Origin of the sequence: Mesobacillus sp., assembly GCF_047739415.1 — a bacterium.
GTDB lineage: Bacteria > Bacillota > Bacilli > Bacillales > Cytobacillaceae > Mesobacillus.
This window is the reverse complement of sequence record NZ_JBIQOE010000271.1, coordinates 1-57,296: the sequence shown is the minus strand read 5'-3', so window position 1 is coordinate 57,296 and position 57,296 is coordinate 1. Positions and strand designations below refer to the sequence as shown.

The window sequence follows — 57,296 nt, the reverse complement described above, 5'->3', positions numbered from 1 at the left end:
TCGAGGCGGGCTGGATTTTTCTGATTGACGCTCAGGGCGACTATCATCTGGCTGCAAAGGTTGAGTTGCCTCCTGCATTATCCATGGACGATTTTGCTCCTATGTGCGAGGGTGGCTGCTGGTGTGTCGACCGCTATAATGATGGAAGATTAAATAAAGCGACGAACATCTTTGAATGTAAAAGGCTTGAGGATGCAATCAACAATAACACAGGCGAAACGAATGGTTTGACCCACCATGCGACTGTTCCGTTAAGAGCAGGAGATGAAAAGTTCGGAATCATGAATGTAGGCTCACCACATAAAACCCACTTCAAAAAGGATGAACTCGCCTTGCTTGAGGCAATTGCATTCCAGATTGGAACGGCAATAAAAAGGATAAGGCTTGCCCAGCAGGAGCAGGAGCTTGCACTGGCTGCAGAGCGGAACCGCCTGGCAAGGGATTTGCATGATTCAGTGAACCAGCTACTTTTTTCACTGAGTTTGACGGCAAGTGCTGGCACAGAAATGGCGGATACTCCGGAACTGAAAGATACTTTTTCGTATATACAGGATCTGGCGCAGGAAGCTCAAGGAGAGATGAGGGCGCTGATCTGGCAATTGCGCCCCCGTGGTCTTGAGAACGGGATCATCTGCGCGCTTTCGGGTTATGCAGAGATGCTGGTTTTGCCACTTGAAACGAAGGTAATTGGTGTTTCAAGCCTTCCAGGGAAAGTGGAAGAAGCTCTTTGGAGAATCGGGCAGGAAGCGCTGGCCAATTGTAAAAAACATTCCCAGGCCGAACTTGTTCACTTAACACTGGAAACCTCCAGTGGACTAGCAGAAATGACGATTCAGGATAATGGAGCAGGTTTTAATTTTAATCCGGAAAAGGAACTTCCATCGCTTGGATTGAAAAGCATGCAAATGCGGGCTTACTCGCTCGGGGGTAAGCTTCAAATTCTCAGTAAACCTGGAGAAGGAACGTTGATTATTGTAAGGATCCCGATATGATCAAAGGGGGGATGGGAATGAAAATTAAAATCCTGATTGCGGATGATCACCATGTCGTTAGAAGAGGGTTGGTTTTTTTCCTTAGGACACAGGAACAAATAGAGATTGTCGGGGAAGCAGGTAATGGCAAGGAAGCTGTAGAGCTTGCGAGGACATTGAACCCGGACATTATTTTAATGGATTTAATCATGCCAGTTATGAACGGAATTGAGGCGACCAAGATTATCAAAGCAGAGAATCCGGATATCAAAATCATGATGCTGACCAGCTTTTCGGACCAGGAACATGTGATCCCAGCCATCGAGGCAGGTGCATCGGGCTATCAGCTTAAAGATATCCAGCCAGACGAACTGGTAAAAGCAATTTTCAGGATCATGGATGGTGAAAATCAGCTGCATCCAAAAGCAACATCACTTGTTTTAAAGCATTTATCCGGCAATAACCGCCATGAAAGAAAACTGCTTGATGAGCTTACAAGGCGCGAGCTCGAGGTGCTGAAAGAAATAGCCAGCGGCAAAAGCAATAAAGAAATTGCAGCTTCATTGTATATAACGGAAAAAACAGTTAAGACCCATGTTTCCAATGTCCTGGCAAAATTGGAATTGGCAGATCGGACTCAGGCAGCATTATATGCTGTCCGGAATCGCCTAGTAGACCAGGAACCGCCATCCGCATGAAAAAGATTAACCATTAATTAACAATGTGAAACAGCATAAAAAATAACAAACACGGCACCTTAATATAGGTAGCCGTGTTATTTTTTTGGTGGAATTCTCTTGTTAAATCGAGCCGGTTACAGCGGTTTCCAGGTAGTCATCGCCGGCGGCTTCGTTTGCATGGTCGATATATCTGAGCAGGGAATACAGGCGTTTTTCAATAACAGCATAATCTTTTTCAAAGTTGTAAGCGTGGAGAAATTGTTCAATCTTTTTAGCCAGGAACTGGTCCTCTGTCCTGACCATAAGGATGAGCAGGTTATCCCATTGGGATCGGTGCGTGTAATATAAAGCACGATCGTAATCCGTTTTGTTCATATCCAATCCTCCTTATGAGGAGTTGATAATATTATATGGAGTTGACACCGGAACTTCCTCAGAAAATGTTGGACGACCTTGTTTACTGGGGTTTTCAAGTTTTACCTGTATAATTGGGCATTCAAATGAACATAGAATGACTACATATCGAAGTTGAATACAAAGCTGAGCAGCTTAAAGGAGTGTGTGATGAAAAAGTATTTTTTCGCCAAAACTGTTTCTTTGATTTTGTTAATGGGAATCCAAATAGCGGATATTAATACTCAAAGTCCTGATTACGAAAAGTATGGGAAGATAGCTACTGAGGTAATCAAGGAAGATTTTCCCGATGAGACAATCCGGAATTATAAGTATATGGGCAGGAAGCAGATAGACGATCGCCAGGTACTTGATTCATTTCAATACAAGGTCAGTATTAATAAAAAACCGGTTATTATCACTGTGCAAGTCGCCCATGATGTGAAAAATGACAGGTTATTGAGCCTTTCTGTTACCGAACAACTGCAGCAGTAAAGTTTCTAACCTGTTCATCTTTCTCCTTTTTTTCTCATACATTGTTGTAAGAGGTGAAAGGGGGAGAGATGGTGTCGGAAGATCAAAAGTCACTGGAATATGCCATTTCTGAAATTACCGAAATCGCTAAAGGTTTTGGGCTGGACTTTTATCCGATGAGGTATGAAATATGTCCTGCAGAAATCATCTATACATTTGGTGCCTATGGAATGCCAACGAGATTTTCTCATTGGAGCTTTGGGAAGCAATTTCATAAAATGAAGCTTCACTATGATTTAGGCCTCTCTAAAATTTATGAATTGGTTATCAATTCAAATCCTTGTTATGCCTTCTTGTTGGATTCAAATTCACTGATCCAGAACAAGCTAATTGTTGCCCATGTCCTTGCTCATTGTGATTTCTTTAAAAATAATGTTCGTTTCCAGAATACGAAACGTGACATGGTCGAAAGCATGGCAGCAACGGCAGAGAGAATCCGTAAATATGAAATTCAGCATGGAAAACAAAAGGTTGAATCATTCCTCGATGCGGTATTAGCAATTGAAGAGCATATCGATCCTTCGTTGATGAGGCCGAAGCTTGCGTGGTCAATGGAAGACGAGGTCGAGGAAGAAGAACCAATTTCAGCAGCAACTCCATACGATGATCTTTGGAACCTTGACTCTAAAAAGACAGAGTCAAAAGATAATAATAAGAAAAAGAAATTTCCGCCGCGCCCTGAGAAAGATTTATTATTGTTCATTGAAAGTTATAGCCGCGAGCTGGATGATTGGCAGAGGGATATCCTGACCATGATGCGGGAAGAAATGCTCTATTTTTGGCCGCAGCTTGAGACAAAAATTATGAATGAAGGCTGGGCTTCTTATTGGCATCAACGGATTCTTCGGGAAATGGACCTGACGAGTGGTGAATCAATCGAGTTTGCAAAATTAAATGCCGGGGTCGTGCAGCCATCTAAAACAGGGATCAATCCATATTATTTAGGAATCAAAATTTTTGAAGATATCGAAGAACGTTATGATAACCCGACTGAGGAAATGAAACGCCGTGGAGTAAAACCAGGGTCAGGCCGGGAAAAAATGTTTGAAGTACGTGAAATTGAATCAGATATTTCATTTTTACGCAATTACTTGACTAAGGATCTGGTCATGCGTGAAGATATGTATCTTTTCCAAAAGCAGGGACGAGAATACAAAGTCGTTGATAAAGCGTGGGAACAAGTCCGCGACCAGCTAGTCAGCATGCGAGTCAATGGCGGATTTCCATATTTGACCGTGACGGACGGCGATTACTTGAAGAATGGAGAGTTGTATATAACTCACGGCTTCGAAGGCATCGAGCTGGACATTAAATACCTGGAAAAAGTACTACCGTATATCCATCAGCTTTGGGGCCGGAAATGCCATATCGAGACGATCGTAGAGAACAGGACGATGCTGTACACCTATGATGGGAAAGGAATCCATCGCAAGTATTTATAAGGAAAACACAAAACCGCTGATTTTCAGCGGTTAATTTTTTTGGGTGCAATAATAATAAGGTATTTAATTTATAGACAAGCTTTTCATTGAACCAATTTCTCAAATGAGTCATAATTATATATATGAGCATATAATCATATATAAAGACAGGAGGGGAACACATATGGGGCATAATCATTCACACGGCCATAGCCACAGCCATAGTCATACAAACAATAAAAAGGCTTTATTTTGGGCTTTTCTCATAATCGCCACTTTCATGGTTGTAGAGGTGATCGGCGGGGTAATCACAAATAGCCTTGCACTGCTTTCAGATGCAGGCCATATGCTGAGTGATGCAGCTGCGCTTGGGTTGAGTTTGTTCGCGATGAAGCTTGGTGAAAGAAAAGCTACTCAATCAAAGACGTTCGGCTTCAAACGATTTGAAATCATTGCAGCTGCTTTAAACGGTCTAACGCTAATTATCATCTCGATTTATATTTTTGTTGAAGCTTACCAACGTTTTACGGATCCCCCAGAAGTACAAAGCATGGGAATGCTGACGATTTCGGTGATCGGATTAATTGTCAATATCATCGCCGCATGGATACTGATGAGTGGAGACAAAGATGAGAACTTGAATGTAAGAAGCGCTTTCCTTCATGTGCTGGGAGATATGCTTGGCTCGGTTGGCGCAATTACAGCAGCATTGCTGATCTACTTTTTTGGCTGGGGACTTGCAGATCCCATTGCAAGCGTCGCAGTTGCGATTCTGATCATCATCAGCGGCTGGCGAGTAACAAAGGAGAGCTTCCATGTATTGATGGAAGGCAAGCCTGAGCAGATCGAATTGAATGAAGTGAAGGATGAAATAATGAAAATTCCTGAAGTAAAAGATGTACATGATGTACACGTTTGGTCAATCACTTCAGGTGTTCTAATGCTTAGCGGACATATTGCAGTTGAAGGGGAAGGAGCACATGATCGCGTACTCCACAAAGCACAAAGGCTGTTGCACGACCGCTTTGGAATTGATCATAGTACCCTTCAGGTAGAAGGGGAGGAGCATGGTTGCCCATGCGCGCATGGGCCTTGCAATTGATCCAGTGTTCCATCAAGGGGGATATTCTCAAAATACCTACAAAGATGCCAGCCAATATTGATGGGAAATCCCATCAATGATGGCTGGCATGTTCTATGCTTTGCTTTAACAGGTCAATGACGTGTTCGTCATCATGCTTGTAATAAAGCGATGTACCCTCTCTCCTGAATTTGACGAGCCTGAGGTTTTTAAGGAATCGCAATTGGTGTGAAACGGTTGATTGCAGCAATGAGAGTTTTTCCGCTATTTCATTGACCGAATGTTCCCCCTGGAACAGAAGATGGAGGATCCTGAGCCGTGTCGGATCTGAAAGTGCTTTGAAGGTCTGTGAAACGATGAATAAAGTTTCCTCATCAAGCTCCATTTCAGGAGAGTTATTTTTCTTTTCTTCCAAGTTAATCAGCCTCCTGCTTATATTATAACTTATGGAAGAGATATCACGGCTGCAAAATCAACCGTGATATTTATGTTGCATATAATTCGATCAATGTCTCTTGCGCTTTCACCTGGACAGTCATAAACCACCTCACATTAGGATGAATAACTATTCCCGATAAGGAGGAAACATAAAGCATGCAGATAGTGGATGGTAGATGAGCAAATGAAGGGGAGCCACCGAGATTCGATGATAAACTTTAGGTGAAGGAATTGGAAGGTAGGTAAAGAGATGGACGAGAATAAAACGCTTGAATCAAAATATATCCAGCAGCACCTTGCGAATGAGCGGACATACTTGGCCTGGGTACGAACATCAATCGCAATAATCGGAATTGGTTTTTTGGCATCAAGTCTCCATTTCAATAATATTAGATCTGTAAGCCAGGCTGCAGATACCATCGCTGTATTTGTAAGTATATTCTCATTGCTGATTGGGTTAATGATCCTGTTCTTTGCGACTACGCATTATTTTTCGGTACGGAAAAATATTAACAGCCAAACCTTCGAATCAGCGAGTAACCTGATAAAAATTTCTACAGGAATTATTTTTTTGATATTTATGTTACTTGGTATTTATTTAATCAGTATTCTGTTTTAATATCACATTCATACGAGAACTTCGTGTGAACTTCTGGACTGCGGGCACCTTAATGAATTTTCCCAGGGATTTTCGAATTTAGGTTAATGATCGTCAGTTGCCTGTGCTCTTCTTCTTTGGTTTTTTATGGGTAACGAGACCATCGTAATTGGTGATATAAAGCTCCAGGCAATGAGCCTTCAAAAGCTGATAATAGTTCACCCTGTTTAATGGGTCATAAGGGAGCATTGGGTATTCATTATGCTCCTTAACATAAAGATCTACTGCTTTTTGTACTTTATCAATCGTTAGGGCGAGATATTTTTCTTCTTCATCGAAAATATCGTATGTTTCCTTTGACATGTAAAAGTTTCGTGATGGAATGCCTTTCAGGATTGGGGCAAGTTGATCAACATCAATTCTGTTATCTTCCTTAACGAGAATTGTTCGGTAGACGCCTTTCGGCAGTTGTTCCGAGTATATGCGTACTGCTTTTTTTATTTCTTCAACGTTAGTCTCAATGATTGGCCAGGCTTTTTCGGTTTCCTTTGGTATTTTTTTCGTCCTGTCACTTAAAAGAATGTATACGCCTAAGCCTCCAACGGAACCTAAAACAGTCATATATGGGAATAAATCAAACACAAGGTCAATCAGATAACCGATGATTGGCCAGATGAATGCAACTGCGACTCTTAGGCCAGGTGTTCGTGGAAAAGTATATTTGAAATTTCTTCTGTCATGCTCCCTATCCATCCTAATCCTCTCCTTTCCAGGGCAGGATGTGCCCTTATTTCACAAAAATCCAATCACAAATGCGGCGATACATATTTGTAAAGCCTTATAAGCGGATTTGGGTTAAGAAATCTGTGGCTTTGCCGATATAAAAGTAAGATTCTGTGCTTTTTGAAAATGGCTCAACCTGGTGATTGAAGTAGGAACCGGGGAGGGATTAGAGAAAATGAGTTGCTTCTACTTATATTATATAAAATTTACCGTTAGATTGGTAATGAATGGTTTTGAAAATTGCGAAAATTCGACTCGGAACAAGTCAATTAGTGATGAATATTGTATAATATTTAAAAAGCTTCATTCTTTTCCCGGAAATTGTCATACGTAGACCGCTAGTCCACGAAAGCAAATAAACCAGACAGAAACGAGGGGCAGGATGAATATTCCCCATATGTACATATTTGACTTTAATAATATAGCTCTGACTGTCGTTTTTTTAATCATTTCGTCAATTATGGCGGTTGAATTCAGCAGGCAAATCAAAAAGGCAATTGATAGAAAAAAACGTAAAATGGTCCTTTATTCACTTCTTTTGGCTCTTACATTTTTGCTGACCCATCTGTTTGTTATTATTTCCGCAGGCGTCCCATTTTCGACGAGCAATTTTTATTTATTTTTTCTGTTATTCTTTGGTGTCTGTGGAGTTGGATCCTATGCAGCATTAAGCCTTGCGCAAAGGGAGATTGCGAACACATGGCAGTATATATCCACCAGTTTATTGATCGCAGCTAGTATCATGATGGCAGAGTATACTGCATTTTATATAATCTTCAGGGAAGCAATCGAGCTTCAGCCAATATTATCGGTGATGGCATTTTTGATGATATTGGTTACATCCTTCACGCTGATCAGATTTTTAATGCAGATTACAAACGAGGATATTTATGAGTTTGTCAAAAATTATAAATATACGGGGAGTGTCCTTGGGGGCATGGCTATGGGAGGCATTCCATATATCGTCTTGACTTCAATGATGGAGATTACGGATGGAAGCGGACTCCATTCGTTCCTGGCACCGTTCATTTATATGGCCGCCGCAAACTTATTATTCATGCTCGTTCCTGACCTGTTTGGCGAAAAGCTCATCATGAAGAATGTCCAATCCCATTTATCCTTGTTCAGCCATAACCCTGATTCTGTGTTCAGGGTTGACTTGCAGGGATATATTCTAAGTGTCAATAAAGAGGCAGTGGAACTGACAGGATACATGCCTAATGAATTAGCTGGACTCCATTTCATTGATCTGATTGGCGGAAGCGAGGAAGAAAAGAAAATCAGGAAATATTTCATGAAAGTTCTTAGCGGCGAGACAAAATTGATAGAAACCACCCTCAAAAGAGCTGATTCAACATATGCGGACGTGAGGATCACAGCAGTCAGGATCATCGTCAAAAATACAACAGTTGGTGTCTTTGGAATAGTCAGAGACATAACAGAACAGAAAAAAGCAGACAAGATGATTGAGTATCTGGCATATCATGATGAACTTACTAATTTGCCTAACAGACGGAATTTAGAGAAAGTGATGGCTTCACTGTTTATAAAGGATGAAGCGTTTTCGTTAATTTATCTTGATTTTGACCGGTTTAAAAGGATCAATGATACCTTCGGGCATTCGTTTGGTGATAAGATTTTGATGCAAATCGGAAAGAAGCTTTCAGAAGTTGTGCCGGAGGAATGCCTTGTTTCAAGAATTGGCGGAGATGAATTCGCGATTCTTGTTGCTGGAGGAAATAAGCCAGACAAGATCGCCAAGGAGATTGTGCGGGCATTTCAGTCACCGCTATTTGCCGAAGGCATGGAATTTTTGATTACGGCAAGTATTGGGATTTCCAAGTATCCAGAAGATACTAATAACCTTGAACTATTGCTGAAATATGCTGACATGGCGATGTATAAGGCGAAAGAAAACGGCGCTAACCACTTTCAGTTTTTTGACCAAAGCATGGTGGATCAGAACCTGAATAAGTTTGAGCTTGAGAATGAATTGCGGAACGCTATAAATAGTAACTCTCTCACCGTTTTTTATCAGCCTAAATACAATGCAACAACGAATGAAATAACCGGGGCTGAAGCGCTGGCAAGATGGAAGCATCCTCGCCATGGAATGATTCCTCCTGGTGTATTCATCCCGATTGCCGAGGAGGCGAATTTGATTGTCCCCCTCGAGAGATTAATCATCAGGCAGGTGTTCAGCCAGCTTGTCACATGGAAGAAACAGGGATTCGAGGTTCCTCGTACTTCAATCAATATCTCGATCATCCATTTTTACCAGGAGGATTTCGTGAAGTTCATGCATCATACTCTTAAGGAGTACGATCTTTATGGTGAATTGATTGAAATCGAAGTGACTGAGAGCATCATGATCAAGAAGGAAGACAGTATCAATTCACAGCTCCAGGCATTAAGGGAAATTGGAATTGAAGTCAGTATTGATGACTTTGGAACGGGATACAGTTCTTTGAGCTATTTAAGTAAACTATCAGTCGATCGGTTGAAAATTGACCAAAGCTTCATTTCACACTCCCAGGAAAACCGGGAAATCATATCAACGATTGTCTCAATGGCAACGAACCTGAAGTTAAAGGTCATTGCCGAGGGGGTTGAAACGGAATCGCAGATTGATCTGTTAAAATCACTGGGCTGCCAGGAGGTCCAAGGCTATTTCTACTCGCCGCCTCTGCCATCAAATGAATATGAAACAATGATGAACAAAGAGCTCCAAGAGACTTGACGACCTTCTTTGACTGACTGCACGGATTATGTTACTATTTCTATTATGAAAAGTCCTCTAGGGTTCCGCAGCTTTGCTGGACTGGTCCGAGAGAGGGCGCACAGGGATGCCTGTGTACACGGAGGGACAAAAACCCGGGAGATATCTTTGATATCTTCCGGGTTTTTTCAATTCAGCTCCAGTGCTTGTCGGAGCTAACCCAGGCGCTGCAGCTTTTTTATGGAGGGAGTTTAGAAGAATGGCTTGGTTTTATTTAGTTATTGCTGGTATATTTGAAGTCGTGTGGGCCATTGGCCTGAAATACACAGAAGGATTCACCAAGGCAGTACCATCGGTGATTACTCTGGTCGGAATGGCAATAAGCTTTTACTTTTTGTCTATGGCGGTTAAAACATTGCCGATTGGTACTGCATATGCAATCTGGACTGGAATTGGAGCAGCAGGTGCAGTCCTTCTCGGGATTGTCCTGTTTGACGAGCCACGTAACCTTTTAAGGCTGATGTTCGTAGCCTTCATTTTGGTCGGCATCATTGGACTAAAGGCAACATCAGGAAGCAATTAGTCATGTTCAAAAAGCAGACTCGCAAATGATTGCAGTCTGCTTTTTCATTTTCTATTTGCAAAATTATCCAAGGTGTATTATGATGCAGATAGATACCTTTTAATACTAGGTAGGTGATAGGATGTTTAATCGTGAACTTTTAAAAGGGAGCACGTCTCTAGTGCTGCTCCAGCTGTTGAACGAACGGGATATGTATGGTTACGAGCTTGTGAAAGAACTGGATAAGCGCAGTGACCATAGTCTGCAGGTAAAAGAAGGAACCCTGTATCCGGCATTGCATAAACTTGAAAAGCAGGAATACATTGAATTTTACTGGCAGGAGCAGGAAAAAGGCCCGGCCAGGAAATATTATCGGATCACTGAAGAAGGAAAAGAAGTGCTTATAGAGAAAACAGAAGAATGGCAGCAATTCGTCAATGTCATGAACAAAGTGATCAGGAGAACGAAAAATGATCCAGTTAAAGACTGACTTCCTCACCGAGCTTGGAAGGCATTTAGGGAAGCATCCAGACAAAGATCAAATTTTGGCTGAATACGACAGCCATATCACAGAAATGCTGGACGAATTTAACGGTAAACAAAGAGATAAGTCTGATATCAGCTCGGAAATTCATTCAAGACTCGGGACTCCGGAAGAAATTGCAGATAGCTGGCGTGAAGAATTATTAACGACACCAGTGAAAACGCAATGGGTTTTCATTTTGGCTAACCTGGTTCTCTTCGTTGGAGGCACAATCCTGACACTAGTACATAATCTTTTTGATTTCACTTTCATTGACATGGCGTGGAAAAGCCTCACATCGATACCTGCTGTGATCATTTTGCTTTATCTCTTCTTTTGGGCACTTCTTGGTTATGAGATAGGCAAAGGCTTTGGTCATAAAGGGAGAAGATTGATGAAAAAGACGTTCATCCTCTCCATACTTCCGAACATCATTCTTATGAACCTGACTTTGTTCAGGCTGATACCCCTTGACTGGTTCCAGCCGCTGTTGAGTCCGCCATTCATTATTATATGTATTCTTTTTACAGGGCTATTGTATCCTATTTGTTGGATTGGATATAGATGGGGGAAAAAGGCTTCCATCTAATTTTTTTAGTCTAGTACATAGAATTTCTATGTATATAGAATTGTAAAGTATTTTTTAGTTATATACCTAGTTATTCTAGGTGGAGGGAGAGAGTGAAAGTGAATTTTAAAATGAAAAAAGGAGACTGGATATTTTTCCTGGTCTGTCTTGCTTTAGGAATTTTAGCGGAAAGATCATTTTTGCATGGCATAATTGGATTGTCGTATCCTGTTTTTATTACTTGCTTTTATGGAGTGTTTTTCTGGAGGTATCGTTCATTTTCCTTTACGAATAAAAAACTGGGACTGCTGTTGATAGCTTCAATTTGGCTGCTGTCACTCAGCTTTTTCCTGAATTCGAATATGGTTTTATATATGTTGAACATCCTGGTGATTCCAGTGATGGTTCTCATACAACTTGTGCTTGTCACCTATCCGATACAGAATCAATGGCATAGATGGCCATTCGTCCAAAAGATCTTTTTAACAGTAGGAGCTGCGATTGCCTATGTGTTCAGGTTCATTATGTATGCTCCAAAATTGGCTGTCAGGGGACTTGAAGAAAGAAAGAGTGCAACGATTCGAAAAGTGTTGATTGGTGTGGCTATTTCATTCCCGCTGTTATTTGTCATCGTCAACCTGCTTGTCTCAGCTGACCAGCAGTTTGGAAACCTCTTAGGTACAATCCCGCGCTGGCTTTTGGCGTTGAAGATAGAAGAAGAGGTCTTGCGTACAATCGCAATTATCATTTATACATTGGTGATCTTTGGATTATTGCAGGTGCTGATGACTAAGCAGCCAATGCCTGCTGAAACACTGACGCAAAAAGAAAAGATGGCGTGGGATAGCGTGATCAGTCTGACAGTATTAACTTTATTGAATATCGTTTACTTGCTGTTCGTAATTGTTCAATTTCAGTACTTTTTCAGTGAAACATTGAAAGAAGGATATACGTATGCTGAATTTGCGCGCAGAGGATTCTTTGAACTGCTTTTTGTCACTTTGCTGAATTTACTGATCATCTCAACAATTGTTACCTATGTTGAAAAAAGTGCTAAATTTTTGACTCTGGTTATTCGCGGCCTTCTTTCACTACTCGTTTTCTTCAGCGGAGTCATGCTATATTCAGCTTTTATACGTCTGTTCATGTATGAAGAGGCTTACGGATTTACCTTTGCCAGAGTGCTGGCCCATTCTTTCATGATTTTCCTGCTGGTGATTTTATGCTATTCATTGATCAGGATATGGATGGATAGGCTATCGCTTGTACGTTTTTACATTATATCCGCAATCATTTTTTATACTCTGGTCAACACAATCCAGCTTGACCAATTTGTCGTCGAACGCAATTTAGAGCGCTACTCTGAAACCGGAAAAATAGATATTTACTATCTGAATTCGTTGTCCTATGAAGGAGTGGTGGGGCTGGTGGAACTTTATAAGCTTGATCCGGACCACCAAGGTCTCTCAGACTTGTTGATGCAAAGAAAGCAAGAAATACTCTATTCAGAAGAGAGTTGGAATTCCATAAATATGTCAAGAAGAAACGCTGAAGAAGCGTTAAAGAACTTAGATATAAAGTAGAGATGAAATATGGCGAAAATGAAAACAATAGTCCTTTTTGTTACCAGTTTTGTAACATATCGGTGTGGTTAATGATGATAAAATAACCTTAAGCCAAATAAAGGGGAGCCATGCAAAATGGAAGGGTTATCTGAAATCATTAATCTCTTAAAAGGTATCGAGAGTTCGATTGACTCGTTGAATAAAAGGACCGAAAACATAGAAAAAAGACTTGACCGTCTCGAGAAAGTCGATAGCATTGAACATCGCGTAACGTCGAACCAAATCGATATAACAGATATTAAAGACGCACTTGAAAGAATGGAAGAAGCGCAAAGCGCGAAAATCGAAAACATGTTAAAAGAAATATTGAGCAAGGCAGAAATGAAAAATAATACGGAATTCAGCACAATCCACAAACGCCTGGATTCACATTTGCTGAAATTAGGAAGAGTAGAGGAAGAAATTTTGATGGTCCAGCAGGAAAAATAGTTTATTGGGAGATTGCGATTCGCAGTCTCTTTTTTATGCCTAAATAACGAAGTATCCACAAAACTTTCATAAACTCACAACCCCTTTATTCATCAGGGGCTGACGCTCTTCATAGTCGAATTTGTTCAGCTGTTCACAAAAAATTACACTTTGCGGGACTAAGACGAAGTATCCGGGAGTTATCATTAAGGTGTAATCATACATTGCCTTTATTAGGCAGATTAATAGAGTATATTTTTACTTCGAGGTGAGTATTTTGAGATACGATTTAGTTCTTCTCCATGCGCCAAGTGTATATGATTTCCGGAAAAATGCGCTGTTGGCTGGTCCAATAAGTGACGTCGTTCCATCCTCTCCTGTATTTGAGATGTATCCTATCGGCCTGACAAGCATTGCAGAGTATTTAGAACGGCAAGGTTTGCGCGTTAAAATCATCAACATCGCGAATCGAATGCTAATGGATGAAAATTTTGATGTAGAAAAGAAATTGAAAAAGATTAAGACACGGGCTTTTGGTATAGACCTTCACTGGCTCCCGCACGCACATGGAAGTATTGAACTGGCGAAAATTGTGAAAAACCTTCATCCTGAAACTCCTATGGTTTTTGGCGGTTTATCAGCAACTTATTACCATAAAGAGCTAATAGAATATCCATTCATAGACTTTGTCATGCGGGGCGATTCAACCGAAAAATTGATGCTCCTTTTAATCAATAACTTGAAAAATGGAACCCACCATCTGGGCGGAATTCCAAACCTTACTTGGAAGGACGGAGACACTCCAGTTTACAACCCGTTAAGCCATGTTCCAGACAGCCTGGATGAATTTGATATTCCCGGCTATCGATATACAATCAAGTCGGTCTTCAAATATAAAAACTTCCTGGATCCACTGCCATATAACGGCTGGCTTCAATACCCTAATACGGCGATCCTCACGGCAAAAGGCTGTACCCAGGGATGCTTGATATGCGGCGGCTCGAAACAATCGTACAAGGATAACTGCAACCGAAAAGTCCTGGCTAAACGCTCGCCTGCGAAACTAGTTGAAGACATTCTTTTCATCCAGCGCTTCAGCAGGGCACCAATTTTCATTCTTCATGATATACGCCAGGCGGGTAAGGATTATGTGGATGAATTTTTTGAGAGGCTCAGCAACATCAATCTTAAGAATGAATTGGTATTTGAATTATTTCAATATGCAAACGAAGAGTTTTTTGCGAAAATTGAGAAGGTTGTACCGAAATACAGCGTTGAATTGACCTTGGAAACACATGATGAGAAGATTCGCCGTTATAACGGCAAATTCAACTGCACGAATGCAAAAGTGATAGAAACGCTGCAATATGCATTGAAGCATAGTTGCAAGAAGATTGATATTTTCTTCATGGTGGGCATACCGCATCAGGATTATCAAAGTGCCCTTGATAATGTCGGTTTTTGTGAGGAGATTCACAATGCGTGCGGCGGGGATAAACGACTATCATATTTTGTCGCTCCGCTTGCACCGTTCCTGGACCCGGCTAGCCCTGCATTTGAAAATCCTGAAAAATATGGCTATAAGAAGTTCTGCCATACAATTGAAGACCATAGAAAAGCAATCACCCAGCCATCATGGAAATACATGCTCAGCTTTGAAACAGATTATATGACCAGGGATGAAATTGTGAGATCAACCTATGAATCTGCCAGAAGCCTGAATGCCTTTAAACTGAAGTACGACCTTGTAGATAAAAAGACACATGATGAGGTGAATGAGAAAATCACAAAGTCACTTGAATATATAGAAAAAATCGATGAAATCGTTGCTCTTCCTGAACAGGAAAAAAATCAGCAACTGGCATTGCTTAGCAAGGAAATGGAAGAAGTGAACAAATACAGTATTTGCGGGAAGCATGAATTGAAATGGGAAGTAAAGAAGCATTATGCTGATGTCTTCTCGCTGACGGCAATCGGAATCGAGCTGTTGGTAGAAGACATCTTGATCAATGCAAAACAGAAATGGAATGCCTATAATAAAAGAGTTGGAGAAGCCTCTAAAAGCAGGACGTGAATTTAGAAAAGAGCCCATCAGGATATATTCTTGATGGGCTCTTTAGCATTTCCTATATTATAAATACTCCAGCTTATCCAAATAGATGTTTAGAATAGACCAAAATGTGAAAAATGTAAAGGACATATACAGATTAAAGAAAATAGTAAAGCGGGTGAAGAAATGTCGTCAATGGTTGAATTTTTAAAAAAAGGAAATAAATCTTCCGGGATTGCTGCAATTGGGAACACATTCCTTGCAATAATCAAAGGTGTCGCTGCTGGTATTAGCGGAAGCGGTACGATGCTCGCGACAACGCTTCATTCGGTTGCGGATGCATTGAATCAATTTTTTGTTTTCATCGGCAGTGCTATTTCGGAAAAAGAAGCGACAAAGCGATTTCCGACCGGGTTCGGCCGGGTCGTGAACTTGTTCGTACTGGTTGCGGTCATTATCATTTCGATCATGGCATATGAAACAGTCATCAAAGGATGGGAGCTGATTCAGCATCCTAAAGCTTCAAGTAACCTGTGGTTGAATGTGATCATCATGACAATCGCCGTTCTTGTGGATGGAGCAATCCTGATTAAAGCAATGAAGGAGATTGCTCACGAGACGAGAAGTGAAGCAAAGGGATTTGGAATCGTTGCAAACGCTTTTAAGAATGTCAGTCTGGCAGCACCGCCGACAAGATTGGTTTTCTATGAAGATTTGATTGCGACATTTGGTGCGCTTTTAGCATTATTTTCTATTGTCATGGCGCATGTAACAGGGTTTTACTTGCTTGATGGGATTGGAACATTGCTAATCGGCATCCTGCTAATAGGTATTGCCTTGAAGATTGGTTATGAGAATACAGTTGGATTGATTGGGGTCGCGGCTCCAAAGGTAGTTGAAAACAGGATTGCAACACTTATCTTATCTGATCCAGATGTGATTGATATCAATACATTAAGGATTGTCCAGGAAGGCAGGCAGTACCATGTCGAAAGCTATCTGGAACTACGCAAAGGACTGACACTCGCTGACGCTGATGATATAAAGTTCAGGGTCAGGGATAAAGTACTGACAGACCCGGACGTTGATGATGTTATTATGGGAATCATCGAAGCAGATGACGTCCAAACCTGGAAAGTATAAAACAAAGCCACAAAAAAACCAGGCAGAATTGACCTGCCTGGGTTTTGTTAAAGGATAAGAAAGTATAGATTCACACTTCGAGAATTGTCTAGCTCCAGCGCCTAGCCCCTCGAGTCGCTTGTCTAGCTGCGGCTCCTAACTCATCGAGACGTTTCGGTCCTGCCAATGAAGTCAAAGAGCCACTTCACTGTCAGGCCTCCAACGCTTGTCGGAGTCTCCAGTTTCTGCGTTTCTGGACAGTCGGCTATACATTTCTATTTCGGTCCTGCCAATGAAGTCAAAGAACGACTTCACTGTCAGGCCCTCCAGCGCTTGTCGGGGCTGACCAAGGCGCTTGTGCTTTTCTTATTATGAAACCACTTCAGTCTTATTCATAAAAAAATTATCTGCTGTCTTTTCGATCTCAGGTTGTTTCGTTACTTCGATATATTTGATGTGATGCTCTTCCATTTCGGTGATTTTGAAAAGGTAAGCTCCGAAGCTGACGACGTCGCCTTGCTTGACTTCGTAATTTTCGGTAAGCATCCAGCCACCTAATGTATCGACATCTTCATCGTTGATGTCAAGTGCCAGAAGTTCATTTACCTCACTGACAAGCAGTTTGGCATCGATGATATAATGGCTTTCTTGGATTTTGCGTATCATTGGCACTTCATCCATATCGAACTCGTCACGAATTTCTCCTACAATTTCTTCAAGGATATCTTCTACTGTCACAAGCCCGGAAGTTCCGCCGTATTCGTCCATCAAGATTGCCATGTGAATGCGTTCTTTTTGCATTTTCACAAGCAAGTCATGGATTGGAATGCTGTCGATGACGCGGATGATTGGACGAATATATGAATCTAGCGCTTTTTTGCTATGTCCTTGTTCATTGATCAGATCAGTCATTACTTCTTTTATATTGACTAAACCGACAATATGGTCCTTGTCTCCGTCAATGACAGGATACCGGGTGAATTTCTCTTCCTTCACAATCTGGAGAAAACTCTCCAGTGAATCCTCTTTTGACAACGAAATGATTTCCGTGCGGGGCACCATAATTTCCTTGGCGATCCGGTTGTCAAATTCGAATATTTTATTTACATACTTAAACTCTGACTGGTTGATTTCGCCACTTTTAAAGCTCTCAGACAGAATAATGCGAAGTTCTTCCTCAGAATGGGCCAAATCATGCTCAGAGGCAGGCTTAAGGCCGACAAGACCGGTAGCAAGACGGGCAGATCCGTTCAACAGCCAGATGAATGGATACATGATCTTGTAAAACAAAATCAGCGGACCAGCTGTATTCAGCGATACCCACTCCGCTTTTTGGATCGCTAATGTCTTAGGGGCCAATTCCCCAATTACGACATGCAGGAATGTGATGGTCGTGAATGCAATTCCAACTGACAAGACATCTCCGAAGGATTCCGGAATATCCAGGCTGGTGAATAACGGTTTTAGCAAATCAGCAATTGCCGGCTTTCCAAGCCAGCCAATACCAAGTGCAGTAATCGTAATCCCGAGCTGGCAGGCAGAAAGGTACTCATCCAGATTGGAAATGACTCTTTTTGCGAGCACAGCTTTTTTGCTGCCTTCCTCTATTAATTGGTCGATTCTGGAACTCCTCACTTTAACTATCGCAAATTCTGAAACGACGAAAAATGCCGTTAAAGCAATTAAAATGGCTATCCAAACCAAGTTAAATATGTCCAAATAAGTTCCCTTAGCCCGCGGGTATGCGGGTAAGGAGTCACCTCCCAGTAAACTCAAAATTAAGCCTGGGTTTGCAGGCTTCAATTTAAATGATTAAATTCATCAAGAAATTATAACGGCCCGTTCCGAGCGGCTGGTCCAGCCAGGGCCAACATCCTGTTATGCTGTTCCTTCCGCGTTTGCAGCTGTTAAATTCTTGATACGATAGATTGCCCCATCATACCACCTCAGCTTTATCATTTAAATTTTATTATACCATATAGAGAATAATTGAGGGGAACATTAATACGGTTTGATATCAATGTATGAAACGGACACATAAAGTATGAAGTTTATGTTCAATTATATTGGAAAATTCAGATTTTAACAAATTAGTGCTTTTCCTGTGCTGCAGAAAAATTTCCCAATGGTAATAAAAACCTTTTTGTGGTTTATTTGACATTTGATAATTGAAATATGTTTAAATATTCAGTAAAATTTACAAAAGGGAGGCTGTCTATGAGTATTCTTTTATCCAGTTTGGAAAGAAAGCTACAAAAAGTCGAAAAGATAAATGACAAAATTTGGGTCGAACCATCCATGGATTTTATTTGTAAAAGAACTCCGGAGGGTCTGATTAAATATGTTTCGCCATCTGTTCAGGCCATGCTCGGGTATGAGCCAGCCGAATTAATCGGAAAACTGTACACTTTATTTGTACATGCCGAAGATTATAAAAGGATTTTGAATACTGCCATGCCTGATGGGGAGGAAGTGTCCATTCTTACCTATCGTATTAAGCGGAAAGACGGAGTGTATATCTGGGTGAGCTCACAAATCTCAGTTGTACGGCATCCGGATACAAATGAACCATTTGAACTGTTTTCAGTTACAAGTGATATTTCCGCAAAAATCAAAGCAGAGCACTTTATCCTTGAGTATGAGAAGCTGAATGTTGTTGGTCAGCTTGCTGCAGGTATAGCGCACGAAATCAAGAATCCATTGACAAGTCTGAAAGGATTTATCCAGCTTATGAAAGCGGGAGAAGAATTGAATCACAACTATTTAGCGATCATGGAAGAGGAAATAAAGCGGATGGAAGCTGTATCAAAAGAGCTGATGCTTATGGCTAAGCCGCATAAATCCGACTTTAAGTCATTTGATATGAATGATTTGATTGATCATGCAATTACTCTGCTTATGGCTGAGGCAGCAAAGAAGTGCGTCGAAATTACCAAGCATTCCACATTGGGAGACGGAATGTATCTTTGTGATGGGAATAAGATCAAGCAGGTGTTGATCAATATGCTGATGAACGCCATTGATGCGATGGAATTGCCAGGTGAAATAACGGTTTCAATCTCTAAGTCAGATGACGAGCTGACCATTGCAATTGCTGACACTGGTACAGGGATTCCTTCGGAGTGTTTGGACAAGATCGGGAGGCCTTTTTTTACGACAAAGGCGAATGGGAATGGACTGGGTTTGATGATTTGCTATAAAATCATTGAGGAACATGATGGCAAAATTAATGTGGAATCAAGTTCAAAGGGTACCACATTCACCATCAAGCTGCCAATCCATTGATTAGATGGGCTCCTATGATTAAGGTCTAAGCATATCTCTTCTTTGCCATTCTCTTGAAAGAAGCCCATATACAATCAAATCATGGAAATTACCATTTAGGAATTCCCCATCACGCAGGATCCCCTCCTTGTAAAACCCAAGCTTCTTGGGAATAGCCTTGCTTTTATAGTTGTCCTTGCCGCAACGGATTTCAATGCGATTAAGTCCTAACTCATAAAAAGCATGGTTTATTACTGCTTTCACCGTTCTGATTGTAATGCCCCTGCCTTGCAGTTTTTCCGACAGGTAGTAGCCGATGCTTGCCTGCGAGTTGTTCCAGTCAATAGCATGAAGGCTGATACTGCCTGCAAGGACTCCCCTGTATCGGATCCCAAAATGACTGCTGCTCCCTTCCTGAAAATGTTTTTGCCACATTTGTATCACCGAGTAAAATTGTCCCGGAGATTTAATACCATCAATCCAGGGCAGCCATTCCCGCAAATAGCGGCGATTGGAATCCACAAGCCAGAACAACTCCCCAGCTTCATGCGGGTCAAAGATTCGAAGTTCAAGTTCAGAATCAACTTTTAAAGTTAACATAAGAACCTCCTTAAACTTTATTATGATGGTAAAATTGGCCAATCAGCTCTCTGTGGTTTTATTCGTCCAAAAGAGGGAATAAAGCTTTACATTGTTTTTTTATAATTTTTTTGGGAGGAAGACTATGAAATTAACGACTAAGATTTTGATTGGCCTTGGACTTGGCGCAATGACCGGGCTGATCCTAAACATTTTTTCACCCGAATTGTTCACTGTTTTAGATAAATTCTTATTTACACCTCTAGGCAAGATCTTCATCAATTTGATCAGTATGCTCGTCGTACCAATTGTCCTGTTTTCGATTATTCTCGGAACTGCAGGTTTAGGGGATCCTAAGAAACTCGGCAGGATTGGTTTTAAGACAGTGAGCTTCTTTTTAACCACCACAGCCATAGCAATCTCCATTGGTCTTGCACTGGCATATTTGATCAAGCCTGGCTTGATGGGGCAGTTTGATACAAGTGGAGCAGAATTCAAAGCCGAAGAAGCTCCGCCAGTAAGCGAAACCTTTTTAAATCTTATTCCGGCGAACCCGTTTGAAGCACTGACAACTGGCAATATGCTGCAAATTATCGTGTTTGCGTTATTTATCGGTATTGCTTTAACGGCACTTGGTGACAAAACAAAAGGGATACTAAACTTGGTCGAACAAGGAAATGAGATCATGATGTATCTTGTAGGCCTTGTCATGAAGTTTGCTCCGTACGGAACCTTTGGTTTAATCGCAACTGCGATCGGAAGCCAGGGAATCGAGGCCATCAAGGCGATGGGAGTATACATGATTGTCGTTCTTCTTGCTCTAGTTGTCCATGCGCTCATTACTTATGGGTCAGGGGTATATTTCCTTGGAAAGAAAAATCCATTCTGGTTCTTCAAGCAATTCTCCCCGGCGATGGGAGTGGCCTTCAGTACATCAAGCAGTAATGCTACACTTCCTGTATCAATGGAAACAGCACAGAAGAACCTTCGTGTCCCTGAATCTGTCAGCAGCTTTGTCCAGCCATTGGGCGCGACAATCAATATGGACGGAACCGCAATCATGCAGGGGGTAGCCACTGTCTTCATCGCACAGGTATATGGAGTCGACCTCACAATGGCCGAGCTTCTGACAGTTGTACTGACTGCGGTGCTTGCGAGTATCGGAACTGCAGGTGTTCCAGGCGTTGGCTTGATTATGCTTGCGATGGTTCTTCAATCTGTAGGCCTGCCTGTTGAAGGGATTGGCCTGATACTCGGAATCGACCGTTTGCTGGATATGGCTCGTACTGCTGTTAATATCACAGGCGATGCAGCTTGTGCGGTCATTGTCTCTGAATCTGAAAAAAAGCATGCATTACGACCGGAGAAAAACAAAGTGAAAAATGTGGCGGACAACCGCTCACTTGAATACTATAAATAAAAGAGAAGAGACCCTGCCATATACGGCGGGGTCTCTTTGTGATAAACAAGGTATGCTAAAGTCCAGTTTTAGTATTGCTAGTTTTCTATTCTTGTCAAAGGCAGCAGCATGATGAAGGACGTCTTGTCTGGTTCTGATGAGCAGGCAAGAATTCCTTTATGCTTTTCGATGATTTCCCGGCAGACGAACAAACCGAGTCCCGTACCAAGTGTTTTGGTCGTAACAAATGGTTCAAAAATCGTTTTTAGTAAATGGTCAGGAATGATTGGCCCATTATTCGAAATCTCAATTTTGATATGGGTGTCATTCACGAAAAATCCTTTTATTTCGATCTGTGGATCATCACGGTACTGGCTCAATACATCAATGGCATTGAAGATGATATTGATTAGGACCTGCCTGATTTCATCAGCATAGCCGTAAAGTTCCATATCCTCGGCTACCTCCTTGATAATCCGGACATTCGTGTCAAGGATGCTGGGATATAGGAAATTCAATACTTCCTCAATCATTCTATTCAATGAGAAAAGGGTCTTTTCTTTTCCAATCAGCTCTTTTTTTGATAAAAGCAGGAATTGGGAAATCCGGAAATTCAATTGCTCCAGCTCACTGGAGATGATATCGAGATACAGCATATCTTCATGTTCGGATTTCAATAGCTGGATAAAGCCCTGGATGGAAGTTAACGGGTTGCGGAATTCATGGATGAAGCTTGATGTCATTTGGCCAAGCAATGTCAGTCTGTCCTTATGTGTTGAATCGATGAACTGGTTCTTTTCTTCGATGATCTTGTTTTTCTGTTCATTGTAATATGATACAGCATAATACAAGAAGGTATCAAAACAATAATTGATCCGATTGATCGCCTCCTGCATTTCCTCCCATTCCATATTCATTTTGTGAAGGTGCTTGTAAAGAACTGATCGTCCGGAATTGACATTATAGACAAAATCTCCAATGTTAATATCAGCGCGAACTCGTTCTTCTCCGACCATAAAAGCAAGCTTTTGAATGTGTTCTTCCAATTCTTCACTTGTCTTGGAAAATACCGAAAGAATGATTACATACATTCTCTCAGCGTTCTTGCTAATTTTCTCTTTATATGGATCATCCTCTGAAACGATTATATTATTCGTCCAGTCGGCAATGAGGTTTTCCTTTTCACTAGTCAGGAAGCTAAGCAATCGGTTATCCGTAATTGGCAGCATTTCATTAAGTCCCCCAGTTTTTCATTTCGGTATTAAAGATTCGAGGAAAATCATGAAATCCCTTTGTCGAATATTGAGAACATCCGCTGAAATGCGTCGAATAGCTAAAATCGTGACAAAAGACCGATTTTTTTAGCAACAATGATAGAGTTTTGTCTATTGAGTTATCGACATTTATTGAATAGTCCAGAGTTTGCCGAAAGGTTATACTTGTTATTGAATAATAGACGTAGTATATTCATAGTGTAGAAACTAAATAATAACCACAAGGGGAGCTGCGTAAAGCAGCTGAGAGTGAGCGCCCGAGTTCTTACCCTTTGAACCTGTTAGTTAATGCTAGCGAAGGAATGTGGATGCGATAGGAAAGCAATCTTGGGAATCCTATATCGATCCCTCGATTGCTTTTTTTGTTTCTGAAGCAGAAAAGGCGTGTTAGAAACGGACCTCATTCTGAAAAGAAGGAGGAACAAACATGAAACAAAAACAAACTCTCTTTTTAGTGGAAATAGCCGTATTTTCCGCACTGGCGTATTTGCTTGATTTATTTTCCGGATTTTTATTTTCTAGAATCTGGCCGCAGGGCGGTTCAGTATCGATTGCGATGGTGCCTGTATTCCTGATGGCATTTCGCTGGGGAGTGAAGGGCGGAATCATTACAGGCTTCCTGTTTGGGCTACTGCAGGCCATACTCGGAATGTCGCAAATCTACCATCCGATACAAGGGATTCTTGATTATCTTGTTGCGTTTGCTTTGGTGGGAACGGCCGGATTATTTGCAGCTCAGGTAAAAGAAAGCATGCAAAAAGGCAACAGGATAAAATGGATTGCATTTGTCATTGCCGGAACTTTTATCGGCAGCGCCCTACGATTCATTGCCCATTTTATTTCAGGCTGGGTATTCTTCGGAAGCTATGCGCCTCCAGGTCAGCCTGTTGCATTATATTCTTTTCTATATAATGGCACCTACATGCTCCCAAGCATGATCTTAAGTGCGATTATCGTCATTCTTGTCATTAGCTACGCACCGTCAAGAATGGTCCAATCCACACAGGTTAGCAATAAAATATGATAACAAGGAGAGCTGAATCAGCTCTCCTGTTTTTATGTTCGAAAAATACCATTATATGTATATGGAGTTGATGAAATGATTCCTGGTGAAAATAGTGTCAATTATATGGAGTTTGCACAAAATACACGTTTGTAGCGGGGTTATAGTGACATAAGTCACAGTGGAAGTCGCTCTGAATTGGTTAAATAAAGATAATCATTCTCATTTAGAATACCAGGTGTAAACCTATTTAATGTAATTGGTAATCAACATAGATTCTCTAAAAACTAACAAACTCGAAAAAAGGTGATGGCTATGCTAGGAAAATTAAAGGCTGGTGAAAAAGGCCGGATCATGAATATTGCTAGTGCAGATAAATTTGTCAGAAGAAGATTGCTTGATTTGGGAATAGCGGAAGGCTCAGAAGTGTGCGTGAAATGCATACTGCCTTTTGGAGGTCCTGTCATGGTTGAATCATGCGGGCAATGCATCGGCATTCGCCGCAAAGAAGCACTTAGAATCGAAGTGGAGCGTGTATGATGAATATTGCGCTCATTGGCAACCCAAACACTGGAAAAACTTCATTGTTTAATAACTGAACAGATTCCTATGAATATGTAGGCAACTGGAGCGGTGTAACGGTCGAAAAGAAAGTTGGAATATTTAAAAATGGCAAGGATCAGCTTATTGACCTTCCAGGGGTGTATACCCTCAATCCGCTTTCTAAAGATGAAGGTGTTGTGACGAATTTCCTCCTGAATGAACCATTCGAAAAACTTCTGAATATCCTGGATGCTTCTCAGTTAAGACGCAATCTTCATCTCACTCTGCAACTGTTGGAATTTGGTGCCCCGGTCATTATTGGCTTAAACATGCTGGATGTGGCGAAAAACAGGGGGATACAAATTGATATTGCCAAACTGTCTGAATCACTGGGAGTGACCGTAGCCCCTGTTGTTGCCAGGACAGGCAAGGGGTGTAACGAGCTTGCAGAGCTGGTGACTGCTGGAGCTGTCGGAACAGGGAAGAACAATCTCGTTTATTATGGAAAAGCGATTGAAGCTGGAATCCTGGAGCTTGAGAACAAGCTGGCTGGGAAGATACAGCATCCTGTTCGCTGGCTTGCTCTTCAGCTGTTTGAAGGCAATCCTTATGTAAAAAACTATCTGGCAACCATTTTGCCATCGGGTGAGATTGATAACTTGGTCAACAATGTTACTGTTTCTGAACAGCGAAATCCGGACAGCAAACAAACGCTTGACCAGATCATCCACCGCAAGCGCAGTGAAGCGATCGATAAAATAGTATCAGCCGCTGCCACGAAGCAGGATAATAAAAAGGTCCCGCTGACTGAGAAGGTTGATATGATCGTAACGAATAAATTTCTTGGAATCCCGATTTTTCTAGTCCTCTTGTACATCATGTTCATGCTTACCTTTGACTGGCTTGGCTTCCCGTTGTCAGACGCATTGGATTCTTTTTTGTCCGGACCATTAACATCAGGAATCACAGCAGCCCTGACTGCAGCAGGTGCTTCATCATTCATCAAAGATCTGGTTCTTGATGGAATTGTTGCAGGGGTAGGGGGAGTCCTTGTCTTCGTTCCGCAGATCTTCATTTTGTTCTTTTTCATATCCTTGCTTGAGGATTCGGGTTATATGGCCCGTGTCGCGCTGGTTATGGACCGCTTAATGGAATCTGTCGGCTTGAACGGGAAGGCGTTCATCCCGATGATGATAGGATTCGGCTGTAACGTGCCAGGCATTATGGCAGCAAGGACCATTGAAACGCCAAAGGAACGGCTGATGACCATCCTGTTGACGCCTCTTATGTCATGTTCAGCCCGCTTGCCTGTATACGCCTTGTTTGTTGGAGCGTTTTTTGTTGGTCAGAAGGCAGCTGTCGTTTTAAGTTTGTATGTATTAGGAGTAGTGATTGCACTTATTCTGGCCAAGGTATTTTCGAAGACTCTTTTGAAAGGTGAAACTTCGTTATTCGTCATTGAGCTTCCGCCATACAGGCTTCCGCAGGCAAGAGCACTTTGGAGAAGCACATGGGATAAGGGAAAGGGATTCGTAAAGAAAGCGGGAACCTTCATTTTTGCGGGCTCCGTCCTAATCTGGCTGCTTGCCTACGCTGGTCCGGAAGGTGTAAATGTCAGCATGGATGACAGCTATTTAGCCCTTCTTGGGGGTATTTTCGCACCGTTGTTTGCCCCTATAGGCTTTGGCACATGGCAGGCCAGTGCATCCCTTTTCACAGGATTCCTTGCGAAAGAATCCATTATATCAACGATGAATATCATTTATTTTGTCCCTGATGAAGCAAGTCTGCAAGGTTTGCTTGCTGCCCATTACACTCCATTGGCTGCATACAGCTTTATGGTCTTTATCCTGCTATACATTCCTTGTCTTGCAACAACTGCAACGATTTACAAGGAAACCGGTTCAAAACGCTGGACCGCTTTTTCAATTGCTTATGCCCTGATGATCGCATATCTATTGTCTCTGGCTATTTATCAAGGCGGTATGCTGTTTGGACTAAGCTAAGCAGGGAAGGAGGAAGGATTCATGATCGCGAATCTCTTAATCGGCGGAGCCATATTCGGATACGCCGGCTGGGCCTTCTGCCGATTCATCAAGAAATCGAAAGAAGGGAAATGCGCTGCTTGTTCCATCCAAAGCTCATGTTCAAGTAACTGCAGCGTCAGCCAGGAAAAACAGATAAAATAAACAAAAGGAATGCAGATCATTGCATTCTTTTTTCAATGGAGCTTTCTATAAGACTATAATAAAATGTGAAGCGCCTTGAATGGAAATCAATTGTCTAACTTTTTATACTGCTTAAGAATTAAAAAATAAATGTAAAAAGTATTTTGAATTCAAATTAGTTTAGTGTAAAATTACACTTAAAGAACTTAAAGGAATGAAGCGGATGACGAGGGATGAAATCATTAGCAGGGTCTCGGAAAAAGTTAGGGTGCTGCGTGCAGAAGTTGGTTATACACAGGACAAAATGGCTGATATCATTGGAATCTCAAAAAAGACGCTTGTCCAGATTGAAAAAGGCAGAGCTCAAGCCGGCTGGTCGACAGTCGTGGCCATTTGCGCCCTGTTCAGGGAAACCGAAACAATCCAGTTTTTGTTCGGAAATGAACCACTAGAGGTCCTTGAAACCATCGCCCATGAAGGCACAGATTATCGAAAAGAGAAAACATTGGGCGGCAAAGTTTGGTGGAGGGAAGTAGCCAGGAATGGCGGGTTTGTCATGCAGCAAAACATTCTCAGCCAGCATTACAGGATTCTTGATCAAGATGATTTTCGGATATTCAGCAGTTTTGAAGAAAACGAAACAAAAGAGAGGTTAGAAGAAATCGCCGCTGAAGCGATGAAAGGGTAAGCGAGTTAATCGCTGAAACAAAGTAAATAACGAAAAAAATTAAACAGCCGGGTGGCAAAAACCCGGCTGTTTTTGGCTTTTATTTCGCAATAAGTACATGGCAATGAGCGTTATTGGCGACCTTTTGACTAACGCCTCCAAGAATTTTACGCTTGAAACCTTCATTTCCTGATTGGCCTATGATGATTAAATCAGCATCTACATCCTTGGCAAATTCTAAAATACTCTCGGCTGGACTTCCCTCCAGGGTGGAGTATTCAGTATTCAAATTAATCGCATCCAGCTCGGCCTTTGCGTTGTTAAAGGCTTGTTCAGCGCTATGGGTAATGATCGAGTGCTCTGATTTATCGAGTGCACCTTGTTCCATAGCCAGTGGAGGCACCTGGATTCCATCCGCCGGAAAGTTGTTAATAGGCAGATGTTCAATCGGGCGCTCAGTGGTTTCAACCAATTCGCTTTTGACTTTTTCCTCATATACATGGCCAACATACAACTTTACGCCTTCTTTATCTCTGGTGATCTCCTTTGCTAATTGCAGGGCCTTCTTGCTGCCTGCTGAATCATCATAAGCGAGAACCACTTTTTTTATTCCAGCCATATAGATCAACCTCCAAGATTAGTACGTCATATTATTCAATACCCATTTTTAAAATAGAACTAACCGACCTAATAATTTCCATATACCCTCAAAAATCCTCAAAAACTGGCGAACCTTGTTGTAAAGATTTTTAAATTTTGGATAGGGAGTGGCTCGGATGGGATTTCATTCTCAAAAGCCAATTCATCCGACGATACGGAAATGCATGCAGCACCTTGATGTCATAAAAGCGGATGATAAAACAAAGCAAATCGTCTATATGTATATGGAAACACTACTTCGAGAAAGAGATATGATCGCTGCCAGCAAGGAGGAGGCAATAGAATCGCAGATTCATAATTAGTAAGAACTATTGATGCTTATACCAAAGAACTACCGCAGATTTCGGACAATCTTGCGGCTTTTTTTGTTTTGTCTGAAGTGATGCCGTGTTCGGAAAAACAACGTCTCAAGCATGAGATATTGTCTGAAGTAATACGGTGTTCAGACAAAATAACAAATCAACCCAAGTAAAAGCTCGATGAGATGGGTTTTAATCAGTAACACAAAAAAAATCCAGAAACAATAGATATTAATATATGTTGCTTTTTGCTTGCTTATATGTCTTTTTTCCTCGTAATTAGCCAAATTGTGTTAATACCTTTGAAAAATGGGTAAAAGAAAGTGTCATATTTCTAAACTATTTTTAAAAGGTTGGGGTGCTCAGTGAGCAAAAATTCAATAGCAACACGTTTTCTAAGAGGCTGGAAAAGGCTACATATGAACCAGGTGCTGGTTTTGTCTGTTTCAACAGCAGTACTCGCATTCTTAAGTTTTTTCCATGTTTATTCTGAGGGTGCTGATATCAGTGCATTGAATGATGACATGGCACAATCAACCGTCATCTATGATGCGAATGGCGAAGTTGCCAGCAAGATTTCAGCGCTGAAAAATGAAGGGATCAAGATAGAGGATGTTCCGGACCATGTCAAGAATGCCGTTATTGCCATCGAGGACCACCGTTTTTATGAACATGATGGAGTGGACCTGGTGGGTATTTCACGGGCATTTGTGCAAAACGTCAAGGCAGGAAGTATTGTTGAAGGTGGAAGTACAATTACGCAGCAATTGACAAAAAATGCTTTGCTTTCGAGCGAAAAGACTTATAAAAGAAAGCTAGAAGAATTTTTCATGGCGAGAGAAATCGAAAAGCAATATTCCAAAGATGAAATCATGCAAATGTACTTGAATCGCATTTATTTCGGAAATGGTTCATGGGGAATCAAACGGGCAGCAATGGGGTACTTTGGCAAGGATGTGAAGGATCTTTCTATAAGCGAAGCGGCTATGCTTGCTGGCTTGATCAAGGCACCGTCTGCATTGGATCCTAATAAAAATTATGAAGAAGCAGTGGAAAGGCGAAATCTTGTTCTCCAAATGATGAATACCAATGGTTTTATTAAGGAAGAGCAATATAAACAGGCCGTGGCCGAAAAGATTGTCCTTAATGAAAAAGGCGGAGATCCGTTGCGTGGCCGCTACCCTTATTATGTAGACCACGTCATTGATGAAGCAATCAAAAAATATGGTCTGACTCAGGAAGAGATTTTGACGGGCGGATTGCAAATCTATACCGAACTTGATGTGACAATGCAATCAGCAGTGGAAGCGACTTATGCGAAAGATGACTTATTCCCAAAAGGCACTGATAAGCAAATCGTCCAAAGCGGCGCTGTACTGGTCGATCCTAAAAGTGGAGGGATTCGTGCCCTTGTAGGCGGCCGAGGTGAGCATGTATTCAGAGGTTATAATCGTGCTACACAGTTAAAAGCGCAGCCGGGCTCAACAATGAAGCCACTTGCCGCTTTTGCACCAGCGCTTGAAGAAGGCCGGGGTATTACGGACATGCTGAAGGATGAGGAAATGGAATTCAAAAACTATAAGCCTCAAAATTACAATGATAAATATAAAGGCGAAGTTCCAATGTATGAAGCATTGAGAGATTCATTGAATGTGCCTGCTGTTTGGCTCCTGGATGAAATCGGCATTGTAAAAGGAATGGAGTCTGTAAAGAACTTTGGCATTAAGCTGGATCCCAAGAATGATCGGAATCTTGGCCTGGCGCTTGGAGGCTTATCCACTGGCGTATCCCCGGTAACAATGGCTGAGGCATATTCAGCCTTTGCCAATGATGGCGAGCGTTATGAAACGCATGCAATCACCAAAATTGTTGATAAAGAAGGAAATGCAATAGTTGAATATAAAGGGAAAAAGAGCAAGGCCGTTTCAAAAGAAACTGCAGAGAAAATGACGACAATGCTTCTTGGTGTCGTCCAGGAAGGAACGGGGAAAGGTGCGCAAATCCCTGGCAGAGAATTAGCAGGAAAAACCGGCTCAACCCAGGTTCCGATTGAAGGAGTCAAAGGGACAAAAGACCAGTGGTTTGTCGGGTATACCCCACAGCTTGTTGGCGCTGTATGGGTGGGCTATGACAAGACAGATAAGGAGCATTATTTGACCACTACAAGCAGCGAAGGAGCGGCCCTGATTTTTAAGGACTTTATGTCAGAAGCATTGAAAAATACTAAAGCACAATCCTTCAATGTCCCGCCTTTATCGAAATATATAGAGGAGCACAAGAGAAAGCAGCGTGCTAAGTCTGTAAAAGAACTAGAGGAAAGGGTTAAGAGGGAAGCGGAAAAACTAAAGAAGCAGTGGGAAGAAGCAAAAAAGAAGCTGAAAGAAGAAGCAAAAAAGAAAGAGAAAAAGGAAACAAATACTGAATCGGCCGCAGCAACGAATTCTGGCAGCACCAATGACACCAGTGATGAAAATGCTACCGGTGGATCCAATGCTACTGGTGATGAAGGAAATACTGGTGGTGAAGAAAATACCGGAGACGAAGGAAATACTGGTGGTGATGAAAATACCGGAGGCGAAGGAGATACCGGAGGCGAAGGAGATACCGGAGGTGAAGGAGATACCGGTGGTGAAGGAGATACCGGTGGTGAAGGAGATACCGGAGGCGAAGGAGATACCGGTGGTGAAGGAGATACCGGAGGCGAAGGAGATACCGGTGGCGAAGGAGATACCGGAGGCACAGGAGAATCTGAAGACGATGGGTCTGATGATAAAGAAAAAGAAGATGGTAGCAATAACTGATGCTAAACAGCACGGGGGATATGACTCCTGTGCTGTTTTTATATGTGTTGTCCTATGTGAGGTGTAAATGATTTATAATACCTATTTCTTCCCAACTTAAGTTGATTGGAGTGGAAGGCGCGAAGACTCCTCCGAAAATGCTAACGCATTTCCCTCGTGTGTGGGCAGGTTCGAGGAAGTTCAATCAATGTCCTGCTGGATCAGATGGACAGGTGAGACCCCGCCGGAGCAAATAGCGACGAGGAGGTTCACCTTCAGCCCCAAGGAAGAATTGCTTATGAAAAAGACGGCAGTTGGTCTTTTTCATATTCTTCCCGCGGAAAGTGAAGCGCCAGGAATGGAAATCAACGGCTATTTTTTTTGGCAGTCTTAAAAATAAGAAGAGGGTGTCCAAAAAGTTGGACACCCTCTTTACTAATATCAAATTATATCAAGCTTAAAAGGAAACCGATCACGACTACTGCGCCGATAATCATAAGAATTGTTCTTACCATGAAACTTCACCTCAGTCATTATTTTATCTATTATTGGGACTATATTTGGAATGATTCGGAAGACTCGATCAGTTGCTTGCGTTTTACGCGAAGGACAGAAGCTTCATTTGTAAGAAGCCTGGTCAGTTGGTTTAATTTCGGTTCTACATCTGTACCTTCCATAATAATTTTTAAAGTTGTATTTGGTTCCACCGTCAGCAGGAAAGAAACAAGCTTAGACAATGAAGTTGCCTCAACTGCCTTCTGGCGGCTGTATAAGTAAGTCGTACCGTCCAACTTTTTAGCTGCCTGATAGATTTCAAGCATTTTCTTCATAGTGAATCTTTTCTGAACCATAACATTAGATGACATAATCTCTTTCATATATATATAACTCCTTTAATGAATCATTTTTATTAGGTTAATAGAATATTACCCCGTTAACTTGGTTCGAAAACCTTTAAAGGTTAAATTGGGCGATGTTGGCAGGCTAACCAGCTAGAAAGCATATGAAGCTAAGGTAGTTCTCAAGCGTAGAGGCACTCCGTCTGAGGATGGAGAAAGAAACGGTCAGGAGAAAGTTTATTGCTACCTGAAAATTAAGCTAATATGAAGTTACTAAAAGAGATGCGAGGAGTAGACAATTATGAAAAAATTTGCGGAGATTTTCAGGAACAGGAGTTTCACGAAGTTATTTTTAGCAAACTTCACTTCCCAAATGGGCAGTACAATTGGATTGACAGCCTTCATGTTTTTCTTGCTGGACCGTTTCACCTCCCAGCCCGCCTATGCGACTATAACCGAACTGATGTATTCCGTGCCAATGCTTGCGGTTTTTTTCCTGATCGGGGTATTTGCTGACAGGATGGACCGGCAAAAAATCGCCATTTATTGTGATTGGATTAGTGCCGGGTTATCTGTCGCATTGATTGCTGCAATCTACGTTGGCTGGATGCCATTGGTCTTTGCTGTCCTGTTTTTGAGAAGCGCGGTTCAAAAGTTCTTTTTCCCGGCTGAGCATGGGATGGTACAGGGAATCTTGAAAAAAGAGGACTACACAACTGCAGCTGGTTTGAATCAGCTCGTGATGAGTCTGTTCATGCTGTTTGGCAATGGGCTAGGGGTACTCGCTTATTGGTCGATTGGTATTTATGGCGCTATATTAGTTGACACTCTGTCGTTCATCATCAGTGCATTGCTCATTCAGAAGACTGACGTTTCGAAGGAGGCGCGACTGCCAAATGGCTCTCATACACTAAAGGATTTGAACATCAAAATGGTCTTCAAGGACTTTAAATTCGGTTTTATGTATGTCATGAGCAGCAAATTGTTGTTCACTCTGATCATCGGTTTTTTCATCTTTGGAATCGTAAATGGCGGCTTCTCTGTCATGCCAATTTTTATTCTTAAATATAAACTGGCTCCCGAAACGTATGAACAATACTCGATTGTCATCGGCTTCGTGTTTGGAATCGGGGTTTTGATTGGAAGTTTTATTGCGTCATTGCTTTCTCAAAAAGTGAAGCTCTACCACCTGATTTCAGTAGGTTTGATTATCTCGGGCAGCTTCACGGCTCTCGCATCACTGCCAAACAACATTTATCTCTTCCTGGGAATCCTGTTTATCTCTGCACTGGCGTTGCCACTTATAAATGTAGGAATTGGCGGGTGGCTTCCGAGCATTATAGATCCGAAAATGATGGGCAGGGTCCAGGGACTAATCAGTCCGCTTAACATGCTGTCTCATTCATTGACTCTTGCCTTCATTGCGTACAGCTTTCCTTCTCTGCTTACAATTGAAATGCTATATTGGATTGTCGGCGGCTGCCTCGCCATCGTTGGGGTGTTTTATATGATTGTTTTGCCTAAGCTCGCAGAAGAGAGTGAGTCCGCTGTTAAAGAGCCTGCTGTCGAGCAGGGGATATAGGGGAAAGTCCTTACAGGGCTTTCTTTTTTTTTTCGTAAGGCTCTGTTAAAGGTAAATGTTGATATTTGATACTTTCTCGAATTCTTTTTATAATGAGATAAGAACAAACATTCGGAGGAGGTTTTAAGGTTGAGCAGTACGTTTAGCGAATTGTTAAAGGACATTGATAAACTATCGCATACTGAAAAAGAAAAAGTGTATCAATGGGTAAAACGCTATGTTGAACCTTCCTCCTCCGTTGGTGGTCGTTTAATTGAAGAAATGCGTGAAACTCGTTTCAAAGAAGGTTTTGAATGCCCTCACTGTACGTCTGAACAGATTGTTCGATTCGGTAAAAACAATGGTCGTCAACGCTATCGTTGCAAGGCTTGCAGAAAGACCTTCACTGATACCACTAATACAGTTATTTATAGAACTCGAAAAGGAAACGAGTGGATTACATTTGTTGATTGTATGTTTAAAGGCTATTCTCTACGAAAATCTGCTGAAATCGTGGGGGTTACTTGGGTTACTCTCTTTTATTGGAGACACAAACTGTTAAATTCACTTAAACAAATGGATTTTGAGCAATTTGAAGGTATCGTTGAAGTTGACGAGACTTATTTCCTATACTCTGAAAAAGGGAAGCGTGGTATTTCAGAGCGAAAACCTCGTAAACGTGGTGGTAAGTCTAAACACAGAGGGATTAGCCACGAACAAGTATGTGTTCTTGTTGCCAGAGACCGCACAAAGGCTACTGTCTCCAAAGTTGCTTGTATGGGGCGTGTTGTCAAAACCAAAGTTGATAGTATGATTGGTTCTAAACTAACATCTGATAATGTACTTGTTACAGATGCGTGGAGAGCCTATATGACGTATGCAAAAGAAAAAGGATTAGAGCATTACAGAATCAAATCAAATGATGGGAAACACGTTATAAAAGGCTTGTACCATATTCAAAATGTCAACGGTCTGCATTCAAGAATGAAAAGGTGGATAGACCGTTTTAAAGGTGTTGCTACGAAATACCTTGATAATTACCTTGCTTGGTTCTTGTTTGTAGATAGCCGTAGTAACGAAAGCACAAAACACAATATAAAAGAATTTCTTTTATCATCATTTGTATTTGAAATGACCGATACTTATGATAGTTTGCGTACTTCAAAATTTACTGTTTAGTTTTAAATGGGTTTGATTACCACAATAATTGAAACCTTTGGAAGAAACTTATCGTCAAATCAATAAAGGGGGGGATTTTTTGAGATTAAAACATTTCTTTATAATAATATTTATGTTATCAATATTTTCAATAATGGGTTGTTCAAATAATGTAGATAAAAAAACCGAAGACTTAGACAGTGAGTTTCCTCCATCTCTGAATGGACTAATTATTATTAATGGTACGGAATATCAGATTGAAAGAGGCGGTTATAAATGGGAAAGAAAGAAAGGTTTAGGAACTGAGGTTGTACAAACAGACCACGCATCTCCGTACCAAATGGCAGAGCATATAGAATCAGTTAGCACAAATCCAAATCAGAAAGTTGATATTAAGATTGAAGGAAATCCAAATATCAAAGTTTATTTATGGAATGAAAAAGGAAGAGAAATAGAAATAGAACAAAAAGATAATCAAATAATCCTTCCTTCCAGTAAAGGTAAATATATCTATGAAGCATTAGCAGAATGGACTAACGGAACAATATCCTACACATTTGTTGTAGAAATTAAATAGATTAGTCATAAAAGCAAAGGGAAACCTTAATAATCTGGTTTCCCTTTGCTTTTGCTAAAATATCAACATTCTAATTTAACAGAGCCTTTCGTAAAATTGTGTTTCAGCAAACTCGCATAAACATTAAATTTTTTAAAAATTTTTTTGAACGATTCTTTACTTCATGCGTCTTATTAATAAATAATCAATTAAGAGATAATTTTTCGGGGTGGCGGGGAAAGAGAGGCATGCTTTGATGGATGAGATAGAGTTAATCAATAGCGCTAAAAAGGGCGACCACCGTTCGTTTGCTCTGCTGTTTAGGAATCATTATCCCCTGCTGGTAAAATACCTGATGAAAATTACGATGAATCCTGATATAGCAGAGGAAATAGCACAAGCAACGATGGCTAAATGTGTAGAGAAAATACATTTATTCAATGGGAAATCAAAATTCTCATCATGGCTGATCAGCATAGCCACAAATATGTATATTGATCAGCACCGGAAGAAAAAGCGCGAGCGGGAATGGAACGAAGGAGAAGCAGCGTCACGCAAACTGCAGTGGCAAATGGAATCGAAGAATGAGGAATGGACAGATGCTCTCGCCGCATTATCCAGGCTGACAGATGAAATGCGTATTCCTCTTATCCTTAAGCACTATTATGGGTATTCCTACGATGAGATCGGTGAAATACTGAATATCGCCGCTGGAACTGCAAAGTCTAGAGTCCACCATGGACTTTTAGCTGTTAGAAGGGAGCTGAAAGTAGATGAAAAACCAAAAGGGAATCTCGTCAAGCGATGAACAAATGGATAAGGAAATTTTTGACACCATCAGCGCCATCAATAATGGACTGGACAAACTGGATTCCATGGACAACTTTGTCCCGGATGATAAATGGTTCGAGGAAATGGTTCTGCATCAGCAGCGGGTTCAAAAGAAGAAATACCGCCGCGAATTAGCGTGGTTCATTTTGAGTGCTATGCTGATTTTAAGCGGGGTGATCTTCACTATGCTGGAGCTCCCGATGCTCTTCTTTATGCTGCAGGCTGCAACGCTCGCGATTACAGCAATCTATAGTTTTAAAGGAGTGCAAAAGCAGGTGGACAGCCGATGAACGAAGAACTGTCACCTGTTTTGCTGGCCGTGGTTGTTTTGATTCTATTGGTGCAGAGCATTTTTCTTTTTACAAATGCCCGGAAGCATGGCCATAATTATTGGCTTTGGGGAATCCTAGGTTTGATTCAGGCACCCATGCCGCTGCTATTTTATCTGCTGTTTGTACGAAAAATATGGCGCAGCAAGTCAGCTGAAAAGTAAAATGATGAAAAATATCGAAAAGTTAGAATTGACATTGTGACTGTTAGGGTGATAACCTTACAAAGGAATGGAAAATATAACTAAAAGGAGGGTTACGGATATGAACATTGTAAAAAACGCAAGATACGCTCAACTAAATACACGTAACCCATCCTTTTACCATAACTGATTTTTAATCAAGTTGCTCTGTGACTGAAAAGGTATGGGTTGCGCATCTGCGTGACGTATGCCTTTTTCTGTCTTTATCGATTGATTCAAGACATATCGCATGCCGCGGTATGTCTTTTTTCATGTTCAGAGAATCCATTCCAAATTAATCTAGGAGGAATCAAAATGGTCAGACCAAAAGTGGAGAAACTGGTTAAAAAGGAATATCTAGAAAGCGGCTAGTCAGATTTGTTAGAAAGATAGGTTGAATTTTATTCCTGGAAATGTCCGGCTACAGCGCCTAGCCCCTCGGGTCGCATGTCTAGTTTCGCCTCGTAGAAACTCCGAAACTTCAACTCCGCCGGCAGAAGCAAAAAGCGCTTCTTTGTCGGAGTCTCCAGTTTCTGCGTTTCTGGACAGTCGGCTATACATTTCGTTTTCGGTCCTGCCAATGAAGTCAAAGAACAACTTCACTGTCAGGCCCTCCAGCGCTAGTCGGGGCTGACCAAGCTGCTTGGGCTTTTCGGGTAAGGAGAGTGATTATTCATGTTATCAGTTTTATCAAAGTTAAGCTGGTTTTTTAAAGAAAACTGGAAGAGATACAGTGTGGCGATCTCATTACTGATTTTTGTCGGCATTCTTGATGTACTGCCGCCGAAAATCGTTGGAATGGCAATCGATGCAATCCAGATTGGTTCCATGAACCAGGAGTTAATTCTAAAGTATATTGGCGGCCTCGTGCTGATTACGGTGGTCTCTTATTTCATCACTTACATTTGGATGTATCAATTATTCGGCGGGGCATTCCTGATTGAACGGAAACTCAGGACCCGCTTCATGAAGCATTTGCTGAAAATGACACCGACATTCTTTGAAAGGAACCGTACAGGTGACTTAATGGCAAGGGCGACGAATGATTTAAAAGCAATATCGATCACGGCTGGTTTCGGAGTACTGACACTTGTCGATTCGAGCATCTTCATGCTGACGATCTTGTTCACGATGGGATTTTTCATTAGCTGGGAGCTGACACTTGTATCGATCATTCCGCTGCCAATCATGGCATATCTAGTTAACGTATATGGCAAAAAGATTCATTCTAAATTCACTTCCGCTCAGGATGCATTCGGCGAGCTGAATGACAGGGTGCTTGAATCTGTTTCTGGAGTACGAGTCATCCGTGCTTATGTACAGGAGAAATCAGATGAATCCAGGTTTCATGATTTGACTGAAGATGTCTACCGTAAAAATGTCGAAGTCGCTAAAATCGATTCTTTGTTTGAACCAACGATTAAAATTCTTGTTGGTATGAGCTATTTAATCGGTCTAGGATATGGAGCATTTCTTGTTTTCCAGCAAAAGCTGACGCTGGGGGAGCTTGTCAGCTTTAATGTTTACCTGGGAATGCTGATCTGGCCAATGTTTGCAATCGGTGAACTGATCAATGTTATGCAGCGAGGCAATGCTTCTCTTGACCGCCTGAATGAGACATTATCATACAAAGAGGATGTTGCCGATCCAGTGAAACCAGTGGAGGGCAATGATCCGGAGTATTTACAGATGTCTGAATTCACATTCAAATATCCTTCATCCAATGTAAACAACCTTGATAATATCAAGCTGCACCTGAATCGCGGCGAAACACTCGGGATTGTCGGGAAGACGGGAAGCGGCAAGACAACGCTGATTAAACAGCTGTTGAGGGAATATCCTGAAGGCAGAGGCAACCTGCTTGTATCAGGAGTGCCGATCCAGGAGCACAGCCTGAGGCAGACTCGGGGCTGGATGGGGTATGTTCCGCAGGAAAACATCCTTTTCTCCCGTTCAGTTAAGGAAAATATTCTGTTTGGAAACCCAATGGCTTCTGAAAAAGATTTTCAGGATATCATCGATTTGGCTGCTTTCCGCAAAGACCTGGAGATGCTGCCGGAAGGTCTGGAGACACTTGTCGGTGAAAAAGGGGTCGCATTGTCTGGCGGCCAGAAGCAGCGTATTTCGATTGCACGTGCTTTGATCAAGGATCCGGAAATCCTTATTCTCGATGATTCGCTTTCAGCAGTCGATGCAAAAACAGAGAAAAAAATCATTGATAACATCCGCAGAGAGCGGAATGCAAAAACAACCATCATAACAACTCACAGAATGTCTGCGGTTGAGCATGCCGACCATATCGTCGTGCTGGAGGATGGAAAAATAATTGAGGAAGGCACGCACGATCAATTGGTAGATGCTCAAGGTTGGTATTACGAGCAATATATCAAGCAGCAGGCTGCAACAGTCGAAGAGGAGGTGCACTCCGTATGAGTACAGGAAAAAGACTGTTTAGATATGCGTTAAATTATAAGAAAATAATCCTGATTGCCCTGGCGATGCTGACTGTCGCTGTTGTCGCAGACCTGGCAGGACCATTCATTGCCAAGCGGATGATTGATAATCACATTTTAGGAATTGAGTCGGTTTGGCACAAAACTGAGGCCGGCGAAGGTGCCGTTGAATACAATGGCAGTTTTTACTCAAAGGAAAGCGGCACGGGCAGCACAGATTCTGCACGGATTTTACAGGTCGGCAGGAATTTTGTATTTGTGGATTCTGAGGTTGAATTCGACGGAAACCGGAGCTACGAGGATGGGCTTCTAACAATCAGCAAAGGGTCAAAGGCTGCGCAATATGAAGCAGAACTTCTATCCGGCGATGATTTGATGAGTTTTTATAAACCAGAAATCCCGAATATTATTAAGCTTCTTTCCTTTTATTTCGGCTTGCTGGTCATTGCGTCCATCTTCCAATATGGGCAGAGATTTTATTTGCAAAAGTCAGCGAACCGGATTATCCAGAAGCTCCGGGAGGATGTCTTCAGACAGATTCAGCGGCTTCCGATCCAGTATTTTGACAATCTTCCTGCAGGGAAGGTCGTTGCGAGGATCACGAATGATACAGAGGCGATTCGTGAATTATATGTCACTGTCCTGTCAACGTTCTTCACAAGTTTCATCTATATTACTGGCATCTATATTGCCTTGTTCATCCTGAATGCGAATCTTGCAGCAATTTGTTTACTGCTATTGCCAATCCTTTATGTCTGGGCAAAGCTGTACAGGAAGTACGCATCAAAATACAACCATGTCATCCGCTCACGCGTAAGTGATATCAATGGCATGATCAATGAATCTATCCAGGGCATGAGCATCATCCAGGCATTCAGCAGGGAAAAAGAAACACAGCAGGAATTTGAGACGTTGAATAAGGATCATTTCAATTATCAAAATAAATTGTTGAGTTTGAATTCCTCAACATCCCATAATCTTGTGGGGGTGTTAAGAAATATCGTCTTCGTGGCGTTCATTTGGTATTTTGGCGGTGAGGCACTTCAGCCATCTTCCGCCATATCACTCGGTATGCTTTACGCGTTCGTCGATTATATTAACCGTCTGTTCAATCCTGTCCAGGGAATCGTCAACCAGCTTGCTAACCTTGAGCAGGCTCTTGTTGCCGGAGAGCGGGTGTTCAATCTTATGGATGAAGAAGGAATCGACGTAAGCGAGAAGGAGATTCCACGCTACAAAGGAAATGTACTTTTTGACCATGTATCCTTCGGTTATAAAGAAGATGAATATGTGCTTAAGGATCTTTGCTTTGAAGCAAAACAGGGTGAAACAGTCGCACTCGTTGGCCATACAGGATCAGGCAAAAGTTCGATCATGAACCTGCTGTTCAGGTTCTATGATCCGCAGGAAGGTAAAATTCTGATTGACGGCATGGATATCACCGAAATGCCGAGACAGACGTTGCGTAAGCATATGGGGATCGTCCTCCAGGATCCGTTCCTATTTACCGGCACTATAGCCTCCAACGTCAGCCTTGATCATCCTGACATCACACGGGATAGTGTTGAGAAAGCGCTGGCCAGCGTTGGGGCAGACACCGTTCTGAAAAATCTTGAAAAAGGTTACGATGAGCCGGTGATTGAAAAGGGCAGCACGCTATCAAGCGGGCAGCGACAGTTAGTTTCTTTTGCCAGAGCCCTGGCCTTCGATCCGGCCATTCTGATTCTTGATGAAGCAACATCGAGTATTGATACCGAGACTGAAGCGATTATCCAGGAAGCTATGGATGTCCTTAAGGAAGGCAGGACGACCTTCATCATTGCCCACAGATTGTCAACCATTCGCAATGCTGACCAGATCCTTGTACTTGACCGCGGTCGGATTGTTGAAAAAGGTAACCATGATCAGCTGATGGAGCTTAAAGGTAAATATTTTCAAATGTACCAGCTGCAGCTTGGCAACAAAGTTAAGGCAGGATAAGGGAATCCGCACCCAAATTGATGGGTGCGGATTTATTTATATGTTTGATTTTCCAATTTATGGACGAAGGTGCAATTAACAGCAATGAAGGTGCAATTATCACCTCTCACGGCGCAATTATCGGCAATGATGGTGCAATTATCATTTTTCACGGTGCAATTATTGTCCTTTTTTGTGTAATCATCAACTTTTCAAGTGCATTTCCGGATTTTTGCTTCATTTAACGAAGAATTTATTAAAAGACTAGACTCTGTGTAAAATCCTTACATTTGAAAACGTAAACACCACTAGGAACAGAAGAGTCCTACGAGAAACGTCACTTTGAATCCGGATTTTGTCACAGAATGTTACGAAACCCTCCCGTAGCCGCTAGGCTTACTGTGGTAATTTAATAATAAACACATGAAAATTCAGGAGGTTGTCAAGATGGCGGAGTTCACAGTAACCTTAAGCATCGCAAGCATCATGATCCTGGGCTATTATATAGGCTATGCAATTTATAAGGCATAACCTGGAGCGAAAATAGACATAATGAAAAGCGGAAGCAGCATTCATGACTGCTTCCGCTTTTTTGGTTGTTAAGAAACTTATAGGGTTATTAGAGTGTTAATAATTACATGTAGTATTCATAATCCAGCTCCAGCGCCTAGCCCCTCGAGTCGCTTCGGTCCGCACAATGAAGTCAAAGAACAACTTCACCGGTCGGCCCTCCAGCGCATGTCGGGGCTGACCAAGGTGCTTGCGCTTTTTCTACAGTGTCATGCACTTTTCTGTAAATTCTTCTTAAAAACAGTTATCCTATAGGCGGTAATGTTTTAAATCTTTTGATAAGTTAATAATTAGATTGAGGAGGGATCGTGTTGTCAGAATATCGGGTTGAAAGAGATACAATAGGTGAAATCAATGTGCCATCAGATAAATACTGGGGTGCGCAAACACAGCGCAGCAAACAGAATTTCAAGATAGGTACAGAAAGACTGCCAATTGACGTGATTTATGCATTTGCAGAAGTCAAGAAAGCTGCAGCTAGTGTGAATGCCGCTTCAGGAAAGCTGGCAGAAGCAAAAGCGAAGGCAATCGAGACAGCCTGCGATGAAATCCTATCCGGGAAATTCGATACACATTTTCCGTTAGTCGTATGGCAGACGGGAAGCGGAACTCAATCCAATATGAACGTGAATGAAGTGATCGCTAGAAGGGCAAGTGAACTGCTTGCAGATCAAGGGTCAGTTGAAAGAGTCCACCCGAACGATGATGTGAACATGTCACAGAGCTCGAACGATACATTCCCGACAGCGATGCATATTGCTGCGGTCAAAAAAGTAACAGGTGAAGTATTGCCTGCGCTTGAGCTCTTTAAAGAAACATTGAAGAAAAAGGAACAAGAATTCAATGATATCATCAAAATTGGCAGGACCCATCTCCAGGATGCAACTCCATTGACATTGGGCCAGGAAATCAGCGGCTGGAGAGCCATGCTCGAAAAAAATGAACAAATGATTAAGGATGGATTGAAATACGTCCGAGATTTAGCGATTGGCGGGACGGCTGTAGGTACAGGCATAAATGCCGCGAAGGACTTTGGTGACCAGGTTGCGAAGCAGCTTGTGGAACAAACGGGCGAGGCCTTCCATTCCGCACCAAACAAATTCCATGCTCTGACCTCACATGATGAAATCGTGTTCCTTCATGGAGCATTAAAAGGGCTAGCAGCAGACCTGATGAAAATTGCCAATGATGTTCGCTGGCTTGCCAGCGGCCCAAGAAGCGGGATAGGTGAACTTTCGATACCGGCAAATGAACCTGGCAGTTCAATCATGCCTGGTAAGGTTAATCCAACCCAAAGCGAAGCACTGACAATGGTGGCGACACAGGTGTTTGGAAATGATGCAACCATCGGTTTTGCCGCCAGCCAGGGTAATTTCGAGCTGAATGTTTTTAAGCCAGTTATCATTTATAACTTCTTGCAGAGTGCAAGGCTGTTGGCGGACGGAATGAGATCGTTCAATGATAACTGTGCAGAAGGTATTGAGGCGAATCTTGATGTAATTGCTGGCCATGTTGAGCGATCATTAATGCTTGTTACTGCTTTGAATCCTCACATTGGTTATGAAAAAGCAGCAGAAATCGCCAAGCTCGCTTTCAAGGAAAATACAACCTTGAAAGAAGCGGCGATTAAAACAGGCTATCTAATATCAGAGCAATATGACGAGTGGGTTAAGCCTGAAAAGATGATTTAATTTAGCCGTAATAGATGAATGGAAGTCATACAAATTTAAGGTCCAGTAAAGCAGTTGCTTGAAAGGTCCTGGAAGAAAAATTAAAAGGCCCCCTTTAAAGGGGGCCTAAGCCATTCTATTTAATTATTTGTTAATTACAATTAGCGTGCAGAACCGCCAAGTTGTTGCTCAGCCATTTGTACAAGGCGCTTAGTGATCTCTCCACCAACAGAACCGTTAGCACGAGAAGTAGTTTCGCCACCAAGCTGTACGCCAAATTCTGTTGCGATTTCGTACTTCATTTGATCAAGAGCTTGTTGAACACCAGGAACTAATAATTGATTAGAGTTGTTGCTACTAGCCATTAATATTTCCTCCTTTGTGTTTTTCAGAGTTGTATTTGGGTTAGTATTGGAATCGAACCAATCATGACTTTTGCCATGCCTCCTGGTTTAACCCGCGATAGGGATTTTGGCTGGGCTAGCCGGAATTGCACCGGCGCGCGTTATAGCTGCCTTCTAAGGCTTAACCCAATGTTTTGTTGCGCTTGTTGTTGCTGCGTTGTTTTCTGTTGCTGTTTTATTAATAACTAGTATGTTTTGTTTTGAAAAGTTTATGCGCCAATGAATAAAGGTAATTAATTCCAAAAGTATACTTCTACATAACCAATACTAATCAACGCAAACTATCATTAGCAGTAAAGCAGAAAGGATTGATGAGAATGGGTATGTGCCCGCTTTGCAATGGCTTCAAAACCATCACTCCGTCCTGTCCAAACTGCAGCGGCAGCATGGAGAACAATGGACGAGAAGCAGACTTTTACGATGATTACAGTCCTTATATGCCAATCGATCAAATGAAGCTGGAAGATGGGTATCCAACTGATTTCTCAAAAGGGGAATGCCCGCATATGTTTAAATGTACAAATTGCGGATCAAGCCAGGTTTATTTAATTAAAGAATGAGGGGCTATTGAACCAGTGAGGAACTGAAAAAAGCAACCGCAGGCAGCGGTTGCTTTTTTTATCGTCTGAAATTAAGGACGGATTCTACTTTCTGTTTCAGCATCAAAGAAGTGAACCTTATTCATATCGAATGCCAATTCAATTACCTGGCCTGGTGCTACATCTGTACGTGAATCAACACGTGCTACAAAGTCCTGGCCTTCGAATTGAGAGTAGATCATTGTTTCAGCACCAGTTAGTTCAGATACTTCAACATTTGCTTTGATAGTTGCTCCTTGGGAAGCATCGATGAATACAGGCTCATCATGAAGATCTTCTGGTCTAACGCCCAGGATGATTTCCTTGCCAACATATCCTTGAGAGCGAAGAACTTTCATTTTGCCTTCTGGAACTGCAATTGAAGAGTTATTGACTGTGAATTTACCTTCTTCAAGCTTACCAGTAAAGAAGTTCATGGAAGGTGAACCGATAAATCCGCCAACAAAGACGTTTTCAGGATTTTCGTAAACTTCTTTAGGAGCTCCAACCTGCTGAATGATACCATCCTTCATGACTACAAGGCGAGTTGCCATTGTCATCGCTTCAGTCTGGTCATGCGTTACATAAATAGTGGTTGTATCCAGGCGGCGGTGAAGCTTTGCGATTTCTGCACGCATCTGTACACGAAGCTTCGCGTCAAGGTTTGATAATGGTTCGTCCATTAAGAAGACCTTTGCGTCACGGACAATCGCACGGCCCAATGCAACACGCTGGCGCTGTCCACCAGAAAGTGCCTTTGGCTTACGGTCTAAGTATGGCTCAAGACCAAGGATTTTGGCAGCTTCTTGAACGCGACGATCAATTTCATCCTTAGCGAATTTACGAAGTTTCAATCCGAATGCCATGTTATCGTAAACAGTCATATGTGGATATAGTGCATAGTTCTGGAAAACCATTGCGATGTCGCGGTCTTTTGGAGGTACATCGTTAACGCGCTTTCCATCGATATAGAAATCGCCTTTAGAAATCTCTTCAAGTCCTGCAATCATACGAAGTGTAGTAGATTTACCGCAGCCAGATGGGCCAACGAATACGATGAATTCTTTGTCCTGGATATGAAGGTTGAAGTCTTCTACAGCTGTTACTTTATTGTCGTAAATTTTATAAATATTGTCTAATTTTAATTCGGCCATTTTTTTAAAGCCTCCCTGAATGTTTGTCTACAAAAACAGTTTAGCGGATATGGCCTGAATTAATCATCGGCAGGGTGCACAAAAATTATGTAAGCCCTTTTATGCAATTTGTTTATTGGTAAAGGATCAGCGCATTTCTTCATAAATACTGGCAAGGTAAACAACGACGGCTGCATCAAAATCCTTTAAGCTGACGCCGGTCTTCTCCATGAACTTGTCCAATCTGTATTGAAGAGTATTGCGATGGACATAAAGCTTTTTGGCCGAAAGAGAGGCGTTAGAATTGCTTTCCAGAAATACTTTTATCGTCGCCATTAACTCTTTATCCTCTCCAAATGCCTCTAGGATGGTAGTTTCAAGAATTTCCTTAAGGTAATCTGGCAAATGTGTCGCTAACAGCATTGGGAAAGCTTTTTCGAAGGTGTATACAGCATCACGGGTGGTATGTGTGGTCAATTCCTCGAATACCTGCTTTTCTCTTTTGAAAAAGTCAGGGAGCTGCATAGAAACCTTCTTGAATTTGCCGATATAAAAGGAGGTCCTTACATAGAAGTCACTCTCGAGTGTTGAGGCAATGGAAAAAAGATCCTCAGCGTTTTCAGGCACTTCCTTTTTTTCTTCAATAATGATTCCGTACGAATCCTTTACCCAGAGGGTGGTATGGTCAGGGAAGAACCCTTTTAAAGCTTCCTGGATTTCCTCTGATTCGATATTGTTTGATTGCAACTTGAATTGGATGAAACGGAATTCATCGGTCGCTGTGGCTGGCAGTGCACCATCATGGAAAAGAAATTGATTCCAGGAATGCGCTGCCCCTGTTAGATGTGTATTATTTTCCGGCTCGACAAATTCCAACAAGTTTTTCATTAGTTCAAGCTGGCTTTCAGAAATTTTATTTTTAGGAATACCAATCCACAAAGGCCTTCCATCTTCCTCTTTAAACCAATAGTAATCAGGTGATAGGGAGGATGGGACATATTCATGCGTGACAGAATCAGGGAAATAAGATAATATTTTATTAATCATATAAGTATCCTCAGATTTAATTTGATAAAAGCTGACATATCTTTTATTATAACAGGTGTAGTTTTTAAATGTTAATTCACGCAAAGAGTTATAACTGGTAGAAAAAAGGAAAAAATGTTGGTATAATAGATACAATACGGGGTACCGTAAGAGAGAGGTGTAGGAAATGGAATACACAACAGAAATGAAAAATCGTTTGAAGCGATTAGAAGGCCAGGTACGTGGAGTCATTCGCATGATGGAAGAAGAAAATCACTGCAAGGATGTTGTTACCCAATTATCAGCTGTCCGTTCCGCAGTAGACCGCGCGATTGGTTTCATCGTTGCTAAGAACCTTGAATCTTGCATTACTGAAGCAGCACAGGAAGGCAAAGATGCCGACGAAGCGATCAAAGAAGCAGTGAATATGATTGTAAAAAGCAGATAAGACACCAGCATCCTTTTAGGATGTGGTGTCTTTTTTTATTACTTCACTCATTAGGTGGATCTTCTGGGTAAAAGTCATGGCTTTCATCGATATTGGGTGTACTGTCCAATCTATGTACAGTACCGCCGGCCATGCCTTCATTGATCATCCGGTCAACATCGACGTAAACTTCGTCCCGTCCCTCATATTGCAGGTCCTCAGCGAACTTCTTGCTCCGTTTTTGTTTCATGAAATTCTCCTTCAACGTTTTTAAGCTTAGAATTCCGGAAAAGGAGAAGAAACATACATCTTATTTGTCATAAACATGGAACAGCATCAGCTCGTGAATTTGTTCTTTTAACTGCTGGATATGCTCATCAGATGGCTCTTCAGAGGTCCACTCAATACCCCCGTTTTGATGATAGATTCCCGTAAACTTCTGCTTTTTAAAATAGAATGAAAAATGCCAGCCAGGCATATCCTTATTTTCGAATAATGATTTGAACTGGAAATGAGTAATCAATCTGATTCCCCCTGTAAAAATGTCTTTTTCATTATTATATAGTATTGAAGCATTATAAGGGGAGGATGCGTAGATGATTACTTCTGAAAAACAGGTTGTAAATGACAAAGGGTGCCTGAGACAGATGTGAAAAAGCCGCCTTTAAATGCGGCTCTCAATTTACAAGTTCCAGGGTCGGTGCAGAAAACCTCTATTAAAATCCTGTTTTCCTGAAAAATAAATCGACAAGAGCTGAAATCCTTTTTTCCTCTATCTGGGGTTCGTCGAAACTCATTGGTTTTGAATTCACTTCATAAATGACATAGTGGCCTTGTTCTGTGATTCCAGCATCAAGTGAGAATTCTCCGAAATAGCCTAACTCTTCAGTAAGCAGCTGTCCGATTTCTTTTACGGCCCAGTCAAAGAATTGGTCGTGTCTGTCATTCTTGACTTTAATATAGGGGAGCATGATTCCTCCGTTCGGCAGGTGAGTGGTCAGGTCCTGCTTCCGGGATTGGCGGATGCCGATTCCGGTCACTTCATATCCATCCGTTCCGTCATGGGCATGGACGCGGAAGTCAAATCGTTTGCCATCGATGGCTGACGGCATGACTTCTTTCTGGGCAATGTACTCGTGTCTTAACAACTGTCTGGATTTGACCTTCCAGAATTCCTTTATGCCAGGATAAAGATGGCGATGTGAATGGCTATCAAATTCGATTTGCCCACTTTTTTGCCTGAGCCGAAATATCCCAATCCCTTTAGAAGATGAAGCTGGCTTCAAATAGATTCCATCATGCTTATCTAGGAAAGAGGCTAACTGAATCATTGATTTCACGGCAATGCTGTCAGGCATTAGCTTTCTTAATTGTGGATGTCTGGCAAATAGTGAATACAGCTTGTTTTTATTGATAAAGGCAGGGTTGAAAAATGGGATTCCGAGCGCGGTCAGGTAGTTCACGGCATCCTTGAAAGCTGGCTGCTGCTCTGCTTTCCGGAAGGGGACACGATTGAAAACAAGATGAGGAAGAGGTGTTTTCACAGGAACCCATTTTTGGGCATCAGGCAAAAATACGAACCCAGAGAGTGCATCTTTGACAATCGTTTCCGGAGGAAAGACGACAGTCAATCCATTCCGCTTAAGAATCTCGGACTGAATTGCCTGAAACAATGAACCATTGCCAGACAGCGACATATTTTTGCTCATTGAAGTCATGATTCCAACCAGGGGTCCAATATTTTCCTGCTTGTTTTTCAATAAAAATTGTTGGCTGCTCTCCGGAAGTGTCCCTGATGAAGCGGCAGGGACGCTGATTTTATTAAAGCCAAAGCTGAATTTTTCGCCAGCTTTGGCTTCATGCGTCCATTCTTTCGATTCAGCATTATAGCGGAGAATCATTTGAAAATATCCTCAGGTGACGTAATGGCTTTTTCTGCTAAAAAAATGCCGAAGGATAGAGACAGCTTTCTCGTGAGCAGATCGAAATTCTTTAGCTTTGGATGTTTAAAGATCGACCGTCCAGGCTTTGAGTTGGCTTCAAAGAGCCAAACTTTTCCTGATTTATCGATTCCTAAGTCAAAACCAATTTCGCCTATGATACCTTCCATGTTTTTTTCCAAAATGGAACTTAGCAGCAGGGATGCTTCAGAAAGTTTCTTCTCACAGAGCTCTCGCTCGGTTCTGTCTTCAAACAATTCATCGAGGGACTTTACGACCCCTCCGTTGTTTACATGGGTGGTCACGCTTCCCTGGCCGGCAATTTTTGCGGCGATTGCGGCTACTTGCCACTGTCCATATTCATCTTTATTTGTATGGACCCTGAAATCAATGAGTCTTTTTTCGGATCTAAGCAGGCTTATGCCCTGCTGGACAATCATCTGGGAAAGATTTCGCTTGTAAAAAACCTTTTTCATTAACTTTTCAAGGCTTTCAAATCTAGTTAACTTATTAATACCCTCATTGTCGCGGTAACGGCAGTAATAATAGCCATTGTGCTTATCATACAAAATTTGGTGGATTCCCAGGCCGAGACTTCCATTAGCCGGTTTGACATAGACGTTGCCATAGTTTGAAAGCATTCTTTCAATTACGGAAAAAGAAGAAAATTGATGTGTTTCAGGCAAGTACTCTACGGCACGTTCGTCCTGCTGCAGACGCTCAAATACATCCAGCTTGCTGAAAAAACCGGGATTATACCAGGGAATCAAGTAATCGGTCTGCATCCTCGATTTCAGGCTGCGAAGTTCAGATTTTCTTTCGGTGCGCCTGTTAGGTAGCCGGTCGTATACAACATTGGGGAAGGGCACCTTAATTTTCACCCAGTCTCCATCGACAAAGAAATAACCCTCAATCAAGCCTTGATCCCAGTCAATGTGTTCCTCGCCAAAGACGAAGGGTAGGGCACCGACAGATTTATTGACCGAAAGCAGCTTGGCAAAGAACATGGACCTCTCACCAATCGGTCTCAAAGGAAAAGGTGTGAATCCAGACGTCAGAATGCCTATCAGGGGCCCGATAAACAATGTATGCTGATCGATAAAAATATGCAATGAAGTTGATAAATCAGGCATCGAGAGCTCCTTCTGCACATCGTTACTCAGGACTATCACATTTCTTCCCTTTGGATGGGGAGCACATGTAACATCAACCACCTTGTTGCCAAACGCAACTTTATTGATTTCCTTGCTATGTGTCAGATCAGCAGGTACAAAGACTAGTTGCTTGGAGTGTGATATGACTTCAATAGGATATTTTTTTCTCATAAGTGCTGTTCCTCTCTTTCTGGCAGATTTTCCGAAAGGGCTCTGGCATATTCAAGCGGTGCATTATATAGCACCTCTTTCAAGTCCGGATTTGTGGAAGCGATGACTTTTCTGCCGGGCTTTGAATTTGTATCAAGCACCCATAGGGCATGGTCCTTTGACACACCAATGTCTACGCCCAACTCGAAAAGCCGAGGAAAAGCTGCTTCTAGGATACCGGGCAGCTTTGAGAGAATTTCCTCCAATTCATGTAAAATGAATCTTCTTGAACGGATATTCATTGAATTTGTATACTCTTCAAATGGAATGATTTCTCCGCCGGCACGTAAGTTTGAAAGGATTCCATCCTTGCTGCCGCGGCGGATTCCCTTGCCGCGCACGGTCCACTTTTTCTCATGATCCTTTTGCAGCAGCACTCTTATGTCAAAAGGGGAATTTTGCGTATCGGACAGTTCCAGGTAAGGCTGCATCATATACTCCTTTTTACTGAATAGGCTGTCGAGCCAATCCTCTGTCTCAGTGGTGGAATGGAAAGTTTTTGTGGATAGCCTGCCGCCAGGGTCAGCGGAGATTTCAAACTCTCCTCCTGATTTTTCAATTTTGTAAATCCCTGCACCGCCAGAACCAAAAATCGGTTTCAAGACTGCCTTTTCCATCACTTCCAGCTGGGCAACAACATCTTTTCCGCTGCCGGCAAGAATCGTTTTCGGGATGTATGGAGACAGGGAAGATTTCGACAGAACTTCGTATATGAACCATTTATTTGGCAAGCCGTTTCCAAGGAACGTAATATCGGCTTTTTTCTTGAGCCATTTCACAATCGCCATCGCCTGCTTCGATGAAGGATCGTTTGTGTAAAAACAACGATCATAAATAATCATGGGGAGAGGAAATTCGGACTTAACCCAGCAGCCTTTCTTGTGGTCGAATTTTTCTCCGGATACCAATTGTGTTACTGGATGGATTTTAACCGGTGAGAACCGAAAGCAGGTGAACATGTCTGGATTTGCTCTCCTGGCAATCTCAGTAAAATATGTTAGTTCACTTTTTAAGGAAAGTGACATCATTCCGAATGAAATCATTTGCATTACTCCTTTTGTGCAGGGATAAGAAAGTATAATTTTCAATTAGAGAATTGTGCAACTCCAGCTCCTTTCTTATTTATAGCTGGTTTATAGCTGGCAAAGTCCATAGCAATGGTCGATGATGGCTTTTGTCGAGGGCCTGATTTTCGTTCCGCGCTCTTCAAAGTTCTTGGAAGGCTTGGAGTTGGCTTCGATTAGCCACAAGTTACCTTTAATATCAATCCCAATATCAATCCCTAGCTCGGCTGTGAGTCCTTCAGCATTTCTGCTGATGACTTCTGCAATCTCCAAAGCAAGCTCTTTCATGAGCGCCAACTGATGCCTCGCTTGTTCCTTTCCGAAAATCAATGCAAGAGTATGCCCGGGTTTCATGACCTCTCCTCCGCGGGCTATATTAGATACGAAAAAGTGTTCTGCGGAAACTCTGGCGACAATGGAAGTAACCTTCCAGAATTGCTGGGCGTTTTTATGACAGAGGACCCTGAAGTCCATCCTTCTGCCATTTAACTCTGATAGCTGTACACCCTGCTGAATGATGCATAGCCGTTTTCCAACTATCGGATTGATGGCACGGGCCAGTTCTGATACATGTTTGAAGCCCGTAAGATCCTTGGCCGGCATAGAGGATAACGATGCGTTGATTATCCCGTCATCTTTGGCGACCTGAATAATATTGCGTCCCTGGCTGCCATGAACAGGTTTGATGTATAGCTCATCATGCTTTTCGAGCATGGTTTCGAGCTGACTCTCGGAATATAGGTGTGTTTCAGGTATGAACGAATGCAAATGTTCTTCTTTCAATAAAGATTCATGGATTTCCCACTTTGAAAGAAATCGGTGATTAAATATCTTTATTCCCAGAGCATCCAATTTATTTAAAAATCCCTTAAATCCTTTGCTGATTTCGGTCCTTCGGGATGACACCCGGTTGTAGATGACAGCGGGAAAGGGAAAGAACCCCAGTTTCCAGTTGTCTTCCTTGTCATCGTATGAATAGCCTTCGACTCCTTCATCAGAAAAGCCTTTCAGTGAAAATACGTAAAAACTTCCGCCTAGTTCAGAAACTCCCTGGTGAAGCTCTTCGCAGAAGGAGTGGACTTTGCCAAAGTCAGGTCCGTTATCTTCCTTTATTTCAGTCAGCAAAGCGATGACGGGATTGCTGGGTAAGCTTTTCGATTTTGCTGGCGTCATAGCTTCTCCTCATTTTCTTTTAGGGTGAATAAGAAAACTCGCTACTGTAAAATAGGCAAACACACATATTGCATCCTATGAATAGTAGTTGTTATTGGTGATTTTTCATCATAGGAGCTGGATTGCGCCTAACCCGAACTTTTGGCATTCAGCAACATAGTTTGTTATAGTGGAGTGGAGCGTTTAACGTAGAAGGAGTGATTTGAATGGCAGTAAATCTTTACGATTCAGCCTACGAATTGGAAAAAGCAATCAGGAACAGTTCGGAATACACAGAATTAAAAAAACTTTATGATGCTGTAAACAGCGATGAATCAGCGAAAAGAATGTTTGAAAGCTTCCGCAATATCCAGCTGCAGCTTCAGGAAAAACAAATGACTGGGCAGGAAATTACCCAGGAAGAAGTAGAGCAGGCGCAAAAGACAGTCGCACTTGTCCAGCAGCATGAGTTAATCTCAAAGCTGATGGAAGCAGAGCAAAGAATGAGCATGGTTATTGGCGAACTTAATCAGGTCATCATGAAGCCTCTTGAAGAGCTTTACGGAAATCCGAATCAGCAGCAATAATAGAATGACAAAACTCCCGCCGATGTGCGGGAGTTTTTATATTCCTTCTGTTCCGTTTTTTATTGTGTATAAGACAAGTCAACGATGAGGACAAATCAAAATCCTGCCCATGTTCTATTCTCTCGGTTTCTATCATACAAGTTAAATAAGGACAAAAACACCGAAGAAATGGGGGCATAATTATGATTTACCGTCTTCTTGCGCTTAACGTGGATGGAACGATTCTACAATCAAATGGAAGGCTCCATAAATCCACAAGGGATGCGATTGAGTACGTCCAGCGAAAAGGAGTTTACGTGACTCTAGTAACTTCAAGAAGCTTTCCATCTGCCAAAAAAGTGGCTAAAGCGCTGAAAATAAATTCAATGCTGGTGACTCACCTTGGATCCTATATTTCTGATGACCTTCGCAGTGACCCAGTTTTTGAAAAACGGATTCCAGAGGATGTAACCTTCCAGCTTGTCAGGTTCCTGGAAAGCTTCCCATGCCAAATCAGGCTTGTACATGAAAAGTTTTCACTGGCAAACAAGTATAAATTAAACCATAACCTGCTGGCGAAAACCGTGTTCACATCAGGAGATCCGATTTTTTATTCACAGCAATTCACGGATTCTATCAGTGAAACCCTGGTCAATGAGCCAGTCTCTCCTCCTAAAATCGAAGTCTATTTCGAGTATGAAGAAGATTTGAAGGATGCGCAGCAGGCGGTAAATGGGATGTTCTCAGAAGTGTCCCTGTCAAAGCTGAATGATTACAGGCTGGATATCATGCCTGAGGGTGTCTCAAAACTAAATGGTCTGATCCAATTAGGTGAGCACCTTGGCATACAGTTGAAAGAAATGGTCGCAATTGGCGATGGCTATGATGACATTGAAATGATCGAAGCCTGCGGACTTGGCGTTGCCATGGGGAATGCTTCGGTAGAAGTTAAAAAGGCTTCGGATTGGGTCACCCGATCGAACAACCAGCATGGTGTCAGCTATATGGTCAAGGAACATTTCCGCAAACAGCAGCCAATTGAATTCCTTCGCAAGATGAATATTATAAAAATGTAGAATAGAAGCATGCCTGGAATGAATTCGGGCATGCTTTTGCTGTGTTTGGGAATATATTAGGGAATTAGACTGTAGGTCAGTCCGTTTCAGGAATACGGAATATATAAGATTTTTAAAGGTGGCTCTGTTAAAGACCAATGTGATTTTTACACCCTGTTGATTGTAGTGGAAGGCGCGAAGACTCCTCCGAAAATGCTAACGCATTTCCCTCGTGCGTGGGCTAATTCGGGAAGCTAATCAATGTCCTGAGGGATCAACTGGCCAGCTGAGACCCCGCAGGAGCTTGCGACGAGGCTCAGCGCCAGCCCCGAGGAAGAATTGCTTATGAAAAAGACGGCAAGTGGTCATTTTCATATTCTTCCCGCGGAAAGCGAAGCGCCTGGAACGAAAATCAACCGTCGAATTAAACAGAGCCTGATAAATTGGAAGTCTATGATACTCAGTCGGACTATAGCAGAAAACTGGTAGCTTTTGCACTGTCTTGACCTGTGAATCATACTTCTATTACACTTATTGAAGCATGTTTAATTGAAAAAGGTGAATTTGATGAGAATTAATATAAACGGTATACACGATGAAAGATTACAGCGTCCCTTAGGGTTGATTGCTAATTTGTTCTTTGAAGAATCAGAAGTCGTATTAGGCGAAACGGAACATAATGCCGATGCAGCCATTGACTTCGATGTTCAAGTCACCGATGGGGAGATGTTTGTGAAAGCAACCCTTGTCGCAGCGGACGGGGAAGTTTTTAGAGCGGAGGCCGAAAAAGAAATTCCAGCTGGCTTGAGTGAAAAGGAAGAATTCAAATTGCTCAAAACAGTCATTTCAAGGGCTTATTTAAAAGTTCTTCAGGACTGGACAGGCATTATCCAGAAGTGGGGAATTCTTACCGGAGTCCGTCCTACTAAGCTTTTGCATAAAAAGCTCCGTGAAGGAATGAAACAGGATGATGCCCACAAAGAGCTAAAGGAACAGTATTTGATATCAGATGAAAAAATACAGCTCATGCAGCAAATCGTTGACCGCCAGCTTGCTGTCCTGCCTGACTTGTATGATCTGAAAAATGGCGTCAGCATTTATATTGGCATTCCATTTTGCCCGACGAAGTGTGCGTACTGTACCTTCCCGGCTTATGCCATCAACGGCCGACAGGGGTCAGTGGATTCTTTCCTTGGAGGGCTTCACTATGAAATTCGCAAAATCGGGGACTGGCTGAAGAAGAATGATATCAAAATTACAACGGTTTATTATGGAGGAGGAACTCCGACCTCGATTACCGCTGAAGAAATGGATATGCTGTATGAAGAAGTCCATCAATCCTTCCCGGATGTTGAGAATATCAGGGAAGTGACCGTAGAAGCCGGACGACCGGACACGATCACGCCTGGAAAACTAGATGTGCTGAAAAAGTGGAATATTGACCGGATCAGCATCAATCCGCAGTCGTACATCCAAGAAACCTTGAAGGCAATCGGCCGCCATCACACAGTGGAAGAGACGGTTGAGAAATTCCATTTGGCCCGCGAGATGGGCATGAACAACATTAATATGGATTTGATCATTGGTCTTCCTGGCGAAGGGACGAAGGAATTTGCCCATACCCTTGCAGAAACGAAAAAGCTACTGCCGGAATCTTTGACAGTCCACACTCTTTCATTTAAAAGAGCGTCAGAAATGACAAGAAATAAACAAAAATATAAAGTCGCTGGCCGCGATGAAATAGAAAAAATGATGAATATGGCTGAATCATGGACGAAGGAACATGACTACGTGCCATACTATCTGTACAGGCAGAAGAACATTCTTGGAAACCTGGAGAATGTAGGCTATGCTTTCCGACAACAGGAAAGCTTGTACAATATTATCATCATGGAAGAACAGCAAACCATCATTGGCCTTGGATGCGGCGCATCGAGCAAGTTCATTGATCCCGAAACAGGTGTCATTACGCAATTCTCGAATCCAAAGGACCCAAAGTCATATAACGACAGTTTTGAAGAATACGCTAATAAAAAGATCGAAATCCTCGATTCTTTGTTTAATAAAGCCACAATCTAATGATGAAAAGCTCCTGAAGATAAATCTCGGAGCTTTTCGCCTTTAAATAAGTTTTTTTCACAATAAAAGCTAGCAACTTCCCGCTATAACCTTCTGATTACGCAATGCTTATGAGCATTTCCGCGAAAACAGCTTTTTTTTTCCGCGAAAAAGAAAAGTGATTCTGCGAAACAAACCAGTAATTCCGCGAAGTAAAAAAATACCTTAATCCAACTCGAAAATCGTTTATTCTTTAAAAAATCTAAATAGTAAGAAAAAAGGTTTTTAAATATAACTTCTCCCTATATAATAAAAATATAAGGATAAATGGAGGGGATGAATGGTGGCGATTGAGTTTTCAACTGACACTGTAAAATTAAACATTAATGGACGTGTTGCAATTCTCGAGTTGAACAGGCCTGAATCACTGAATGCCCTTGATGTGGAAATGATTAAGGGAATCACGATGAATCTGAAGGAAATCTGCAAGTCTGATGAGGTTGATATCGTTGTAATTAAAGGAGCTGGGCGGGCCTTCTCTGCCGGCGGTGATATCAAAACGATGCTTTCCAATACAAATGAAAGCGATTTCTACCATGTGATGGATGATATTCACGATATGATCGTGACTTTGTACAGCATGCCAAAGGTAACAATCAGCGCGGTTACAGGTGCGTCGGCAGGCCTGGGATTCAGCCTTGCGCTTGCGACAGATTACATAATCGCTGAGCCTTCAAGCAAGATTGCGATGAACTTCATTGGCATTGGCTTGATCCCGGATGGCGGAGGCCACTTTTTCATGGAGGAGCGCCTTGGAGAAACGAAGGCGAAGCAACTGATCTGGCAAGGAAAGACGCTTACTGCCAATGAAGCGCTGACACTGGGACTTATTGACGAGGTGCCAACGGGAGATTTTGCAGAAGCAATTGAAGGAAAACTACAAGAATGGCTGAACAAACCGGTTCAAGCAATGATAAAAACAAAGAAAATCCTAGCCGAGAAAAACAGGCCTTCTTTATTGAAAATTCTTGAATTGGAAAAATACGGCCAATTTAAAATGCGCCAGACAGAGGACCATCAGGAGGGCATTAATGCTTTCCTGGAAAAGAGGAAGCCACAGTTCAAAGGTAAATAAACAAAAAAAGCAAAGAGGATTTGACCTCTTTGCTCAGACTGTAGACAAACTCGATGAAAATCGTGTTTGTTTACAGTCTTTTTTTGATTGGTGGTGAAATTGGGGCTGTTGATTTCCGTTCCAGGCGCTTCGCTTTCCGCGGGGCCGGCGCTGAGCCTCCTCGCCGCCGTTGGC

58 protein-coding genes and 2 riboswitches (1 of these 60 running past the window's edge) are annotated in these 57,296 nt (G+C 42.0%); of the genes, 39 read left to right on the top strand and 19 right to left on the bottom strand.

Features of this window, described 5'->3' with window-relative positions; translation table 11 throughout:
- Nucleotides 1–992: the 3' portion of a GAF domain-containing sensor histidine kinase gene (locus ACH0QE_RS21385; RefSeq protein WP_415802502.1), read on the top strand. The gene continues 127 nt to the left of window position 1, outside the view; 992 of the gene's 1,119 nt are visible here — the last part of the coding sequence; its start codon lies beyond the left edge, outside the window; it ends in the stop codon at nt 990–992.
- A gap of 17 nt (nt 993–1,009) precedes the next feature.
- Nucleotides 1,010–1,669, top strand: coding sequence for a response regulator (locus ACH0QE_RS21380; protein WP_415802501.1), 660 nt, complete (start codon nt 1,010–1,012; stop codon nt 1,667–1,669).
- A 102-nt stretch (nt 1,670–1,771) separates the two neighbouring features.
- On the opposite strand, the gene ACH0QE_RS21375 is transcribed toward ACH0QE_RS21380, so the two are convergent.
- Nucleotides 1,772–2,026 (bottom strand): YhdB family protein, encoded by a 255-nt coding sequence (locus ACH0QE_RS21375; RefSeq protein WP_415802500.1) that lies wholly within the window; start codon nt 2,024–2,026, stop codon nt 1,772–1,774.
- Between the two features lie 189 nt (nt 2,027–2,215).
- Between ACH0QE_RS21375 and ACH0QE_RS21370 the strand changes: the two genes are divergently transcribed.
- The 3 genes from ACH0QE_RS21370 to ACH0QE_RS21360 all read left to right on the top strand — a co-directional run bounded on the left by ACH0QE_RS21370 (nt 2,216) and on the right by ACH0QE_RS21360 (nt 5,101).
- Complete coding sequence (locus tag ACH0QE_RS21370; protein WP_415802499.1) at nt 2,216–2,539, top strand: DUF3889 domain-containing protein; 324 nt, start codon at nt 2,216–2,218, stop codon at nt 2,537–2,539.
- A 68-nt stretch (nt 2,540–2,607) separates the two neighbouring features.
- Nucleotides 2,608–4,020: a SpoVR family protein gene (locus ACH0QE_RS21365; protein WP_415802498.1), complete on the top strand. Its 1,413-nt coding sequence runs from the start codon at nt 2,608–2,610 to the stop codon at nt 4,018–4,020.
- Nucleotides 4,021–4,183: 163 nt separating this feature from the next.
- Nucleotides 4,184–5,101: a cation diffusion facilitator family transporter gene (locus ACH0QE_RS21360; protein WP_415802497.1), complete on the top strand. Its 918-nt coding sequence runs from the start codon at nt 4,184–4,186 to the stop codon at nt 5,099–5,101.
- Between the two features lie 73 nt (nt 5,102–5,174).
- Here the strand turns inward: ACH0QE_RS21360 and ACH0QE_RS21355 are convergent, their stop codons facing one another.
- Nucleotides 5,175–5,465, bottom strand: a complete 291-nt coding sequence (locus tag ACH0QE_RS21355) for an ArsR/SmtB family transcription factor (RefSeq protein WP_415802508.1) — start codon at nt 5,463–5,465, stop codon at nt 5,175–5,177.
- A 303-nt stretch (nt 5,466–5,768) separates the two neighbouring features.
- On the opposite strand from ACH0QE_RS21355, the gene ACH0QE_RS21350 reads away from it, so the two are divergent.
- A complete protein-coding gene (locus ACH0QE_RS21350) occupies nt 5,769–6,137 on the top strand; it encodes a YidH family protein (RefSeq protein WP_415802496.1) in 369 nt (122 codons plus the stop codon).
- A gap of 93 nt (nt 6,138–6,230) precedes the next feature.
- Here ACH0QE_RS21350 and ACH0QE_RS21345 read toward each other — a convergent pair whose 3' ends face one another.
- Nucleotides 6,231–6,869, bottom strand: a complete 639-nt coding sequence (locus tag ACH0QE_RS21345; protein ID WP_415802495.1) for a DUF3939 domain-containing protein — start codon at nt 6,867–6,869, stop codon at nt 6,231–6,233.
- A 412-nt stretch (nt 6,870–7,281) separates the two neighbouring features.
- On the opposite strand from ACH0QE_RS21345, the gene ACH0QE_RS21340 reads away from it, so the two are divergent.
- The 8 genes from ACH0QE_RS21340 (at nt 7,282) to ACH0QE_RS21305 (ending at nt 16,497) form a co-directional block, all read left to right on the top strand.
- The gene (locus ACH0QE_RS21340; protein WP_415802494.1) at nt 7,282–9,639 is read left to right on the top strand and encodes a sensor domain-containing protein; all 2,358 of its coding nucleotides are present in this window, start codon (nt 7,282–7,284) and stop codon (nt 9,637–9,639) included.
- 46 nt (nt 9,640–9,685) lie between these two features.
- Nucleotides 9,686–9,782, top strand: a riboswitch (guanidine-I (ykkC/yxkD leader).
- Between the two features lie 95 nt (nt 9,783–9,877).
- Entirely contained in the window at nt 9,878–10,201 is a 324-nt protein-coding gene (sugE, locus tag ACH0QE_RS21335) for a quaternary ammonium compound efflux SMR transporter SugE (RefSeq protein ID WP_415802493.1), read from the top strand.
- 121 nt (nt 10,202–10,322) lie between these two features.
- Nucleotides 10,323–10,670, top strand: coding sequence for a PadR family transcriptional regulator (locus ACH0QE_RS21330; RefSeq protein ID WP_213365599.1), 348 nt, complete (start codon nt 10,323–10,325; stop codon nt 10,668–10,670).
- On the top strand, nt 10,651–11,292 hold the full coding sequence (locus tag ACH0QE_RS21325; protein ID WP_415802491.1) for an HAAS signaling domain-containing protein: 642 nt from the start codon (nt 10,651–10,653) through the stop codon (nt 11,290–11,292). Before ACH0QE_RS21330 ends, ACH0QE_RS21325 begins: the two co-directional genes overlap by 20 nt.
- 92 nt (nt 11,293–11,384) lie before the next feature.
- Nucleotides 11,385–12,854 (top strand): DUF4153 domain-containing protein, encoded by a 1,470-nt coding sequence (locus tag ACH0QE_RS21320; RefSeq protein WP_415802490.1) that lies wholly within the window; start codon nt 11,385–11,387, stop codon nt 12,852–12,854.
- Nucleotides 12,855–12,971: 117 nt separating this feature from the next.
- Entirely contained in the window at nt 12,972–13,325 is a 354-nt protein-coding gene (locus ACH0QE_RS21315; protein WP_415802489.1) for a hypothetical protein, read from the top strand.
- A gap of 256 nt (nt 13,326–13,581) precedes the next feature.
- Nucleotides 13,582–15,378 carry a TIGR04190 family B12-binding domain/radical SAM domain protein gene (locus ACH0QE_RS21310; RefSeq protein WP_415802487.1) on the top strand — a complete coding sequence of 599 codons (1,797 nt, stop codon included), beginning with the start codon at nt 13,582–13,584 and terminating at the stop codon, nt 15,376–15,378.
- Nucleotides 15,379–15,540: 162 nt separating this feature from the next.
- Entirely contained in the window at nt 15,541–16,497 is a 957-nt protein-coding gene (locus ACH0QE_RS21305; RefSeq protein WP_415802486.1) for a cation diffusion facilitator family transporter, read from the top strand.
- Between the two features lie 171 nt (nt 16,498–16,668).
- On the opposite strand, the gene ACH0QE_RS21300 is transcribed toward ACH0QE_RS21305, so the two are convergent.
- Both ACH0QE_RS21300 and ACH0QE_RS21295 read right to left on the bottom strand, forming a co-directional pair.
- Entirely contained in the window at nt 16,669–16,791 is a 123-nt protein-coding gene (locus ACH0QE_RS21300) for a hypothetical protein (RefSeq protein ID WP_415802484.1), read from the bottom strand.
- Nucleotides 16,792–16,845: 54 nt separating this feature from the next.
- Nucleotides 16,846–18,195: a hemolysin family protein gene (locus tag ACH0QE_RS21295; protein ID WP_415802483.1), complete on the bottom strand. Its 1,350-nt coding sequence runs from the start codon at nt 18,193–18,195 to the stop codon at nt 16,846–16,848.
- Between the two features lie 498 nt (nt 18,196–18,693).
- Between ACH0QE_RS21295 and ACH0QE_RS21290 the strand changes: the two genes are divergently transcribed.
- On the top strand, nt 18,694–19,761 hold the full coding sequence (locus tag ACH0QE_RS21290; protein WP_415802482.1) for an ATP-binding protein: 1,068 nt from the start codon (nt 18,694–18,696) through the stop codon (nt 19,759–19,761).
- Nucleotides 19,762–19,779: 18 nt separating this feature from the next.
- Here the strand turns inward: ACH0QE_RS21290 and ACH0QE_RS21285 are convergent, their stop codons facing one another.
- Nucleotides 19,780–20,340 (bottom strand): GNAT family N-acetyltransferase, encoded by a 561-nt coding sequence (locus ACH0QE_RS21285; protein WP_415802481.1) that lies wholly within the window; start codon nt 20,338–20,340, stop codon nt 19,780–19,782.
- A gap of 124 nt (nt 20,341–20,464) precedes the next feature.
- Here ACH0QE_RS21285 and ACH0QE_RS21280 point away from each other — a divergent pair, with 124 nt between their 5' ends.
- Complete coding sequence (locus tag ACH0QE_RS21280; protein WP_415802480.1) at nt 20,465–21,739, top strand: dicarboxylate/amino acid:cation symporter; 1,275 nt, start codon at nt 20,465–20,467, stop codon at nt 21,737–21,739.
- A gap of 77 nt (nt 21,740–21,816) precedes the next feature.
- Here the strand turns inward: ACH0QE_RS21280 and ACH0QE_RS21275 are convergent, their stop codons facing one another.
- Nucleotides 21,817–22,947, bottom strand: coding sequence for a histidine kinase N-terminal domain-containing protein (locus ACH0QE_RS21275; protein WP_415802479.1), 1,131 nt, complete (start codon nt 22,945–22,947; stop codon nt 21,817–21,819).
- Between the two features lie 258 nt (nt 22,948–23,205).
- A riboswitch (TPP riboswitch) is annotated at nt 23,206–23,312 on the top strand.
- 107 nt (nt 23,313–23,419) lie between these two features.
- Here ACH0QE_RS21275 and thiT point away from each other — a divergent pair.
- The 5 genes from thiT (at nt 23,420) to ACH0QE_RS21250 (ending at nt 27,394) form a co-directional block, all read left to right on the top strand.
- On the top strand, nt 23,420–24,016 hold the full coding sequence (gene thiT, locus ACH0QE_RS21270; protein ID WP_415802478.1) for an energy-coupled thiamine transporter ThiT: 597 nt from the start codon (nt 23,420–23,422) through the stop codon (nt 24,014–24,016).
- Nucleotides 24,017–24,310: 294 nt separating this feature from the next.
- The gene (locus ACH0QE_RS21265) at nt 24,311–24,535 is read left to right on the top strand and encodes a FeoA family protein (RefSeq protein ID WP_415802477.1); all 225 of its coding nucleotides are present in this window, start codon (nt 24,311–24,313) and stop codon (nt 24,533–24,535) included.
- 119 nt (nt 24,536–24,654) lie between these two features.
- Nucleotides 24,655–26,544, top strand: a complete 1,890-nt coding sequence (feoB, locus tag ACH0QE_RS21260; RefSeq protein WP_415802507.1) for a ferrous iron transport protein B — start codon at nt 24,655–24,657, stop codon at nt 26,542–26,544.
- 21 nt (nt 26,545–26,565) lie between these two features.
- A complete protein-coding gene (locus tag ACH0QE_RS21255; RefSeq protein ID WP_415802476.1) occupies nt 26,566–26,727 on the top strand; it encodes a FeoB-associated Cys-rich membrane protein in 162 nt (53 codons plus the stop codon).
- A 202-nt stretch (nt 26,728–26,929) separates the two neighbouring features.
- Entirely contained in the window at nt 26,930–27,394 is a 465-nt protein-coding gene (locus ACH0QE_RS21250; protein WP_415802475.1) for a helix-turn-helix transcriptional regulator, read from the top strand.
- A 79-nt stretch (nt 27,395–27,473) separates the two neighbouring features.
- Here the strand turns inward: ACH0QE_RS21250 and ACH0QE_RS21245 are convergent, their stop codons facing one another.
- Nucleotides 27,474–27,992 carry a universal stress protein gene (locus tag ACH0QE_RS21245; RefSeq protein ID WP_415802474.1) on the bottom strand — a complete coding sequence of 173 codons (519 nt, stop codon included), beginning with the start codon at nt 27,990–27,992 and terminating at the stop codon, nt 27,474–27,476.
- Between the two features lie 157 nt (nt 27,993–28,149).
- Between ACH0QE_RS21245 and ACH0QE_RS21240 the strand changes: the two genes are divergently transcribed.
- Nucleotides 28,150–28,335 (top strand): hypothetical protein, encoded by a 186-nt coding sequence (locus tag ACH0QE_RS21240; protein WP_415802473.1) that lies wholly within the window; start codon nt 28,150–28,152, stop codon nt 28,333–28,335.
- Between the two features lie 362 nt (nt 28,336–28,697).
- Nucleotides 28,698–31,133, top strand: a complete 2,436-nt coding sequence (locus tag ACH0QE_RS21235; RefSeq protein ID WP_415802472.1) for a transglycosylase domain-containing protein — start codon at nt 28,698–28,700, stop codon at nt 31,131–31,133.
- A 533-nt stretch (nt 31,134–31,666) separates the two neighbouring features.
- On the opposite strand, the gene ACH0QE_RS21230 is transcribed toward ACH0QE_RS21235, so the two are convergent.
- Entirely contained in the window at nt 31,667–31,990 is a 324-nt protein-coding gene (locus tag ACH0QE_RS21230) for an HPr family phosphocarrier protein (RefSeq protein WP_415802471.1), read from the bottom strand.
- A 262-nt stretch (nt 31,991–32,252) separates the two neighbouring features.
- On the opposite strand from ACH0QE_RS21230, the gene ACH0QE_RS21225 reads away from it, so the two are divergent.
- The 6 genes from ACH0QE_RS21225 (at nt 32,253) to ACH0QE_RS21200 (ending at nt 36,550) form a co-directional block, all read left to right on the top strand.
- Complete coding sequence (locus tag ACH0QE_RS21225) at nt 32,253–33,533, top strand: MFS transporter (RefSeq protein ID WP_415802470.1); 1,281 nt, start codon at nt 32,253–32,255, stop codon at nt 33,531–33,533.
- 129 nt (nt 33,534–33,662) lie between these two features.
- Nucleotides 33,663–34,691: an IS1595 family transposase gene (locus tag ACH0QE_RS21220; protein ID WP_415802469.1), complete on the top strand. Its 1,029-nt coding sequence runs from the start codon at nt 33,663–33,665 to the stop codon at nt 34,689–34,691.
- A 79-nt stretch (nt 34,692–34,770) separates the two neighbouring features.
- On the top strand, nt 34,771–35,247 hold the full coding sequence (locus ACH0QE_RS21215) for a hypothetical protein (protein WP_415802468.1): 477 nt from the start codon (nt 34,771–34,773) through the stop codon (nt 35,245–35,247).
- A gap of 235 nt (nt 35,248–35,482) precedes the next feature.
- The gene (sigY, locus tag ACH0QE_RS21210) at nt 35,483–36,034 is read left to right on the top strand and encodes an RNA polymerase sigma factor SigY (RefSeq protein WP_415802467.1); all 552 of its coding nucleotides are present in this window, start codon (nt 35,483–35,485) and stop codon (nt 36,032–36,034) included.
- The gene (locus ACH0QE_RS21205; protein ID WP_415802466.1) at nt 36,000–36,347 is read left to right on the top strand and encodes a YxlC family protein; all 348 of its coding nucleotides are present in this window, start codon (nt 36,000–36,002) and stop codon (nt 36,345–36,347) included. Before sigY ends, ACH0QE_RS21205 begins: the two co-directional genes overlap by 35 nt.
- Nucleotides 36,344–36,550 carry a sigma-Y antisigma factor component gene (locus tag ACH0QE_RS21200; protein ID WP_415802465.1) on the top strand — a complete coding sequence of 69 codons (207 nt, stop codon included), beginning with the start codon at nt 36,344–36,346 and terminating at the stop codon, nt 36,548–36,550. The genes ACH0QE_RS21205 and ACH0QE_RS21200 overlap by 4 nt, the downstream gene beginning before the upstream one ends.
- Nucleotides 36,551–36,949: 399 nt before the next feature.
- Here ACH0QE_RS21200 and ACH0QE_RS21195 read toward each other — a convergent pair whose 3' ends face one another.
- Entirely contained in the window at nt 36,950–37,171 is a 222-nt protein-coding gene (locus tag ACH0QE_RS21195) for a hypothetical protein (protein WP_415802464.1), read from the bottom strand.
- A gap of 72 nt (nt 37,172–37,243) precedes the next feature.
- Here ACH0QE_RS21195 and ACH0QE_RS21190 point away from each other — a divergent pair, with 72 nt between their 5' ends.
- The 4 genes from ACH0QE_RS21190 to fumC all read left to right on the top strand — a co-directional run bounded on the left by ACH0QE_RS21190 (nt 37,244) and on the right by fumC (nt 43,241).
- Nucleotides 37,244–39,001 (top strand): ABC transporter ATP-binding protein, encoded by a 1,758-nt coding sequence (locus ACH0QE_RS21190; RefSeq protein ID WP_415802463.1) that lies wholly within the window; start codon nt 37,244–37,246, stop codon nt 38,999–39,001.
- Entirely contained in the window at nt 38,998–41,001 is a 2,004-nt protein-coding gene (locus ACH0QE_RS21185) for an ABC transporter ATP-binding protein (RefSeq protein WP_415802462.1), read from the top strand. Before ACH0QE_RS21190 ends, ACH0QE_RS21185 begins: the two co-directional genes overlap by 4 nt.
- A gap of 17 nt (nt 41,002–41,018) precedes the next feature.
- Entirely contained in the window at nt 41,019–41,225 is a 207-nt protein-coding gene (locus tag ACH0QE_RS21180; RefSeq protein WP_415802461.1) for a hypothetical protein, read from the top strand.
- 636 nt (nt 41,226–41,861) lie between these two features.
- On the top strand, nt 41,862–43,241 hold the full coding sequence (gene fumC, locus ACH0QE_RS21175) for a class II fumarate hydratase (RefSeq protein ID WP_415802460.1): 1,380 nt from the start codon (nt 41,862–41,864) through the stop codon (nt 43,239–43,241).
- Nucleotides 43,242–43,381: 140 nt separating this feature from the next.
- Here fumC and ACH0QE_RS21170 read toward each other — a convergent pair whose 3' ends face one another.
- On the bottom strand, nt 43,382–43,585 hold the full coding sequence (locus ACH0QE_RS21170) for an alpha/beta-type small acid-soluble spore protein (protein WP_023615428.1): 204 nt from the start codon (nt 43,583–43,585) through the stop codon (nt 43,382–43,384).
- A gap of 356 nt (nt 43,586–43,941) precedes the next feature.
- Between ACH0QE_RS21170 and ACH0QE_RS21165 the strand changes: the two genes are divergently transcribed.
- Entirely contained in the window at nt 43,942–44,184 is a 243-nt protein-coding gene (locus ACH0QE_RS21165; RefSeq protein WP_415802506.1) for a hypothetical protein, read from the top strand.
- A 71-nt stretch (nt 44,185–44,255) separates the two neighbouring features.
- Here the strand turns inward: ACH0QE_RS21165 and ACH0QE_RS21160 are convergent, their stop codons facing one another.
- Nucleotides 44,256–45,356: an ABC transporter ATP-binding protein gene (locus ACH0QE_RS21160; RefSeq protein ID WP_415802459.1), complete on the bottom strand. Its 1,101-nt coding sequence runs from the start codon at nt 45,354–45,356 to the stop codon at nt 44,256–44,258.
- Between the two features lie 126 nt (nt 45,357–45,482).
- Nucleotides 45,483–46,382, bottom strand: a complete 900-nt coding sequence (locus tag ACH0QE_RS21155) for a PucR family transcriptional regulator (protein WP_415802458.1) — start codon at nt 46,380–46,382, stop codon at nt 45,483–45,485.
- 166 nt (nt 46,383–46,548) lie between these two features.
- Here ACH0QE_RS21155 and ACH0QE_RS21150 point away from each other — a divergent pair, with 166 nt between their 5' ends.
- Entirely contained in the window at nt 46,549–46,809 is a 261-nt protein-coding gene (locus ACH0QE_RS21150) for a metal-sensitive transcriptional regulator (RefSeq protein ID WP_041966706.1), read from the top strand.
- Between the two features lie 43 nt (nt 46,810–46,852).
- Here the strand turns inward: ACH0QE_RS21150 and ACH0QE_RS21145 are convergent, their stop codons facing one another.
- From ACH0QE_RS21145 to ACH0QE_RS21120, 6 genes are all read right to left on the bottom strand, one after another.
- On the bottom strand, nt 46,853–47,038 hold the full coding sequence (locus tag ACH0QE_RS21145; RefSeq protein WP_415802456.1) for a hypothetical protein: 186 nt from the start codon (nt 47,036–47,038) through the stop codon (nt 46,853–46,855).
- 60 nt (nt 47,039–47,098) lie between these two features.
- Entirely contained in the window at nt 47,099–47,311 is a 213-nt protein-coding gene (locus tag ACH0QE_RS21140) for a YheE family protein (RefSeq protein ID WP_415802455.1), read from the bottom strand.
- Nucleotides 47,312–47,504: 193 nt separating this feature from the next.
- Nucleotides 47,505–48,689, bottom strand: coding sequence for a YheC/YheD family protein (locus tag ACH0QE_RS21135; RefSeq protein WP_415802454.1), 1,185 nt, complete (start codon nt 48,687–48,689; stop codon nt 47,505–47,507).
- Nucleotides 48,686–50,053 carry a YheC/YheD family protein gene (locus ACH0QE_RS21130; RefSeq protein ID WP_415802453.1) on the bottom strand — a complete coding sequence of 456 codons (1,368 nt, stop codon included), beginning with the start codon at nt 50,051–50,053 and terminating at the stop codon, nt 48,686–48,688. Before ACH0QE_RS21130 ends, ACH0QE_RS21135 begins: the two co-directional genes overlap by 4 nt.
- On the bottom strand, nt 50,050–51,135 hold the full coding sequence (locus ACH0QE_RS21125; RefSeq protein WP_415802452.1) for a YheC/YheD family protein: 1,086 nt from the start codon (nt 51,133–51,135) through the stop codon (nt 50,050–50,052). The genes ACH0QE_RS21130 and ACH0QE_RS21125 overlap by 4 nt, the downstream gene beginning before the upstream one ends.
- A 90-nt stretch (nt 51,136–51,225) precedes the next feature.
- Nucleotides 51,226–52,329, bottom strand: a complete 1,104-nt coding sequence (locus tag ACH0QE_RS21120; RefSeq protein WP_415802451.1) for a YheC/YheD family protein — start codon at nt 52,327–52,329, stop codon at nt 51,226–51,228.
- 206 nt (nt 52,330–52,535) lie between these two features.
- On the opposite strand from ACH0QE_RS21120, the gene ACH0QE_RS21115 reads away from it, so the two are divergent.
- The 4 genes from ACH0QE_RS21115 (at nt 52,536) to ACH0QE_RS21100 (ending at nt 57,122) form a co-directional block, all read left to right on the top strand.
- Nucleotides 52,536–52,895: a YlbF family regulator gene (locus ACH0QE_RS21115; RefSeq protein ID WP_415802450.1), complete on the top strand. Its 360-nt coding sequence runs from the start codon at nt 52,536–52,538 to the stop codon at nt 52,893–52,895.
- Between the two features lie 182 nt (nt 52,896–53,077).
- The gene (locus ACH0QE_RS21110; protein WP_415802449.1) at nt 53,078–53,950 is read left to right on the top strand and encodes a Cof-type HAD-IIB family hydrolase; all 873 of its coding nucleotides are present in this window, start codon (nt 53,078–53,080) and stop codon (nt 53,948–53,950) included.
- 546 nt (nt 53,951–54,496) lie between these two features.
- The gene (locus ACH0QE_RS21105) at nt 54,497–56,008 is read left to right on the top strand and encodes a coproporphyrinogen III oxidase (protein ID WP_415802448.1); all 1,512 of its coding nucleotides are present in this window, start codon (nt 54,497–54,499) and stop codon (nt 56,006–56,008) included.
- Between the two features lie 319 nt (nt 56,009–56,327).
- Nucleotides 56,328–57,122 carry an enoyl-CoA hydratase gene (locus ACH0QE_RS21100; RefSeq protein ID WP_415802447.1) on the top strand — a complete coding sequence of 265 codons (795 nt, stop codon included), beginning with the start codon at nt 56,328–56,330 and terminating at the stop codon, nt 57,120–57,122.
- Nucleotides 57,123–57,296: the final 174 nt, after the last annotated feature.

What these genes read in the sequence shown, in the direction of transcription:
- ACH0QE_RS21245 (WP_415802474.1), bottom strand. Translation starts at nt 27,992, where the DNA reads ATGGCTGGAATAAAAAAAGTGGTTCTCGCTTATGATGATTCAGCAGGC.
- ACH0QE_RS21375 (WP_415802500.1), bottom strand. Translation starts at nt 2,026, where the DNA reads ATGAACAAAACGGATTACGATCGTGCTTTATATTACACGCACCGATCC.
- ACH0QE_RS21290 (WP_415802482.1), top strand. Translation starts at nt 18,694, where the DNA reads ATGAGTATTCTTTTATCCAGTTTGGAAAGAAAGCTACAAAAAGTCGAA.
- ACH0QE_RS21115 (WP_415802450.1), top strand. Translation starts at nt 52,536, where the DNA reads ATGGCAGTAAATCTTTACGATTCAGCCTACGAATTGGAAAAAGCAATC.
- ACH0QE_RS21130 (WP_415802453.1), bottom strand. Translation starts at nt 50,053, where the DNA reads ATGAGAAAAAAATATCCTATTGAAGTCATATCACACTCCAAGCAACTA.
- thiT (WP_415802478.1), top strand. Translation starts at nt 23,420, where the DNA reads ATGAAACAAAAACAAACTCTCTTTTTAGTGGAAATAGCCGTATTTTCC.
- ACH0QE_RS21135 (WP_415802454.1), bottom strand. Translation starts at nt 48,689, where the DNA reads ATGATTCTCCGCTATAATGCTGAATCGAAAGAATGGACGCATGAAGCC.
- ACH0QE_RS21165 (WP_415802506.1), top strand. Translation starts at nt 43,942, where the DNA reads ATGGGTATGTGCCCGCTTTGCAATGGCTTCAAAACCATCACTCCGTCC.
- ACH0QE_RS21280 (WP_415802480.1), top strand. Translation starts at nt 20,465, where the DNA reads ATGAAATTAACGACTAAGATTTTGATTGGCCTTGGACTTGGCGCAATG.
- ACH0QE_RS21150 (WP_041966706.1), top strand. Translation starts at nt 46,549, where the DNA reads ATGGAATACACAACAGAAATGAAAAATCGTTTGAAGCGATTAGAAGGC.
- ACH0QE_RS21200 (WP_415802465.1), top strand. Translation starts at nt 36,344, where the DNA reads ATGAACGAAGAACTGTCACCTGTTTTGCTGGCCGTGGTTGTTTTGATT.
- ACH0QE_RS21265 (WP_415802477.1), top strand. Translation starts at nt 24,311, where the DNA reads ATGCTAGGAAAATTAAAGGCTGGTGAAAAAGGCCGGATCATGAATATT.
- sugE (WP_415802493.1), top strand. Translation starts at nt 9,878, where the DNA reads ATGGCTTGGTTTTATTTAGTTATTGCTGGTATATTTGAAGTCGTGTGG.
- ACH0QE_RS21160 (WP_415802459.1), bottom strand. Translation starts at nt 45,356, where the DNA reads ATGGCCGAATTAAAATTAGACAATATTTATAAAATTTACGACAATAAA.
- ACH0QE_RS21250 (WP_415802475.1), top strand. Translation starts at nt 26,930, where the DNA reads ATGACGAGGGATGAAATCATTAGCAGGGTCTCGGAAAAAGTTAGGGTG.
- ACH0QE_RS21365 (WP_415802498.1), top strand. Translation starts at nt 2,608, where the DNA reads ATGGTGTCGGAAGATCAAAAGTCACTGGAATATGCCATTTCTGAAATT.
- ACH0QE_RS21170 (WP_023615428.1), bottom strand. Translation starts at nt 43,585, where the DNA reads ATGGCTAGTAGCAACAACTCTAATCAATTATTAGTTCCTGGTGTTCAA.
- ACH0QE_RS21370 (WP_415802499.1), top strand. Translation starts at nt 2,216, where the DNA reads ATGAAAAAGTATTTTTTCGCCAAAACTGTTTCTTTGATTTTGTTAATG.
- ACH0QE_RS21190 (WP_415802463.1), top strand. Translation starts at nt 37,244, where the DNA reads ATGTTATCAGTTTTATCAAAGTTAAGCTGGTTTTTTAAAGAAAACTGG.
- ACH0QE_RS21340 (WP_415802494.1), top strand. Translation starts at nt 7,282, where the DNA reads ATGAATATTCCCCATATGTACATATTTGACTTTAATAATATAGCTCTG.
- ACH0QE_RS21315 (WP_415802489.1), top strand. Translation starts at nt 12,972, where the DNA reads ATGGAAGGGTTATCTGAAATCATTAATCTCTTAAAAGGTATCGAGAGT.
- ACH0QE_RS21230 (WP_415802471.1), bottom strand. Translation starts at nt 31,990, where the DNA reads ATGAAAGAGATTATGTCATCTAATGTTATGGTTCAGAAAAGATTCACT.
- ACH0QE_RS21240 (WP_415802473.1), top strand. Translation starts at nt 28,150, where the DNA reads ATGGGATTTCATTCTCAAAAGCCAATTCATCCGACGATACGGAAATGC.
- ACH0QE_RS21330 (WP_213365599.1), top strand. Translation starts at nt 10,323, where the DNA reads ATGTTTAATCGTGAACTTTTAAAAGGGAGCACGTCTCTAGTGCTGCTC.
- ACH0QE_RS21345 (WP_415802495.1), bottom strand. Translation starts at nt 6,869, where the DNA reads ATGGATAGGGAGCATGACAGAAGAAATTTCAAATATACTTTTCCACGA.
- ACH0QE_RS21125 (WP_415802452.1), bottom strand. Translation starts at nt 51,135, where the DNA reads ATGATTTCATTCGGAATGATGTCACTTTCCTTAAAAAGTGAACTAACA.
- ACH0QE_RS21360 (WP_415802497.1), top strand. Translation starts at nt 4,184, where the DNA reads ATGGGGCATAATCATTCACACGGCCATAGCCACAGCCATAGTCATACA.
- ACH0QE_RS21380 (WP_415802501.1), top strand. Translation starts at nt 1,010, where the DNA reads ATGAAAATTAAAATCCTGATTGCGGATGATCACCATGTCGTTAGAAGA.
- ACH0QE_RS21100 (WP_415802447.1), top strand. Translation starts at nt 56,328, where the DNA reads ATGGTGGCGATTGAGTTTTCAACTGACACTGTAAAATTAAACATTAAT.
- ACH0QE_RS21110 (WP_415802449.1), top strand. Translation starts at nt 53,078, where the DNA reads ATGATTTACCGTCTTCTTGCGCTTAACGTGGATGGAACGATTCTACAA.
- ACH0QE_RS21275 (WP_415802479.1), bottom strand. Translation starts at nt 22,947, where the DNA reads ATGCTGCCAATTACGGATAACCGATTGCTTAGCTTCCTGACTAGTGAA.
- ACH0QE_RS21105 (WP_415802448.1), top strand. Translation starts at nt 54,497, where the DNA reads ATGAGAATTAATATAAACGGTATACACGATGAAAGATTACAGCGTCCC.
- ACH0QE_RS21305 (WP_415802486.1), top strand. Translation starts at nt 15,541, where the DNA reads ATGTCGTCAATGGTTGAATTTTTAAAAAAAGGAAATAAATCTTCCGGG.
- sigY (WP_415802467.1), top strand. Translation starts at nt 35,483, where the DNA reads ATGGATGAGATAGAGTTAATCAATAGCGCTAAAAAGGGCGACCACCGT.
- ACH0QE_RS21355 (WP_415802508.1), bottom strand. Translation starts at nt 5,465, where the DNA reads ATGGAGCTTGATGAGGAAACTTTATTCATCGTTTCACAGACCTTCAAA.
- ACH0QE_RS21285 (WP_415802481.1), bottom strand. Translation starts at nt 20,340, where the DNA reads ATGTTAACTTTAAAAGTTGATTCTGAACTTGAACTTCGAATCTTTGAC.
- ACH0QE_RS21225 (WP_415802470.1), top strand. Translation starts at nt 32,253, where the DNA reads ATGAAAAAATTTGCGGAGATTTTCAGGAACAGGAGTTTCACGAAGTTA.
- ACH0QE_RS21155 (WP_415802458.1), bottom strand. Translation starts at nt 46,382, where the DNA reads ATGATTAATAAAATATTATCTTATTTCCCTGATTCTGTCACGCATGAA.
- ACH0QE_RS21325 (WP_415802491.1), top strand. Translation starts at nt 10,651, where the DNA reads ATGATCCAGTTAAAGACTGACTTCCTCACCGAGCTTGGAAGGCATTTA.
- ACH0QE_RS21350 (WP_415802496.1), top strand. Translation starts at nt 5,769, where the DNA reads ATGGACGAGAATAAAACGCTTGAATCAAAATATATCCAGCAGCACCTT.
- ACH0QE_RS21145 (WP_415802456.1), bottom strand. Translation starts at nt 47,038, where the DNA reads ATGAAACAAAAACGGAGCAAGAAGTTCGCTGAGGACCTGCAATATGAG.
- ACH0QE_RS21205 (WP_415802466.1), top strand. Translation starts at nt 36,000, where the DNA reads ATGAAAAACCAAAAGGGAATCTCGTCAAGCGATGAACAAATGGATAAG.
- ACH0QE_RS21185 (WP_415802462.1), top strand. Translation starts at nt 38,998, where the DNA reads ATGAGTACAGGAAAAAGACTGTTTAGATATGCGTTAAATTATAAGAAA.
- ACH0QE_RS21120 (WP_415802451.1), bottom strand. Translation starts at nt 52,329, where the DNA reads ATGACGCCAGCAAAATCGAAAAGCTTACCCAGCAATCCCGTCATCGCT.
- ACH0QE_RS21255 (WP_415802476.1), top strand. Translation starts at nt 26,566, where the DNA reads ATGATCGCGAATCTCTTAATCGGCGGAGCCATATTCGGATACGCCGGC.